Genomic DNA, 55974 nt, shown 5'->3' on the forward strand with positions numbered 1-55974 from the left:
GCCGCAGGTGGACGCAGTCTGACGGGAACGTCGCGCGTACCGGGCGACAAGTCGATATCGCACCGGGCTTTCCTGTTCGGTGGACTTGCCAGTGGCACGACGCGCGTGACCGGCCTTCTGGAAGGCGAGGACGTGCTTGCGACAGGGCGGGCGATGGTCGCCATGGGCGCGCTGATCCGCAAGGACGGGGATGCATTCGTGGTCGATGGCGTCGGCAACGGATGCCTGCTCGAACCGGCAGAGCCGCTCGATTTCGGAAATGCCGGAACGGGCGCGCGCCTGACCATGGGACTTGTAGGCGCCTATCATTTCGGCTCGACTTTCATCGGCGATGCCTCGCTTTCCAAGCGCCCGATGGGCCGTGTGCTCGATCCGCTGCGTGAGATGGGCGTTCAGGTGGTCGCGCGTTCCAAGGACCGTCTGCCGCTGTCGATCCACGGTCCGAAATCGACCGCGCCTATCGAATACCGCGTGCCGATGGCCTCGGCGCAGGTGAAGAGCGCGGTTCTGTTCGCGGGGCTCAACACGCCGGGTATCACAACCGTGATCGAGCCCGTGATGACCCGCGATCATACCGAGAAAATGCTCGAGGGATTCGGCGCATCGATCGAGGTCGAGACCAAAGCGGACGGTTCGCGGCACATTCGCCTTAAGGGCCAGGGCGACCTGAAGGGACTCCCGGATTTCCAGGTGCCGGGCGACCCTTCCTCCGCCGCTTTTCCTATCGTTGCCGGTCTCATCGTTCCTGGATCTGACCTGACGATCGAGAACATGTTGATGAATCCGACTCGCACCGGACTGATCGAAACGCTGCGCGAAATGGGTGGATCGATCGAAATCCTCAGCTCGCGCACAGAAGGTGGCGAAGAGGTCGCCGATCTGCGCATCCGGCATTCCGAACTCACCGGCGTCGAAGTGCCGCCCGAACGGGCGCCGTCGATGATCGACGAGTATCCAGTTCTCGCCGTCGCCGCCGCCTTCGCGAAAGGCAAGACGGTGATGCGGGGTCTCGACGAGCTCCGTGTGAAGGAGTCCGACCGGTTGTCCGCTGTTGCGGCCGGCCTTGCGGCAAACAATATTGCCCATGAAGAGGGCGGAGACTGGCTTGTCGTCGATGGCGATCCCGATGGCAAAGGCTATGGCGGCGGTACGGTCGTCACCCATCTCGACCACAGGATCGCGATGAGCTTCCTCGTCCTGGGTCTTGCTTCGGAAGAATCGGTGATCGTTGACGACGGACGCATGATCGCGACGAGCTTTCCCGAATTTCCCGATATGATGCGTGGCTTCGGAGGCGACATTTCCGACGTGGCAGTCCCATCGTGAGCGATCAGGCGGGAGGTCGGCGGCTCGATTTTCACTTCGATCTCGTCTCTCCCTACGCCCATCTCGTTCTGGCTCGCTTGGTCGAGCTTCCCGACGATGTGCACATCCGTCCGATTGCGACGCTCCTCGGCGGCCTGCTTGCCCATCACGGACAGGTCGGACCGGCGGAAATTCCGGCGAAACGGCTCCATACCTATCGCCACGCGGTCTTTCTGGGCGATGCGCTAGGACGCCCGGCGAGGTTCCCCCCGCGCCATCCTTTCAAGTCGCTGGCCGCCATGCGGCTCCTCGCCGGGGCAAACGGAGGTGACGGCGTATCGATCGAAATCGTCCGGACCGCTTTCGACTTCGTCTTTTCGGAGGGCAGAGCCATCGATACGAATGAAGGCCTGCTGGAACTGGCAGACAAACTTGGTCTCGATCACGCGCTTGCATTAGCCGATGCCTCGAAGGCAGCGTTGCGGTCGAACACCGACGCGGCGATAACGGCCGGCGTTTTCGGAGTCCCGAGTTTCGTACCGGTGTCGTCCGAAGGTGAGACCGGACCTGTCTTCTTCGGCGTCGACGCCTTCGACATGTTGCTGGGCTATCTGGCCGAGCCAACGCTGTTCGACCGGCAGGAATTTGCCGCGCTCAACTGTGTTTCCGTTGGCATTCGCCGCGAAAAAGCGGAGGCCCGATGATCAACCTCCTCACTATCCTCGTTGTCATCGTCTTCTTTCTCCCGATTTCTTTCATCTACGGGTGCTGGCGCGCGCGAGGGCTGAAAGCCAATCACGGAACGCTCAAGGCATGTCTGACCTCTCTCCTGCCGATGCCGCTTTTGTTCGCCACATGCGGAGCGGTGGCACTCGTCTGGGCAAGTGAGTCCGGCATGCGAGCAACCGCGGAGCTTGTTGGAAGAGAAGCCCCAAGCCAACTCGATACAGGCAACGGCGTCCTCGATGCCGTTCTCGCCATCGCGCTGTGGCTCGGTCAGCTCGAACTTTTCCTCTTCATGATCGCAATTCCCTATCTGATGGGTGCGATCATCGCGGCGATTCTTCTGCTGCTAGACGACAAGGGCCGCATCGAATTGCCGATGCCCGCCGAACCGACAGACCCCAATTCCGACGAAGGATAGACCTTATGGCCAAGTCTCCTGTCATCGCCATCGACGGACCCGCCGCGGCTGGAAAGGGTACGCTCGCCAAGCGCCTCGCGATCCATTATGGCCTGCCCTATCTCGATACCGGCCTCCTCTATCGTGCGGTCGGTCGGAAAGCCCAAGGTCTCGCTCTCGATCTCGACGATCCGGACCAGATGACGCCGCTCGCTCGTGATCTCGATACCAGCGATATCGACGAAGCCTCTCTTCGCGGACGTGAGGCGGGAGAGCTCGCCTCGCGCGTCGCGGCCCATCAGGGGGTCCGGCAGGCACTGAACGCCTTTCAGCGCGAATTCGCCGCCCGACCCGGTGGTGCCCTGCTCGATGGTCGTGATATCGGGACGGTGATCTGTCCAGATGCCGACGTGAAGATCTTCGTTACCGCGAGCGCCGAAGTGCGCGCCCGCCGCCGCACGGACGAGCTCAACGCGAAGGGGAGAACGGTCATCTACGATCGGATCCTGGAAGAGGTGCGCCAGCGCGACGATCGCGACAGCAACCGCGCCATCTCGCCTCTGAAACCGGCCGATGACGCCCACTTGCTGGATACCAGTGAATTGAGTATAGACGGCGTGTTCCGCAAAGCTTGCAGTCTCATCGACGCGCAAATATCTTAAAAAGCGGAATGGAGTTTGTCGGGGCGGCTCTCGTAGAGAGGGCGCGCCCTTTTCGGTCATGTGCGGACAGCTTTTCGCGTTTGCCGACAGCTTCGATCAACCGGTCCGGACCGGCGTTCCCCTGCGCCAGACGGTGGCAATCCGACTTCGTAACTTCGATCGGTCGCCGCCAGGCCCGCTCAGACGCGCTTTGATGCGTCGGATGCGGGCGGAACCCGATTTTGGACCATCGAAACTCGAACAGGGCCGTTTTTATTCGGCCAATGGCGCATAAACCTCTCCAGGGCTCGGCAAAGCGGCCGGAGGGGTTCCTCAAGGAGAACGAATGTCAAATCTCAATCCCTCTCGCGACGATTTCGCCTCGATGCTCGAGGCCTCGTTCCACGAGCAGGACGTTGCCGAAGGAACGGTGGTCAAGGGGACCGTCGTCGCGATCGAGAAGGATATGGCCGTCGTCGACGTCGGCCTGAAAGTCGAGGGCCGAGTCGCCCTCAAGGAATTCGGGGCCAAGGGCCGCGACGGTGATCTGTCGGTCGGCGACGAAGTCGAGGTCTATGTCGAGCGCATCGAGAATGCTCTCGGCGAAGCCGTCCTGTCGCGCGACAAGGCGCGCCGGGAAGAGAGCTGGATCCGGCTCGAAGCCAAGTTCAACGAGAACGAGAAGGTCGAAGGCCAGATCTTCAACCAGGTCAAGGGTGGCTTCACGGTCGACCTCGACGGAGCCGTCGCCTTCCTGCCGCGTTCGCAGGTCGACATCCGTCCGATCCGCGACGTGACGCCGCTGATGAACACGCCGCAGCCGTTCCAGATCCTCAAGATGGACAAGCGCCGCGGCAATATCGTCGTCTCGCGTCGTACCGTTCTCGAGGAAAGCCGCGCCGAACAGCGTTCGGAAATCGTCCAGAACCTCGAAGAGGGTCAGGTCGTCGACGGTATCGTCAAGAACATCACCGACTATGGTGCGTTCGTCGATCTCGGCGGTATCGATGGTCTGCTGCACGTCACCGACATGGCGTGGCGCCGCGTGAACCATCCGACGGAGATCCTGCAGATCGGTCAGACCGTGAAGGTCCAGATCATCCGGATCAACCAAGAAACCCACCGCATCTCGCTCGGCATGAAGCAGCTCGAGGCAGATCCGTGGGACGGCATCGGCGTCAAGTATCCGATGGGCGTCAAGGTCACGGGCCGCGTCACGAACATCACCGACTACGGTGCGTTCGTCGAGCTGGAGCCGGGCATCGAAGGCCTCATCCACGTCTCCGAGATGTCCTGGACGAAGAAGAACGTCCATCCGGGCAAGATCCTCGCCACCTCCCAGGAGGTCGAGGTCGTTGTTCTCGAAGTCGACCCGAACAAGCGCCGCATCTCGCTCGGCCTGAAGCAGACGCTTCAGAACCCGTGGGACGCGTTCGCCGAGAAGTTCCCGGCCGGTTCGGTCGTGGAAGGCGAAGTCAAGAACAAGACCGAGTTCGGTCTCTTCATCGGCCTCGAAGGCGATGTGGATGGCATGGTCCACCTCTCCGACCTCGACTGGAACCGTCCGGGCGAGCAGGTCATCGAAGAGTTCAACAAGGGTGATCTCGTCAAGGCCCAGGTTCTCGACGTCGACGTCGAGAAGGAGCGTATCTCGCTCGGCATGAAGCAGGTCGGCGGCGATCCGTTCGTAGAAGCTGCCGAAGCCGGTGACGTTCGCCGTGGTTCGGTCGTGTCGTGCGAGGTGACGGCTGTCACCGATGGCGGCATCGAGGTGAAGATCGTCGATACCGATCTGACGTCCTTCATCCGCCGTTCCGATCTCGCTCGCGACCGCGACGAGCAGCGCCCAGAGCGTTTCTCGGTCGGCCAGACGACCGATGCCCGCGTCACCCAGTTCGACAAGAAGGCCCGCAAGGTCGGCCTGTCGATCAAGGCGCTGCAGATCGCAGAAGAGAAGGAAGCCGTCGCGCAGTTCGGTTCGACCGACTCGGGTGCTTCGCTCGGCGACATTCTCGGCGCGGCCCTCAAGGGCAACAAAGGCGACGAGGAATAAGCTTCGGAATTCTGTCGGGACCGATCAGGTCCCGGCATTCCAAAACAAAAGACCCCCGTCGAGCGATCGTCGGGGGTCTTTTGTTTTATCCGAATGAACTGGCACTCAGATATGGAGTGGCACCGATCCGGTTCGCCTAAAACGACGGATAGGCACCGCGCTTCAGCTGCCGCCGAGGCTGAACGATTTCTGGAATACCGCGCCTTCGGTATCGGCCATTCGGATGCGCAGTTCGGAGACGTCTTTTTCCGGAATGCTGAACTTGATCTGGGGATTTTCGCTGAGCGAGATGCTGCCCGTCATCGTAAACATCTTCTCGTTGTCCGCCCAGCTTTCGATGGTCTGGACGTAGCGGGCTAGGATGTAGTGCAGCGTCACCTGATCCATCTGCATCCCGGAATGCTGAGGATGGCTGATGTCGAGGGCGACTTCGTCGTGATCGCTCGCGGCACGCTGAAGCGTGTTGGGTGTGGTCAGATCCATTTCGCCCAAGGTCGCGAGCGCCTCTTCGACGCCGGTCGTCGGCGGGGCGGCGCAGGCGCCCGTGCCAGAGGTCTTCACCATCGCCTCGTGCATGAGAAGTTCGCCAGCTTTCGTCTCGACGATGGCGCGCACCTTGGTCGGACCGTTGAAGCGCATGGCCACTTCCACCGAAAAATCGTCCGTATCCGTCGCCATCTCGAAATCGGCCGAGACCGGCATGGGGTTCTCGTCGATGATCAGCGTGAGGCTCTTGATCTCCTCACCCTTGGGGAGGTCAACATTGGCCCGGATAGGCACACGCAGATCGTTCTCGGCGCGATAGGGCGTGACGAGTTCGACGAGCGGGCTTTGCTCCATGATCGAGCGATCGCCGTAGATGTCGGCGCGGATGTCGGACCAGGCATCAGGTGCTCCGGCACCGCCTGCTGCAAGCGCAGGCGCCGCTGCGGAAAGCGCAATTGCGGCAACGGCAATCTTCAACGAAGTCCGGATCATCAAGTCCTCCCAACCTGCTAAACCTCTGCGCGCCCGGTTCGGCGACGGGTTGAGCGCGCGTGACATATATCGAGAATCGGTTTCGATAGCCAGCAGTCCTTCCGTACGAAGAGCTTGCCTAAAGCATTGCACAACTGCCTGTGTTGCAGATGGTCGCGTGACAGAGACTTGACGTTGACGCCCCCTCGCCTGCCGACTACGCGCAACCTCATGGTTGACTTCCCCTCGCCTCTTCTGCCGGCACGTCTCATCAGACGCTACAAACGGTTTCTCGCCGACGTCGTCATCGACGAGACCGGCGAAGAAACGACGGTCCATTGTCCGAACCCGGGCGCGATGATGGGGCTGAAGGAGTCAAACTCGCGGGTCTGGCTTTCGCGCTCGGCAAACAAGGCGCGAAAGCTGCCGCTTACGCTCGAAATCGTCGAGGCGGACGGAACGCTGGTCGGGATCAATACCGGTCTTCCCAATCGGCTTGCCGAGCAAGCGATCGGCAATGGTCTCATTCCCGCCCTTTCAGATCTCGGAACTTTGCGCCGCGAGGTGAAATACGGAATCAATTCGCGCATCGACCTTCTCGGCGAGCAACTGGACGGTCGAACGGTCTATATCGAAGTGAAGAACGTCCATCTGATGCGCGAGGCCGGGCTTGCGGAGTTTCCCGACTGCGTGACGACGCGCGGGGCGAAACATCTGCGCGAACTCGGCGATCAGGTCGAAGCAGGACACCGGTCGGTCATGCTATACGTCGTCCAGCGGGCCGACTGCGACAGGATCGCCCTCGCCGCCGATCTCGATCCGGGATATACGACTGCATTCGCCGCAGCGCGTGAAAGAGGGGTTGAAGCATATGGCGTTCGGTGCGACATCACTCTGAATGGCATAATCCCGAGTGTCGAGATTCCGGTTCTCGATCCGCCGCTGTCCCGTTAGTCTTTCATAGAACCCGTTCGACGCGCCATGACAACCTATCTCGAAGCCGAAGCAAATCCCCAGCGCAACACTGGCGTCATCAGGCTCTACGGGCCTGAGGGATTTGAGGGGATGCGCCGGGCTTCCCGCGTCACGGCCGAATGCCTCGATGCGCTCGCCGACATCGTGAAACCGGGCGTGACGACCCAGGCCATCGACGATTTCGTCTGGGATTTCGGGATCGAGCGTAACGCATCTCCGGCAACGCTCAATTATCGGGGATACACCAAAAGTGTCTGCACCTCGATCAATCATGTCGTCTGCCACGGCATTCCGAACAACAAGCCGCTCAAAGAGGGCGACATCGTCAACATCGACGTGACCTATGTCGTCGACGGCTGGCATGGCGACTCTTCGCGCATGTATCCGGTTGGACAGGTGAAGCGGGCGAGCGAGCGTCTTTGCGAAGTCACCTACCGCGCACTCCTCAAAGGCATCGAGGCGGTGAAGCCCGGCGGCCATATCGGCGATATCGGCGCGGCGATTCAGGAATATGCGCAAGCAGAGCGGTGCTCGGTCGTGCGCGATTTCTGCGGTCACGGTGTCGGGCGACTGTTCCATGATGCGCCGAACATCCTGCACTACGGCTCACGTGGCGAAGGCCCGGAGATGAAACCCGGCATGATCTTCACCATCGAGCCAATGATCAATATCGGCCGCCCTCACGTGAAGATCCTCGCCGATGGCTGGACGGCCGTCACCCGCGACCGGACCCTCTCGGCGCAGTACGAGCATTCCCTGGGCGTCACCGAGGACGGATGCGAGGTCTTCACCTATTCGCTGAAGGGCCTCGACACGCCGGGAATCACGGTCCCACCCCTCGTCGAAGCGGCCTGAGGCACATCCGCGATGGCGGGCAAGAACGAGCGCGCCGAATTCCGGGAAGATGCATCGGCTTCCAACGGCTTCGGCGAGCGCAATTCCGGCTCGTCGACATCCCCTGCGAAGCATCACGACGGTCACCGGGAACGGCTGAAGGGCCGATTCGCCGAACAGGGCCCGGATTCCCTCGCAGACTACGAGCTTCTGGAGCTCATTCTTTTCCGGTCCATCCCGCGCAAGGACGTAAAGCCGATCGCCAAGGCGCTTATCGCGCGCTTTGGCTCACTCGGTGAGGTCTTGAATGCGCCGCGACGGCTGCTTGCGGAGGTCGAGGGTGTGAAGGAAGCCGTCGCTCTCGATCTGTCGATCGTTTCCGCGATCAATCAGCGCGCAATGCGCTCCGCCGTGAGGAAACGCGAGGTGCTCTCATCATGGTCGGCGGTTCTTGACTACTGTACGGCGGTGATGGCGCACGAACCTCGCGAACAGTTCCGCATTCTGTTTCTCGACAAGAAGAACGCCCTTATCGCGGACGAGGTGCAGGGGCATGGAACCGTCGACCACACGCCGGTTTACCCGCGTGAGGTTGTGCGCCGTGCACTCGAGCTGAATTCGACGGCGCTGATCCTGGTTCACAATCACCCGTCTGGCGACCCGACACCTTCGCGCGCCGATATCGAGATGACCCGCACGATCGAGACGACAGCGAAACCCTTGGGAATTTCGCTGCACGATCATGTCATCATCGGGAAGAATGGCCACGCCAGTCTGCGTGGCCTCAAGCTGATTTAAGGCGATCGAACTCGGCAGACGCAAAAGAAAACGCGCCTCGACCTGATCGAAGCGCGCACTTTTCGTTCCAGTCGATCGAGGATCAGGTGCGGGCGATGATCTCTTCGCCGTCGACCACCATGCGCATGCCGAGACCACCCGGCTTGCGACGGGCAAGGAAACGCGGACGGCGCGCGCGGTTCGCCGAGCGGCGGCGCGGTGCTGGTTCACCCGATTTGACGGTGCCCACCGTGTCTTCAAGCGCGACGACCGAACCATCGGCCTCGACCATCAGCATCGGCAGACCGAAGAAGTCCGACCAGGACCGCCAGTCGGCAGCGACATCGTAAAGGTCGGAGGCGACGAGCAGCGGCACACAGAGCGCCGGATCGGTATGATGGTGCAGTTCGAGAGTAACGGTGACCGAACCGTCTTCGTGCTCCATCGCACGGGCTGCGATGCCCCTGAAAGCGCGAGCGGAGAGAGCGATCGATACGGGGAGGCCGGCGCGCTCCAGTTTGCGATGGATCACGGCTCCACGCGGGCTTACTTGATAGCGAACCAGTTCGCCATCGGCAGCCGGAACTTCGATCGACTGCGATGTGACGGGAAGGGTCGGGTCTATGCGGACGGGCCGATCGGCCCATTCTGGTTTAAGAGCATCGAAGGAATGTGCAACACTGGTGGTCATGACGCCTCTGCCTCTCCTGAGAGCCGTTTTCGGCTTCTCGTTCGGCCGGTTTGCTCCGGCCTTTTGATGAGACCAACCTAGACGCCGCCTCTTGCGCTCCTGCTAAGAAATGGGGTTAAGCAAATTTGACGTACCAAAGGGTTAGCAAGAAGAAAACTTGAATCAAATCTGAATCACCTTACCCGGATTCATGATGTTCTTAGGGTCCAGCGCCCGCTTGATCGCCACCATGGCCTCGTACTCGGCCCTGGCCTTGGTCGAAGCGAGCTCTTCTGCCTTCATGGCTCCGATACCATGTTCGGCGGAAAAGCTTCCGTCGAGCCCGCGTACGATCTCGTGGACGAGATGGCTGATCTCGTCCCAGCGCGCGAGAAATGCCTGCTTGTCTGCGCCGATCGGTTGCGAGATGTTGTAGTGGACATTGCCGTCGCCGAGATGTCCGAAGGCGACGATGCGCGCGTCCGGTATTGCCGAAAGAACGGCCTCATCGGCTTTATTCAGAAATTCGGGGATCGTAGCGACCGGCACAGAGACGTCGTGCTTGATTGAGCCGCCCTCCGGCTTCTGCGCCCAGCTCATCTCTTCCCGCAGCGTCCAGAACGCGTCTGCCTGAGCCTGCGACTGCGCAATCACGGCATCCTCGACAAGACCGGCCTCGAAACCTTCGCTCAAGAGCGCCTCCAGCGTTCCGGAGGCTTCTTCCTCGGATCGTTGGGACGTGACTTCGACGAGCACATACCATTCGTGCGCTTCGGAAAGCGGATCCCGCGCCCCTTCGGTGTGCTTGACCGACATCTCGATGCCGATGCGGGGCAAAAATTCGAACGCGGTGAGATTTGCCCCGGCACGGCGTTCGGCGATGCCGAGCAGCTTCAGCATATCCTCAGGAGTCTTCAGACCGGCATAGGCAACCTCACGCCCTTTCGGTTTTGGGAAAAGCTTGAGGACCGCGCCGGTGATGATTCCGAGAGTGCCTTCGGCACCGATCAGGAGATGTCGCAGATCGTAGCCGCGATTATCCTTTTTCAGCCGGCGCAGGCCGTGGATGATCTCGCCGTTCGGCAGCACGGCTTCGATGCCAAGGCAGAGATCGCGCGCGACACCATAGGCCAGCGCGCCCGTGCCGCCTGCATTGGAGGAGAGATTTCCACCGATCTGGCACGAGCCCTTGGCTCCGAGCGAAAGCGGAAAGAACAGATCCGCCCCGTCCGCCTTCTCATGGACTGTCTGGAGAACGACGCCTGCCCCGACCGTCATCGTTCGACCGACAGTATCGAGCTCTCGGATGTCGTCGAGGCGCGCGAGATTGATGAGAATTTCTCGTTTCGAGCGCGGCTGCTGACCGCCGACGAGGCCGGTATTGCCGCCCTGGGGCACGATCGGCGTCGCCGTCTCGTTTGCGAGCTTGACGATTTCGGCCACCTCTTCGACCGAGCCCGGTCTCAGGACGAGGCCTGCCTGCCCATGAAAGAGATCGCGCGGCTCGGAAAAATACGCGGGGCCAGCTTCGTCTGGACTGAGAGCGTTGGCGGGGCCCACGATCGCCGCGAAACGGTCCAGCACGTCTCGTTCGATTTCATTCAGTGCGTCATCCATCCAGAGGTTTTATCGCGGATGCGCACCCCGTCGAGCGATCGGGTGCAAGATCAATCACCACCCGGCCCTTTCCGCAATGCGCTCAGCGGGGCGCGGCAGCGCGTGTTAACCGGTCGTTGATCGCTTCGCCGAGCCCTTCGCTCGGGATCGGCGCGACCGCAATGGTTTGAACGTCCGGCCGATCGAGAAGCGCCAAAAGGCTGAAGAGGTTCGAGGCAGCTTCTTCCAGACTGCCGGATGGACTGAGATTGACGACACCAGCCGCATGCTCCTCGCCGCGTAACCGCTCGGGGCCGAATGCGATCAGCCATTCGTGTGGCTCGACGCTTGCCGCATTGAGGCGAACCGTCCCGAACGGGGCGTAGTGCGATGTCATCTGGCCCGGCGCGCTGATTGAAGCAGTTTCGGCTTTGGTTTCGACCGGAAGGCCGGATACACCCGCGATCGCCTCGCGCGAAATTCCGCCGGGTCGAAGAAGGACGATCCGATCGGGTTCGACAGTAACGATCGTCGATTCGACGCCGATGCTGGTCGAGCCGCCATCGAGAATGAGCGAAACACGATCACCGAGGCTCGCCGCCACGTGACCGGCCGAAGTCGGGCTGACCTTTCCTGAGAGGTTGGCACTTGGCGCTGCAAGAGGCCTGTCCAGTCTGGCCGAGAGCTCGGCCATGACACCAACGGGCTGACGTAGGCCGATGGTTTCCAGACCAGCCATAGCGAGTGCATGAACCGGGCTATCAGGATGCATCGGGGCGACGATCGTCAGGGGGCCAGGCCAGAAGGCGGCCGCAAGCTTGCGTTCGACATCGCCGAACCGCGCCAACTGTTCGGCCAGTTCGAGGCCATGGACGTGGCAGATCAGCGGATTGAAGGCGGGGCGCCCCTTGATGGCGAAAATCTTCGCCACCGCTTCGCCGTTGGTTGCATCTGCGGTCAGACCATAGACGGTCTCCGTCGGCGCCACGACGCACTCGCCTTTATCGAGAAGGTATGCCGCACGCTCCATGGCTTCGGGGTCATCGGCCACTCTGATCAGATCGTCGCTGAAAGGGTCAGAAGACATCGAGAATTCCCCTTGGGACCGAGCATAAAAAAAGAGGGCGCCCCATGATGAGGCACCCTCGATGCTTGGCTGACTTATGTCGGCAAGAATGTGGCGTCAGTTATTGGTCGCCGGTTCCTGCTCTTCGGTAGCGGCATCAGCGGCTGGTTCGTCAGCGCCGTCCTCTGGAGCCGGCTCGACATCGACGGTCGGCACGTCCACCGTGACCTCTTCGGAGCCAACATCGACATCGCCGGTCTCTACATCCGCCTCAGGCATCTGACCGCCTTCGACCGATACCTCCGGAAGCTCGCCTTCCTGCGTCTGATCGACGTTCACGAAGAAGAACAGAAAATACGCGGCGACAACAACGACAATGACCGCGACGATCGCACCAATTGCCCTACCCATTCATCATACTCCAACACTTGTTATACCTTGTCGGAGGCCAATGCCGCAGTGCAAAGGATGTTCCGTAAAGAGCCGGATTAATCCGGCTCTAAAACGATCCGAACTCAGTGAGTGAGGCTGAAAGCGGAGGAAACACGGGCATCCGCATGGGTGAGAACGGTATAGGGCATGTCGTGCTCTGTTCCTTCGCTACCTGTCGCTTCCGCGATCGAAGCAGGCGAAGCCCCAGGAGAGGCTTCGGCCAGGCGTGCCAGAGCCATTGCCGACTTGGAACCCTTCGCTGTCCCCGTAAGGGCCAGAGCAGCATTTGAAACCTTCGCAACGCCTGTCTTTTCGCTACCGAGAGAAGCTTGCTCGTCGGCTATGGCGTCTTCAGCCTCGTTTTCAGAGACGGCCTCGGTTTCGGTCGCTTCAGTGTCAGAACCCTTCGAAACTTCGGCACGCAGCGGGTTCGGCCTCGGAACAGGCATGCCCGGAGCAGGATCGCCTTGGATGACCGCAGCTTCCTCTAGTTTGGCCTTTGCAGCTTCCTCAGCTTCTTCCAAAGTAGCCTGCACGCGGCTTTCCACATGTTCAGGGCCCTTGGCGGCGGCCTGGTTCAGAAGCTTCAGCGGATCGATGCGCTTCGGACGATCGGCCATCGGGCCATAGGCGGCCAACATGCCATCAGCGGTTTCGGCACCGTCATTGGCTGGGTCCAGCACGCCAGCGACTTCAGCCTCGGCCTCTTCATCGACCGACGCAACCAGCATGCCCGGATCGGTCTCAGGCTTTGGCTCTGGAAGAAGTTCGTCAAAGGGCCATGCTGCCTTCAGACCTTTGACATCGAGATGCGAAACGTTGACGTCGATATCGTCCTTCGTTCCGTCGACCCGGTAGGGGCACGACCGGCTATTGCAGTTGTGCATCGAGGAAAACTGCCACAACGCGTAGCGCGGCCAGGTCTCTTCCGGGAACTTGCCGGTGATGTCGCCGGTGTAGCGTGCGTACCAGAGCGGCAGGCGCGAGAGCAGCGGATAGTCCTCGCGGTTGGTCGAGATGTGCTTGGCGGTGTTCCCATTGGTATAGAGAACCGGATAGCGCCCCGTGCGGACCTTCACCTGCTCGGCAAAGATTTCCGCGTCCTCGAGGCTCATGAATTCATCGCTCAGATCCTCGATATCGAGGGCGATGAGATCGCCTTCGCGTGGTTCGGCAAAATCGATGAAATGATCGGCCTGGGCGCGTGGGTTACCCGGGCGCGCCAAATGATATGCGCCCCAGAGCAGGCCGAGGGAGTCAGCAATCTGGCGGCGGGTCATATAGAGCTCTTTGGTGACGGAATATTTCCACCACCGGTTCTTGCAGAGCTTCCAGGCGTCGTCGCGCTTCGAGCCGCAACGATATTTCGGCGGCATCCCGTCCGAAGCCTTGTTGATGAAACCGGCGATCCGTTCGTCCGCCGTCATCTTTTCCCAGTCGATCGGATTGAACTCATATGCATCGATGACAAGGGCGCGGTCAGTGTCCTTCCAGGGCGCCTTCCAGTCGGCAGCGGCTGGTTGAGCCGACAGACCAATGAAGCAAAGCGAAAGAACCAATCCTCGCTTCAGGCTCGTCGCGAAAGCGGCGTGCATGTTCGTCATATTGTCTGGTTCCCCTCGATGAGGTCGAATGACCTTCGATGTGTCCGCCATTCGAGAAAACTAGGCCAGTGTGCCTGCCCAACGCTTAAACTTCCCCAAGCGAGCGTTTGGTCAGGACCTGTCTTCTGTGGCTTGCGAACCTCTCTGCACTCAAAATCTGTCGGGTTCCGGGCAGCGCCGATCACGAAATGTTAAAATCGGGTTTACCGTCTCACCGACCGCTTAGAACGGCTGTGCCGAAACGAGACATACTGTGCCGGGAATTGAGCGAAATCCAAGAGCACATATTAATACCTGGTTAACGCTGTTCGGCTCGGCATGCTGTGGTGACAATTCAAGAAAGTCGGGGCGCTGCCTGGATTGCGGCCTCACGCTCAAAGCTATTGTTGGAGGCTCTTAAGAGTTTCCGGCTGCGACGGGCCCGTCGCCAGCTTGTCGTCGCGTTGTCCTTTGACTGACATCCGATGCGCAATGAGCCGTCTCCAGCTTGGGTCAGGGCAATGATGCAACTCTCCATTCGGAGCGTTCGAGATCGACAGCTCGAATCGCGAAGCATCTCTTATGCCAGTCAAGCAGGGAGCTGCCGCGAAAGCGTTGGATCATAAAGGCGGCAGGCTGCCCGAGCTGTCATCGATTCGTTATGCGGAACTGCATGTATTTGATGCAAATCCGATCGAGCTCGGAGACTTTTCAAAATATCCTTTGAAATCATAGGTTTACAAAAGGTCACTGAGCAAATCAGATTTCGTGAAAAAGCGCATTTCGTGCATCCCTTGAGTCAAGCGGACCCTGTGCGAGGGATGAAAAAAAATATTCAGAACGTCGGCTATCAACAGAACTTTTCTGTGGAAGCCCTGACTCTAAGGGATTCTTGCGAGGGGTTCAGCGACCGGTTTCGCCAAGTGCGCCACACTGGATATGGCTGGATTCGGAATCTTCCGAGACTCGCCTTGCCACGCTTCGAAGGGGGCCGTAACGTTTCTCCGACGACGAAAAGTTGGAGCGAAACGACGTGGTGGATACCCCGACTGAACCAAGATTGAACGCGAGGAAACCTTCGCATTTCAAGATTGGATCGAGTCCAGGTGATCGCTAGAGCGTAAACAGGCTCCCTTAGTCTTTAATTTGAAATACAGCGCCCGTCTCTAGGACGTGTGCAACTTCCGAAATCCAGTTTCGGGGGAACGGGGAAAGTTCGACATGCAGGGTGAATACAAAGCCGACGTTACACCGTCGGAATGCTGGGCTCGTCTCAAGGAGAACCAGAACGCTTTTCTAGTCGATGTCAGAACGCGCCCGGAATGGACATTTGTCGGAATTCCGCGGCTCGACGATTCCGGCAAGAAACCGCTTCTGGCTGAATGGCAGACCTATCCGAGCATGTCGATCGATCCGAACTTTGTGTCGCTCGTGTCCGAGGCTATCGAAAATGCAGGCGGTGACCGGGAGGCAGAGGTCTATTTTCTCTGCCGGTCCGGCCAACGCTCGGCTTCTGCCGCCGCGACGATGACGGCTCACGGCTTCTCCAACTGCTTCAATATATCCGGCGGCTTCGAAGGCCCGCCGGACGAGAACGGCCACCGCGGCAAGCGAGGCGGATGGAAGGCTGAATCCCTGCCTTGGCAGCAGGGCTGACGAAGCAGCTTGAACTTAAATGCGCATGAAAATTGGGAAGCCGGCGAGAAGCGGGCCGGTTCTTCCTTTGACTGAACGAAGGGCGGTACAATGATGGCGGTAACCACGGACGATCAGGCCGGAGCAGGTCAGCCTCGTGGGAATGACGAGATCATGACCCGGGTGAATACGCGGCTGAAAGCCCAGCTTGGCCCGGAAATCTTCGCCAGCTGGTTCCAGCGGATGCATCTTGATCATGCCGGCAAGGGCGTCTGTCAGGTATCGGTGCCGACGGCCTTTTTGCGTTCGTGGATTCGCGGGCACTATCAGGACATGCTGACCGAAGCTTTCAAGGCGGAAGTACCCGGCACGCTTCGCGTCGATATCGTGGTCAGAAGCGCCGTTCGCGGCGGCGGCGTCAATATCCGTAAGAACGGACGGGACGCGGAGGGAGTAAGGCCCGCGACGATCGCCAAAACCGGTCAGGCAGCTAACGTCGTTGAATTCGCCGGCCGCGAAGTGTCTTCGGCTGAGCCCCGCCCTACACAGATCAAGCCTACCGGCATCGCCAATGGCTGTGAGATCGGCTCGCCGCTCGATCCACGCTATGTCTTCGAGACATTCGTCGAGGGCACGGCCAACCGTGTGGCCCTCGCCGCCGGCCGGGCTATCGCGGAGAACGGCCCGCAGTCCTTCCGCTTCAATCCGCTTTTCGTCCATGCTGGCGTCGGACTTGGAAAAACGCATCTTCTCCAGGCGATCGCCAATTCGGCGGCCGCGCGCGAGGATGCGCCGCGCGTCGTCTATCTGACAGCGGAATATTTTATGTGGCGCTTCGCCTCCGCGATCCGCGACAACAAGGCGCTCGATCTCAAGGAAACACTGCGCGGCATCGATGTCCTTATCATCGACGACGTGCAGTTTCTTCAGGGCAAATCGATCCAGCAGGAATTCTGCCACCTGCTCAATGCCCTGATCGACTCGGCCAAGCACGTGATCTGCGCGGCGGACCGGCCGGCCAAGGATCTCGAAAGCCTCGATCCGCGCGTTCGCTCGCGCCTTTCAAACGGCATCACGCTTGAGCTTGCGACGCCTGACTATGCGATGCGCCGCGAGATCGTCGAAATGCGCATCCGCGCCCTCGCCGTAGAAGACCCGACCTTTGTCCTGCCCGAGGAGACGATCGATGCGATCGCCCGGCGAGTCGACGGCACCGGCCGCGATCTCGAAGGCGCCTTCAACCAGATCGCCTTCCGCCATTCGCTGGGTCAGCCGCTGACACCGGACGCGATCGGCGATCTTCTCTCGCAGTTCTCGCGGACGAGCGCAGAGCGCCGTGTGCGGATCGAGGACATCCTCAAATTTGTCTCGCGCCACTACAACATCTCGCGGACGGACATCCTGTCCGCGCGTCGAACGCGTACCATCGTCCGGCCGCGACAGATCGCGATGTATCTTGCCAAGACCATGACGCCGCGCTCGCTCCCCGAGATCGGCCGGCGTTTCGGTGGACGCGACCATACGACGGTGCTTCATGCGGTCCGCAAGATCGAGGCGGAGCGCGGCAAGGACGAGGCGTTTTCCGAGGAACTCGACGTCATTCGCAGGATGATCGAGGAGTAAGCGGTTCTATCGGACGGCTGGAGCCAATAGGTTGTAGTCGTCCACATCCTTCGCGCGCTCGAACGCTTCCAAACCTGTCTTTCTTTCTTTAAGACCGGCATTCCGACGGTTGGGTGGCTTCTCGAGCCGCCCTCGCCCGCTTTTTTCGCGAATGGTCCAGTCTTATGCGTATCATCATCGAGAGATCGAACCTTCTGAAGTCGCTGGCCCACGTTCACCGCGTGGTGGAACGACGGAACACGATCCCGATCCTGTCGAACGTTCTCCTGCGTGCAGGTTCGAAGACACTTGGCCTGAAGGCGACCGATCTCGACATCGAGATCACCGAAGAAGTGACGGCGCAGGGCGATCAGGAAGGTGCGACCACCGTACCGGCCCATCTGCTCTACGACATCGTGCGGAAACTGCCTGACGGCGCCGAGGTCAAGCTCGATCTCAATGGCGAAGGCACCCAGATGACGGTGTCGGCCGGTCGGTCGAATTTCCGCCTGCAATGCCTGCCAGAGACGGATTTTCCGGACATCACGGCTGGTGAACTCAGCCACGGCTTCACCATGGAGGCTGGCGCCCTCGCCCGGTTGATCGAACGCACCCAGTTTGCGATCTCGACCGAGGAAACGCGCTATTATCTGAACGGCATCTATCTCCACACGATCGAAGCCGAAGGCGATCTCATGCTGCGGGCCGTTGCAACCGACGGCCATCGTCTCGCGCGTGCCGAAATGGCGGCGCCGAGCGGTTCTGAGGGTATGCCGGGCATCATCGTGCCGCGAAAGACCGTCGGCGAAATCCAGAAGCTGCTCGGCGATTGCGACGACGACGAAGAGATCCGCGTCGATCTTTCCGACTCCAAGATCCGCTTCACGATCGGCCCGGTCGTCATGACCTCCAAGCTCATCGACGGAACTTTCCCCGACTACCAGCGCGTGATCCCGCAGAATAATGACAAGGAACTGACGCTCGACCGCGCGTCGTTCTCGTCTGCGGTCGATCGCGTGTCGACGATCTCGTCGGAACGTGGCCGCGCGGTGAAGCTGACCCTCGCAGACTCCCAGCTGACGCTGACCGTGAATTCGCCTGATGCGGGCACTGCGACCGAGGAACTGCCCGTCGGCTACGATTCGGACGATCTGGAGATCGGCTTCAACGCCCGCTACCTGCTCGACGTCACGAGCCAGCTCTCCGGCGAGGAAGCGGTTTTCGTGCTGGCCGATCCGGGCTCCCCGACATTGATCAGAGACGGCGGCGATACGTCGACGCTTTACGTCCTGATGCCGATGCGGGTGTGAGGCCACACCGGTTCTTCACGAGCGCGTTTCGATGAGCCAAGCCACGCCCGGCACGCCGAGCGAGGTGACCTCGCTCAAGCTGTTCGACTTCCGCAACTATGCTTCGCTGCACCTGAGCTTCGACAAGCGCTTCGTGGTGTTTGCCGGCGCGAACGGCGCGGGCAAGACAAACCTTCTCGAAGCGCTGTCTCTTCTGTCGCCTGGACGCGGCCTGCGCCGGTCAGCTTATGGCGAGATGGCTCGGCAAGGCGGGGCCTCCGGCTTTTCCGTTCGTGCGCAGATCAGCGCTGACGGCGACGAGACGGCAGTCATCACCAGCGTACGCCTCGACGGCGAAGGGCCAGCATCCCGGCAGGTTCGGATCGGCGAGACCCAGGTGAAATCTGCCGAGGAGCTTCTGGATATCGCACGCATTGTCTGGCTGACGCCGGCGATGGACGGGCTCTTTACCGGGCCCGCCGGTGACCGCCGACGCTTTCTCGATCGGATGGTGCTTTCGATCGATCCCGCCCATGGTCGCCGTGCATCCGATTTCGAACGCGCCATGCGATCGCGCAATCGGCTTCTGTCGGACAACCGGGTGGACGATCGGTGGCTGGCGGGCATCGAGACACAGATGGCCGAGCTCTGTGTGGCAATGGCCTTCGCGCGAAGCGAACTGGTGACCAACCTGACAAATGCCGTCGCACTGACAGATCCGTCCCTGCCCTTTCCGAAAGCCGGGCTTGAGCTTTCATCAGGATTGGAAGACGGCGGTTTCGATGGACCGGCGGTTCTGGTCGAGGATCGATATCGCGAACGCCTCGCCCGCGACAGGCATCGCGATGCGGCCGCGGGGCGAACGCTCGAAGGCCCGCACCGGGCTGACCTTCAGGTCACGCATCTTGCCAAGCAGATGCCAGCCGGGCTTTCGTCGACGGGCGAACAGAAGGCGCTTCTCGTCGGGCTGGTCATCGCCCATGCACGGCTGACATCGGCGCTGTCCGGCATGGCACCGATCCTTCTCCTCGATGAGATCGCGGCCCATCTCGATGCCGGACGACGCGCGAGCCTGTTCGATCTCGTCGGAGAGCTGGGGGGGCAGACTTTCATGACCGGAACGGACGAAAGCCTGTTTGTAGCGCTGGGTGATCGCGCCCAGATCATCACCATCGCCGACGGCGCCGCCATACCGGCGAAGGAGGAATGACATCATGACCGATCCGGCGCTGAACAGAGACGAATTAGAACGCTATGCGCGCCACATCGTGTTGCCGGAAATTGGCGGTGCCGGACAGCAGAAGCTGAAGGCTGCGCGGGTTCTCGTCATTGGCGCGGGCGGTATCGGTTCTCCGGTGGCACTTTATCTTGCGGCTGCCGGTGTCGGCACGATCGTCTGCGCGGACGACGATACGGTGTCACTATCCAACCTTCAGCGCCAGGTGCTCCATGGTACGGAGGATGTCGGCCGATCGAAGCTCGACAGCGCGTCGGACGCGCTGAAACGCGTCAATCCTTACTGTCAGTTCGAATCCCACCCCATCCGACTCACGCAAGAGAACGGCACTGACCTAGTCGCATCCTGCGATCTCGCCATCGACGGATCGGACAATTTCGCGACCCGCTATGCGATGGCCGACCTCTGCGAAGCCGCGAAAGTCCCGCTGGTGACGGCCGCCGTCCAGCGTTTCTCCGGCTCGCTCACCGTGCTCACACCATACCGGGAAGGTGCAGACGGCGTACTCCTGCCGCGCTATCGCGACCTCTTTCCCGAAGCACCGGAGGCCGGGACCGTGCCGAGCTGCGCGGAGGCCGGGATTCTAGGTACGACGACCGGTGTTCTCGGCACACTCGCGGCATCCGAAGCGATCAAGGTCATTTGCCAAACCGGCGAACCGCTGATCGGCAGGTTCCTGATGGTCGACCTTCTTGCCATGCGCTTCGAGACCATCCGCTACAAGCGCATGAAGCCGAAAGCCGGCGCGGCAGGGCTTGCACCCGCCGACCGCACCGCCTAACCCGGCAGTCGACCAACAAGACCTCTTCGAAGGAGCTTTCATGGCACCGAACATCGCCGTCATCGGCTGTGGCCAGTGGGGCCAGAACCATGTCCGTACGCTTGCCGAACTGCGCTGCCTCGGAGGGGTTGCTGATCAGGATGCTGCGCGCGCCAAGGGGTTTGCGGAAAAGCACAATGTGCCGGTTTTCACGGTCGACGAGGCGATTGAAAGCGAAGACATCGACGCGCTGGTGCTGGCGCTTCCAGCCAAACTCCACGGGCCGACTGCCCGCCGCGCCTTCGCTGCCGGCAAGGACGTTCTCATCGAAAAGCCGATCGCACTCGATCACGAGGAGGCCAAGCTCACCGCCAACGCTGCCGAGGAGCATGGCCGGTTGCTGATGGTCGGGCATGTGCTGCGCTTCCATCCTGTCTTTCGGCGGCTCAGCGAGCTCGTTTCCTCCGGCAAGATCGGCACGGTGAAGCATCTCATCGCCAACCGGCTGGGGCTCGGCCGCTTTCTCGGAATGGACGCGATCTGGGATCTTGCGCCGCACGACCTCTCGCTGATCCTGCATCTCGCCGGTGACCACCCCGATACCATCCGCTGCAAGCGCAGGACCGTTCTCAGCGACGAGGCCGATATCGGAGACATGTCCTTCACCTTCGCCAATGGGGTGACGGCCGATGTCCACGTGTCACGCGTCTCGCCCTATCGCGATCGCCGTTTCGTGGCGATTGGCACCGAAGGCATGCTGGTCTTCGACGATCTTGCACCCGAGAACGAGAAACTTGCATTCTACGGCCACAAGGTCTGGCCGAACGTAAAGGGCTTCGACTTCGTCAATGCGCCGGTCGAGCACATCAACTATGAGGCCGGTCTACCGCTGACCAATGAACTGTTGCACTTCATCGATTGCGTGAAGAGCCGCACGGCGCCCGAGACCGGTGCCGATGAAGCAGTGGAAACGGTTCGGATCTTGGCGGAGGCCTCACCACTGAAAACGGAGTGAGTTCAGCCGCCGACAGCCCCTTATGCCGGCGAGATGAATTCCTGGCGGATTGCGTGGAATGCCGAGAGCGCTTCGCATCGGGCGGTGTGCGCTATTAACGCCTCATAGTGCTTCGCAGAGCGCAGCGTTGGATGAGCGTCGGAGAGAAAGCGGAATGCCGCTGCGATCGCGATGTCCGCATGGCCGGGCTTTGCGGCGAAAACAAAGTCTTCAGTCAGGCCGGCGACCTCAGCATCCAACACGTCGAGGACTTCGCCGATCTGCGTCGTGCAACGCTCTACCCAGACATCCGACAATGTCTCGTGCAGAACCCGTTCGTAAATCAACGCGACCATCTTCTCACAGAGGCCGTGAGCCAGCGCACAGATCCTGAGCTGGTCTCGCCGCTCGGTGCCGAGAGGCGGCAGAAGCGCTCGCTCCAATCCAGCCTCTTCGTCGAGGTAAAGCAGGATGGTCGTCGAATCGAGCAGCGCCGTGCCGTCATCCAGAACCAGGGTCGGCACGCGGCGAAGCGGATTATATTCGGCGATCTTTTCGCCGTCGCCGAAGACCGACCATGGCCGATGCTCGAACTCCATTCCGTAGAGCGTCAGGGCAATACCGACGCGGCGCACGAAAGGCGAATCATATTGTCCGATCAGGATCATGTGAGACAAATCTCATCCAAAATATCAAAAGATTCAGATGAGCGTCAGCGGGTCGGAACCGGCTCATCACCACGATAATCGTAGAAGCCGCGCCCAACCTTGCGTCCGAGCCACCCGGCTTCGACATATTTCACGAGAAGCGGGCATGGCCGATATTTCGAGTCCGACAATCCATCGTGCAGAACCTGCATGATGGAAAGACATGTATCGAGGCCGATGAAGTCGGCGAGCTGCAGCGGCCCCATCGGATGGTTCGCGCCGAGCTTCATCGCCGTGTCGATCGAGGTGACCGATCCGACGCCCTCATAGAGCGTGTAGATCGCCTCGTTGATCATCGGCAGCAGGATGCGGTTGACGATGAATGCCGGGAAGTCCTCCGAGACAGTCACCGTCTTTCCGAGCTTATCGACGAAGCCCCTGGAAGCCTCGAAGGTCGCCTCTGCTGTGGCAATGCCGCGAACCAGCTCGACCAACTTCATGACCGGGACCGGGTTCATGAAGTGAATGCCCATGAACTGTTCCGGCCGATCGGACGCCGCAGCGAGGCGCGTGATGGAGATCGAGGAAGTGTTGGAGGCGAGGATCGCGTCTTTGGAGAGGTTTGGGCAGATCTCGCGGAAGATTTTCCGCTTAACGTCCTCGTTCTCGGTCGCCGCCTCGATGACGAGGTCGAGATCGCCAAGGGTCGAGAGGTCGGTGGAGGTCTCGATCAGCGACAGCGCGCTCGTGCGGGCATCGTCCGTGATCTTTTCGGACGAAACCTGGCGGTCGAGCCCCTTTTGGATGACCGACAGGCCCTTATTGGTCTGGTCTTCGCCGACATCGTAGAGCCGGGCCTTCATGCCCGCGAGCGCGACGACATGCGCGATCCCCGAGCCCATCTGTCCGGCTCCGATGATACCAACGCTTTTGATTTCGGCCATGACTGCCTCCCGATCCGTTTCTTGGGTCTCGGCTTCGAACCAGAAGTGAGACCGGAGTTATATGCAGTGCAGCATAAACCGGGAGGCATTGCGTTCCAAGGGGCCAAGAAGCCCCTTCAGAACCGTTACAGCTTCTCGGTCAGTTCCGGTACCAGTTCGAAGAGATCGCCCACGAGGCCGTAATCGGCAACCTGGAAGATCGGCGCTTCCTCGTCCTTGTTGATCGCGACGATCACCTTGGAATCCTTCATGCCGGCGAGATGCTGGATCGCGCCGGAAATACCGCATGCAATGTAGAGCTCCGGCGCGACGACCTTGCCAGTCTGTCCCACCTGCCAGTCGTTCGGGGCGTAGCCGGCATCGACCGCCGCGCGCGATGCACCGACTGCCGCGCCGAGCTTGTCGGCAAGTGGCATCATGATTTCACGGAACTTCTCGTCCGAGCCGAGCGCCCGACCGCCAGAAACGACCACCTTGGCGCTGCCAAGATCCGGACGTTCCGATTGCGCCAGCTCTTCCGAAACGAAGCTCGACAGGCCGGGATCAATCACCGAAACCGACACGGCTTCGATCGGGGCCGAGCCGCCCTCGCCCGTTGCATCGAAGCTCGACGTGCGAATGGTCATCACCTTCTTGGTATCGGAGGATTTGACCGTCTGGACAGCGTTGCCGGCATAGGTCGGCCGCTTGAAGGTATCCGGGCCTTCGACGCTCATTACGTCGGAAATCTGCATGACGTCGAGAAGCGCTGCCGCTCGCGGCAAGACATTCTTGCCCATCGTGGTGGCGGGCGCGACGATCGCGTCGTAACCGCCAGCCATCTCGACCAACAACGCGGCGACAGGCTCGGCGAGGCGGTTGGCGAGGATCGGAGCTTCCGCTGTCAGGACCTTCGCGACGCCGTCGAGTTTGGCGGCGGCCTCTGCGACGGCTCCCACGCCCTCGCCCGCAATGAGGAGATGGACGTCAGAGCCGAGCGCCTTCGCAGCGGTCAAGGCTTTCGCGGTCTCCGAAGAGAGCGCTGTATTATCGTGTTCGGCCAGAAGAAGAGTGGTCATGTCGATTATCCTTCCCGCGCCTTAAAGGACGCCGGCTTCGTTCTTGAGCTTGTCGACCAGTTCGTCGACCGAGGCGACCTTCACGCCGGCCTGACGGCTCTCGGGCTCTTCGGTCTTCAGGACTTCAAGCCGACGCGCGATGTCGACGCCGAAATCGTCGGGCGTCTTGGCGTCGATCGGCTTCTTCTTCGCCTTCATGATATTGGGAAGAGAGGCGTAGCGCGGCTCGTTGAGGCGCAGATCGACCGAGACGACGGCGGGCAGGTTCAGATCGACAGTCTGGAGGCCGCCATCGACCTCGCGCGTCACCTTCACGCTGCCGTCCGACGGCTCGACCTTATAGGCGAACGTGCCCTGCCCCCAGTTCGTCAGAGCGGCCAGCATCTGACCAGTCTGGTTGCAGTCATCGTCGATCGCCTGCTTGCCGAGGAAGACCAGGTCTGGCGTTTCGGTTTCACAGATTCCCTTGAGGATCTTGGCGACGGCAAGCGGCTCGACGATTTCGTCGGTCGCAACGTGAATGCCGCGATCGGCGCCCATGGCGAGCGCGGTGCGAATGGTGTCGGCAGACTGTTTCGGCCCGATCGAAACCGCGATGACCTCCTCGGCCGTACCGGCTTCCTTGAGCCGTACGGCCTCCTCGACGGCAATCTCGTCGAAGGGGTTCATGCTCATCTTGACGTTGGCGAGTTCCACGCCCGAGCCATCCGGCTTCACCCGGATCTTCACGTTGTAGTCGACCACGCGCTTGACGGCGACGAGGATTTTCATGGGGCTTTGCTCCCGAAACGTTTTGTCGGCTGCCGAGTCATTTAGGGGCCGCCTGTCATGTCAGCAGAGGTTTTGGCCTCGGAGTGAACGCATTTCAAGAAGGCGCTGTAGGCCAGATCGCGCCGGGCCGAACGATTCTTCCAATCATTCGGTCTTTGCTAGCGGCTTTTTCCGGGGACCCAGAGAACGTCGCCTTTGCCATCGTCATTGGCGATCCGCCCACAGACGAAGAGGTGGTCGGAGAGGCGGTTGATATAGCGCAGAGCCGTATCGGCAACCGGCTCCTTTCTTGCCAAAGCGACCATCAGCCGTTCGACGCGCCGTGAAACGGTGCGGGCGTGATGGAGATTTGCGGCGACGGGCGCTCCGGCGGGCAGCACGAAGCTCTTTAACGGTTCGAGCTTTTCGTTCATCCGGTCGATCTCAGCTTCCAACCGGTCGACCTGGCTATCAACGACCTTCAACGGCTCGAAACCGAGGTCTTCTCCCGTGTCGGGCGTCGCAAGTTCGGCGCCGAGATCAAAAAGCTCGTTCTGAATGCGGGCGAGCATGTCGTCGAGATCGCCCGCCGCGTGGAGCCGCGCGAGACCGATGACCGCGTTGAGTTCGTCCACCGTGCCATAGGTTTCGACGCGCAGGTCGTCCTTCGGGCGCCGCTCGCCATTCCCGAGCATCGTGGTGCCCTTGTCGCCCGTGCGGGTGTAGATCTTGTTCAGCTTGACCATGCGCGCTCCTTACCTTTGGCCGGAAGGTTGGACGCAATCACAAAGGGTCAACGGCCGAAGAGAAGAAACGCCACGATCAGGACGACCGCGATCGCCTGAAACATGATTCGATAGCGCATGAATTTCTGCGATTTGTTGCTCGGGCCGCCCTTCATCAGGTTCATGAGACCCATAATAAGGACGATCGCCGTTGCGATCATCGCAGCAAGCGCCAGAAATGTCAGGAAGCCAGACATGGAGACCTTCTGCCAGAAATCACGGCCTGAGATGCCGGATCGGAAGTGACATCCAATCTAGGGTCCACGCCGATGCGTCAACAGACGCAGCGATGTCGCAGACGAAAGCCGGACGCCTGAGGGCATCCGGCTTCGATCTGGCAGGAGCGAGATAAGGTGACCTCTCAGTGGAGAATCGGCGTTTCGCCTTCCGAGACGAGGTGGAGGACATCGTAAGTGGCGCTGGCGTTGAGCACCTGCGCGAGATTGTCCACGTCCTCTGTCTTGCTTTCACTTGCGGCGATGATGATAGCCGTTTCGCCATCGATTAATCCGCCAATCAGGTCCAGGCATTCGAGCGGTGCGTGGACCACCGTCATTGCATAGCTCTGGTGAAAAGCCTCGATATAGACCGCGAGGTCTTCGAGCTGATCCTCCTCCAGGGCGGCAAGATCCACATCTCCGGATGGCGCGACGTGAAGGCGCGACTGGGGATCGCGATGGATGATCTCATCGACCGGCCGGCCGCCCCCCAGAAGATCGATCCATCCCGCGGGAACATCCTCATCGGAAACGATCGGTGAATTGGCCGATCCTTCGAGTTGAATGAGCGCGACGGGATGGTTCTCTTCGGTCAGGAGCCGCGAAAGCGTCAGCACCGTTTCAAGCGAAGAGTTGTCCGCAAAGGGGGTGACGACCACCAGCCGCTTGATCTTCATTTCCTTTGCCGCGAAAGCCAGGTCGTCGACGCCGACCCGCTCGATCACCTGTTTATTGCCGCCTAGGTCACCGGTCTCGATCGTCTCGTTTTCCACGCCGTCCACGCTCGCATTCGCCATATCAATGATCGCTTTTTGAAATCCGTGTCCGGGACCAGCCTCGATCGCAAGCCTTGCGGTCTTGTCGAGAGGCCTATCCTGTCTGGTCGCCGCTTCATCAGCTGCGCCGTCCGAATGCAGGGTGCCTGTGTTTCTCATATCGCCACCGTCCGATCCTCGGGCCCGGCCGCGATGGCAGAATGGCGGCCACTTGCCCGGATTTGGTAAGTGAACGGTCGCTCTTTTTGGTAACCAGCCCGTTAAGCGTCTGTTTTTGGTTGCCGTTCGACGAAGATTTTAACCTTCGAAGGCCTTCGGCTACTGGTCTAAACCCTTCCACATCAAGGGTTTCACGAATGATTAACCCTAATTGCGGTATCACTTTGCCAAGCGGTACGGCGATGCCTTGGGGCTTCTTCATGCGCGTTTCGGCGCGACCGGCTGGACGGACGGAGTTGGGGAATGAGAACGATTGCAAAGTTCGTACTGGGCCTGGCGATGGTGTCGACCGCGGCCTGTTCGTCTTACAAGCCCGCCCCGCCGGCCTTTCACGCAGTCCTCAATCAGCCATATCGCTTCGATAGCGGCGACGTTGCTCGTATCACGGTGTTCGAGCAGCAAGAGCTGACGAAGGCCTATCCGATCGACAAGGCCGGCTATCTATCGATGCCCCTCATTGGCGACGTACCAGCACGGGGCCGCACCTCGGTCCAGCTTCAGCAGGAAATCGCATCGAAGCTGCGCGACGGCTATCTGCAGGATCCCGACGTAACGGTGTCGGTCGATCGCTATCGTCCGTTCTTTATCATGGGCGAGGTCAACCAGGGCGGCCAATACACCTATGTTCCCGGCATGACTGTTCAGAAGGCGATCGCGGTTTCGGGCGGGTTCACGCCACGCGCAGAGCAAGGCACGGTCGATATCACCCGGCAGATCGGCAAGCAGGTGATAACCGGCCGCGTCGTTACATCCGACCCGCTCCTGCCGGGCGACACAATTTATGTACGCGAGCGCTGGTTCTAGCCGCAATCGATAGGCCCAGCTGATCGCACCTGTGGCGGCAGACGCCTCGCCTGCCCTTCCAGAAAGACCTATCCGCTTTCACCGTGCAGCCGCGCCGCGACTTCCGCGATCTCCTTGCATAAGGCATCGGCCGCCTCGTCCCGCCGACTGTTGCGGCGGCGCGAAAGACCAACGGGCCCACCGAGAAGTTCGTCGCGGACCGGCAAAACCGCCAGTTCGCCGCGATCGAGCTCGGTTCTGACGACTCCTTCGGAGATGAACCAGATGGTGTCTGAAATCTGAACCGTCCGGATGCCAAATGCCTGCGAGACGTTATCGTAGGAGGCGATCGCCTCTCCTATCCCGAGCGACTGAAGATAGGAACGCACCGCCGGCGCGATCACTGCGCCGCCGGGCGGCAGCATCAGCGGGAAACGCTGCAAGTCGGATGGCGCCCATTCGGTCCCAGCAAGCGGGTGGCCGGGCCGGACGATGGGCACCACGCGCTCCCAATAGAGACGGTGGAAATCTAGACCCTGCGCCAGACCCTGCGGCGGCATGCGGCCAACAACCAAATCGAGTTCACCCTCGCGCAGCTGGGACAGAAGCAGCCAGTTCGGGCCCGTCGATATACGCAAGGTACAATCGGGAAAGCGCGCTCGAAACGCTTCAGCGGCGGCGGGAAAGAGCTGGGTAGAGGCGGTGGGTAGAACGCCAACGGAAAGCTTCCTGCGTTTTGCCGTGTTCTCCCGGACAAGAGTCTGTGCTCGTTCGAGATCGGCAAGGGCCGTGCCGGCATGCCGCTGAAAGACGAGCCCGGCTTCGGTGAGGACGAGCCGGCGCCCGCTTCGGTCGAAGAGATGGACGCCGAGAATATCCTCCAGCTCGCGGATTGTCTTCGATGCCGCCGGCTGGCTGACGTTCAGGGCTTCCGCTGCGGCGTTCAGGCTGCCGCGCCGCGCCGTTTCGACGAAACAGCGCAGATGCCGCAGTCGCAGGAGCGGATCGAGCAATAGATAACTCCGGGGTTATATCATCTCTCGACAAATATATTTTCCGAGACAAGTCCGCCATGACAAAATCCTCTTATGTCGATGAAGCCAGACAGGAACTGGACCCCGGGGGAGCTGAATGACCGATCGCTATGAAGAAGGCATGCGCGTGCGCCGTTCCGTTCTCGGCAACGAACACGTGGATCGAGCCGAGGCAGCAAAGACCGAATTCGACGTTCCCTTCCAGGACCTCATCACCCGATCGGCCTGGGGCACGGTCTGGGCGTCGGACGGTATCTCACAGCGCGATAGGTCCATGCTCACCCTTGCCCTGCTCGCGGCGTGCGGAAACTTCGAGGAAATCCCCATGCACATCCGTGCAACGGCGCGGACGGGCGCTTCAAAGCAGGACGTACTCGAGACCTTTCAGCATGTGGCGATCTACGCCGGTGTTCCCCGTGCAAATCACGCCCTCAAACTCGCCAAGGCGACCTATGCCGAAATGGAAGAGGAAGTCCGCAATGGCTGATCTGGGCCCCTTGTTTCCGCGCGATCGGGGCATTCATCCCGTTGCCTACGATCCCGGCTACAAGACGAGTGTAGCGCGCTCGCCGTCGCTTCCGCTCGTGTCGATGGAAAGCACGCCGAGCGAGGAAACGGGACCGCGTTTCGGCCATTCTTCGCTCGGGCCACTCGACAACAATCTGATCCTCAATTTTTCCAAGGGTGAAGCGCCGGCAATCGGCGAGCGCATCCTGATGCATGGCCGAGTCCTGGACGAAAACGGCAAGGGCGTGCCGCAGACGCTGGTCGAAATCTGGCAGGCCAATGCCGGCGGTCGCTACCGCCACAAGAAGGACGGCTACCTCGCGCCGCTGGACCCGAATTTCGGCGGCTGCGGACGGACCCTCACGGACGACGAGGGGGGCTACCAGTTCCTGACCATCCGGCCCGGCGCCTATCCCTGGCCCAATCGCGGAAACGACTGGCGGCCGATGCACATCCATGTCTCGGTCTTTGGTCACTCCTTCGGCCAGCGCCTGATCACGCAGATGTATTTCGAAGGCGATCCGCTGATTTCCCGCTGTCCGATCGCCGCGACGATCAAGTCCCGCGCCCACCTCGACCGGCTGGTTGCTCCCCTCGACATGGGCCGATCGCGCCCGCTCGACTTTCTCGCCTACAAGTTCGACATCGTGCTGCGCGGACGCCGCCAGACCATGTTCGAGAACCAGCTGGAAGGCTTCTGACATGGTCCAGACACTCGACACGCTTCAGGAAACGCCGTCGCAGACAGCCGGGCCATACGTTCATATCGGTCTGATGCCGACCTATGCCGGAAATCCCGGAACCTATGAGCACGAAATCGGCCACTCTCCGATCGAGGAAGGGGCGAAGGGCGAAATCATTGAGATCGTCGGATCGGTTTATGACGGCACCGGCTGGGCAATGCGCGACGCTCTGATTGAGAGCTGGCAGGCGGATGCCTCGGGCCTATTCCCCGGTCAGGTAGGCGCCGATCCGAAGGTCTCCGGCTTCTGCCGCTTCGCCGCGGACGGCGAGAACGGCGAATTCACGCTGCGCACGGTAAAACCCGGCCGGGTCGCCAGCCGGTCCGGGCAGTCCCAGGCGCCGCATATCTCGATCTGGATCGTCGCACGGGGCATCAATATCGGCCTTCAGACCCGCATCTATTTCGAGGACGAGGATAATGCTGCCGATCCGCTGCTGAACCGGATCGAGCAGCGTCACCGTGTCGACACGTTGCTTGCCAGGAAGGGTGACGACGGGCGCTACCGCTTCAATATCCGCCTTCAGGGCGAAGGTGAGACGGTCTTCCTCGATCTCTGAACAAGCGGACAACTACGAACGTCGTGGAAAGACAGGACATGAGCATCAACGTCTTCGATCACCCCTGGCTCAATGGCCTGTTCGCGGACGAAGAGACGGCCGAGATCTGGTCGTCGGAGGCTCAGCTAGAGCACATGCTCGCCTTCGAGGCCGCGTGGAGCCGCGCTCTCAGCGCAACGGGCCTTGCCGATTCGGCCGCATCCGAGACCGCCGCCAAGTTCATTGAAACTGCGGAAATCGACATTGCGGCACTTCGCGCCGGCACCGGCCAAGACGGCATTCCGGTCCCGAACCTCGTCAAGCAGTTGAAGGCGATAGCTGGAGACGGCATCCATTCCGGCTCGACATCCCAGGACGTGATCGATACCGCCCTCGCCCTCACCCTGAAGGCGACGTCGGCGCTTCTCGATAACCGCCTCGGTGCACTCGCCTCTGGCCTTTCTGCCCTTGAAGACCGCTTCGGCGATCGCCCGCTGATGGGCCGCACGCGGATGCAAGCGGCGACCGAGATAACCGTTCGCGACCGCGTCATGGCATGGCGCCTGCCGATCGAGGGCTATCGAAGCCGTCTCCCGGCGCTTCGGCAATGCGTCGAGCGCGTGCAGGTCGGTGGCGCATCCGGCAACCGTGCGGCGGTCGGCGACAAGGGGCAGGCGATGGCCGACCATGTCGCGGCATCCCTCGGCCTCTCCAGCACCGGCAAAGCCTGGCACGCCATGCGCGAAAATCTCGCTGCCTATGCGGGCTTTCTTTCGGAGGTCAGCGGCACGCTAGGCAAGATGGGAACCGATATCTGCCTGATGGCCCAACAGGGCATCGATGAGATCGCGTTGAAAGGCGGCGGTGGCTCGTCGGCGATGCCGCACAAGCAGAACCCGGTGGTTGCTGAACTGCTGGTCACCCTCGGCCGATTCAACGCGGTGCAGCTGTCCGGAATGCACCAGGCCCTCCTCCACGAACAGGAACGCTCGGGCGCCGCCTGGGCGCTCGAATGGATGATCCTGCCGCAAATGGCGATGGCGACCGGCCGCGCCACCAGCGCCGCACTGACGCTGATCGGGGATATCGAGAGAATCGGCAATTCAGAGTAAACGACGATGAAAGAGGTTTGGGCCGCTTATCCGACCCTATCGTAAAGGAAAGACGATCTCAAAAGCAACGACGAGATAAGGCTTCGCCGATTGGGAAAGCATTATCTCCATGGGCGTCTTCAGCGGAAGAGATTGTCGTGTGTCGAGGGTCACTGAATCGAATAGGGACACGAGCACCGCTGAGTCTCCTGATATTCTGATCGATCCCGCACCACTGCTCAGGTCCGATCGTCCCTACCCACCGTCTATGAGTAGTGGAACTGGTTTGCCGATGTTCATACGGTTGCAAACGCTGATCAGACTGAAGACATTGGCAACGAGACCGTCCTCGACTCGTTTGCCCCCAAAACGGGTTTGACGCCAGAATTGCTCGACACTCTTTGGACTTTCATGGGAACCTGTTGATTGTAGCTTGGAGTATCAGCCGGCGTTCACACGTAAGTACATGCGGCGGCGTTGCCATTTCTGATCTATCAGCGTTCGTTCGAAGAGGCTTTCGATGACGCCGTGCGTCCTGTCGAGCATCTCGTCTCCGCTGCCTTCGCCAGACGCATCGAGTGCGAGGATAATGAGGTCGAAACCACGAATAGGGGTAACGGCCATCGCTCCAGTCGAAATGCTTCCGCTCCGCTCTTTGCTCCGATTAGCGCGATAGACCGCATGCTCATCTCGCGTCGGACTGGTCTCTCCGAACCGATCACCTTTCAGGTCTTGCGCGGGAATGGCATCCGGATTGGGGTCAACGTCGAAAATCGCGTCCAGAAAATGCTCGCGCGTTTCGAAGTTTTGCGCATACGCCCGGCATCATCGGTTCTGGCATGAACGATTATGAATCTTTTTGGCTTGATCGCTGCGCCGGTCAGGGCCGCTTTGAGCGAAGTGCAATCGGCTTCCAAAGCAGAGAGCGTGGCGCTTGCTCTTGCCGCAGGCTCGAACGAATCGAGAAGCACTCGATCATACTTGCCGGTCGCCGCATCGACTGGGCAGAAAGCTGGCGGAATTCTCAGACGCACGGTCACATCGCCAACTGCCGACGAACCTGGAGTTGCGTCTCAACAGGCGGACTCCCGAGGCCGCTCGCAGTCCAACACCGGCATTGCCGGAGCAGTCGAGGAGGACACGGAACGAGCGGATGCCTATCGGCGCCGGATCGAGATCACCGCATGCACACTCTGTTCGCGACAATTCCCCTGCGCCCCGCGGGCAGAATTTTATCGCCGTATGTCCGCTAAACGGTGCCACAGCATCTTGGCGCGACCTGAAACCCTGCCGCGAAGCGCTAGCCTCTGAGTGAATGTCGAGGCTTCGTTATCGCACCCGATGCATCAGCTTTGCGGGATATGTCAGGCGGCGATGGCGATCTGGTTGCGTCCTGCCGCCTTCGCCCGATAAAGCGCTGCGTCGGCAGCGCGCATCAGAGCTGCGACATCGCGGCCGCTCTCTGGAAAGACCGCCAGCCCCACGCTGACCGTGACTGCCAGCTCTCGTGACTCCGAGATGACGAACGGTGTCGCGTCGATCGATGCTCGCAGGCGCTCGGCGGTGATTGTGGCGGTGCGCTCGTCGGCATTCGGCAAGAGAACGGCAAATTCCTCTCCGCCGACCCGGCACGGCAGATCGCTGGCCCGGACGCTGGCCTCGAGACGGCGGGCGAACTCCTGCAGCACTATGTCTCCATCCTCGTGCCCATAGGTATCGTTGATCCGCTTGAAGTGGTCGAGATCGGCCATGATCAGAGAGAACGTGCCCTGCCGCGCTTCCGCCGCCGCGACGGCGCGCGCCATATGGGCATTCAGGAACCGGCGATTGTGGAGCCCTGTCAGGCCATCGATTACCGCCAGTTCCAAGGTGCGCTCAAGCGTCATCCGCAGGGTCTCGCCATAGCGATAACGCGCAAGCTGGGTGCGCGCGCGCGCGATCAGTTCATTGCCATCGATTGGCCGCTGGACGTAGTCATAGGCTCCGATTTCGAGTGCTTTGGCGGCTGTCCGATCATCCTCCGACGCCGTTACCGCGATAATCGGCAGACCGCGCGTTTTTTCGCTGGCGCGACACCGGGCGAGAAAGCGCATCGGATCGGTTCCGTTTCCGCCAACGAGATCCACGACGGACAGCATCACCCTGTCCTCCTGGATCGCCTTATAGGCCTCGTTGGATTCGGCAAATTCGCGAACGGTACCGATCGTCCGCAAACTGCGGGCAATCCGCGCGGACTGGCGCGGGTCTTCACCGACGACCACGATTTCCGGCAAATCCGCCACCGCCTGTGAAGCGAATTCGTTGTCCGTCAGGATGTCGCTCGCCGTCTCGGCGCGCCTGCGAAGCTCGTCGGTCATCTGCTTCAGGCGTGTCAGGCTGCGAACGCGCGAGAAAAGCGGCAGGTCGCGCACCGGCTTGGTCAGGAAATCGTCCGCGCCGGCTTCAAGCCCTCGAACCCGGTCCGAAGGTTGATCGAGTGCCGTGATCAGCACCAGCGGTAGATGGGTGGTGCGCGGATCGGCCTTCAGAATTCGGCAAAGCTCGAAGCCGTCCATCTCCGGCATCATGACGTCGCTGAGCACGAGATCGAGCGATTCCGAGCGGCAGATGGCCAGCGCCTCCTCGCCGCTCGTCGCTTGGACAACGTCGAAATACTCTGCTGCAAGGCGCGCTTCGAGCAGCTTGAGATTGATCTCGTTGTCGTCGACGATCAGGATGCGTCCGCTCATCGTGGTGCTTTCTATCCCTCGCCAAGAAAGGAGCGTATCGTCTCGATGAATTTGGGCACGGAGATCGGCTTGGAAATATAGGCCTCGCAACCGCCCTCGCGAATACGCTCTTCGTCGCCCTTCATGGCGAAGGCCGTGACAGCAATGACCGGGATTCGCTGTAGTTCCGGATCGGCCTTCAGCTGTTGAGTGACGTCGAGGCCAGAAATTTCGGGCAGTTGGATATCCATCAGGATCAGATCCGGTCGGTGCTCACGAGCGAGATCGACCGCATTCAGACCGCTCCTGGTCTGGATCGTCTCATATCCATAAGCTTCGATGAGATCGCGAAAAAGCTTCATGTTGAGCTCGTTGTCTTCAACGATCATCACGGTTTTCGCCATCGGGGTATCTCCTGCCTCGACCTTTGGCCGAATGTTCGCTATCGCGTTAAACCATTACGCGCATTTCGTTGAAGAATTGGGAATCTAAACCTCTCCTTCCATTAACGATAACAGGAGGTTAATATTGGCAGGCCTCGATCCGACCGATATCGCCACGCCCGAGACGATCGCCATCGACGGCCTGTCCTTTATCGCCTCCGACGACAAGCTGTTCACGCGGTTTTGCGGGATAACCGGTCTTTCCGCAGGCGAGATGCGCGCGGCCGCATCTGAGCCGGGCTTTCTGGCCGGCGTTCTCGATTTTATCCTCGCGCACGAGCCAACCCTGATGGCGTTTTCAGATCATAGCGGACATGCGCCGCAAACGATCGACGCGGCAGCCCGAAAGCTGCCTGGCGCAACGCCGCATGGTTGGGATCACCCATGAAACCGCAGACGCGCGGCATTCCGATATCCGACATTCCGCAGACGAGTGATGCTTTGCTCGTGCTCGATATCGACGAGGTGGTCCTCGAATTCATCGGCCCCTTTGAAACTCTCCTCGCAGAGCACGGCGCCCGCCTGCACTTCGACAGCTACAAACTCACAGGCAATGCCCGCTCTCTCTCGACCGGAGCGGCCTTGAGTGGGGGTGATCTCGATGGGATCATGCAAATTCTCTATGCCGAGCAGGAGACCAGGCAGGCGCCGGTCGCCGGAAGCCGCGAAGCGTTGGCCCGCCTCGATCCCCATGCCGACGTGGTTTTTCTGACGGCCATGGAACCGCGCTTCTACGACGAGAGACGGCGCACGCTCGACGAAGCAGGGCTTGTTCATCCGATGATCGCGACGGAGCGCTCCAAGGGAGGTGTCGTAACAGAACTCGCCGAGCGCTGGGCGGGCCCGATCGTCTTTGTCGATGATCTCGCGCCCAATCTCCAGGCGGTCCAGCGCAGCGTTCCGCGCGCCCACCTCGTGCAGATCATGGCGCATCATGGTTTTCGCCCCCATCTACCGCCGCTTCCGAAAGGGGTCTATTCCGCATCCGACTGGTTCGATGCCGCCGATCACATCGAGACCATCCTCCAAACCGCGAACGGGCTCCGGTCAGACGACCTGAATTCGATGGATAGCCGGGGATGACGTCTGAGGCCGCCGAGTTCAGTATCTGCCGCGATTGCCATGCGATCAGCGATGGCGGACGGAAACGGTGTGCGACGTGTGGCAGTCCCCGCGTCGTCGCCCATTCGGAACTTGGCCAGCTGAGCCTCGCCCATCTCGATTGCGACGCGTTTTACGCAAGCATCGAAAAACGGGACGATCCAAGCTTGGCAAGCAAGCCGGTCATCGTCGGCGGAGGCACGCGGGGCGTCGTGACCACCGCCTGCTATATTGCACGCATTCGCGGCGTACGTTCGGCGATGCCGATGTTCAAGGCTCTGAAACTCTGTCCAGAAGCGGTGGTCATCCGGCCAAACATGGAGAAATATGCCGGTGTCGGCCGCGAGGTTCGGCAGATGATGCGTGATCTGACACCGCTTGTGCAGCCGGTCTCGATCGACGAAGCCTTCATGGACCTTTCCGGAACCGAGCGGCTGCATGGCGAGCCATCGGCAGTCACGTTGGCGCGGCTAGCGAGCCGGATCGAAACCGAGATTGGCGTCAGCGTCTCGATCGGCTTGTCGCACAACAAGTTTCTGGCGAAGATGGCGTCCGATCTTGAAAAGCCGCGTGGGTTTTCCGTGATCGGACGGGCGGAGACCCGCGATTTTCTGCGCGCACGGCCTATCAGCGCAATCTGGGGCGTTGGCGATGCCATGGCCGCCAAGCTGAAGGCTGACGGCCTGACGATGATTTCGCAGCTGCAGGACATGGACGACACCGACTTCATCAGGCGCTACGGCGCAATGGGCCTGCGGCTGTCCAAGCTCGCCCGTGGCATCGACGACCGCCCGGTGGAGCCGGATGGTGAAGCGAAAAGCATCTCCGCCGAAACGACATTCAACACCGATCTCCATCGCGCCGACGAACTGGTTCCTGTGCTGCGACGGCTAAGCGAGAAGGTATCAACCCGGCTGAAAGCGACTGAGCTTGCGGCGACTGGCGTAACCCTCAAACTCAAGACGAGTGATTTCAAGCTGCGCACGCGGCAACGGAAGCTGCAGGACCCCACCCGGCTTGCCGATCGCATCTTCGCGGCGGGTCGATCGCTTCTCGAACATGAGCTCGACGGCACCCGGTTCCGACTGATCGGCATCGGCTGTTCCGGCTTCGCTCCAGCCGCGTCTGCCGACCCGGACGACCTCGTCGATCCGAGCTTTGCAAAACGAGCGAAGGCCGAAGCCGCTTTGGATAGTCTACGCAATCGCTTTGGCCAGAAAGCAATAGAGACCGGTTACACCTACGGAGTGGCCTCCCCGAAATCCGGCTCAAACCGCAGCTGAGACCTAAATCAGAGCTCAAACCAGTTCGACGTCGACAACGCCTTGCGCCGCCTTGATGGCGCTCGCGATCTGCGGCGAGACCCGGTACTTATCCGCCAGCATGATCTCGACCTCGCGGCCGCCGTCGTCACGCAGAAGTACGATGGAGACTTCACTATCGCCGTTCGGTTGCAAATGGCTCTGGAAGGCATCGATCGGGTTTTCGTCGCGCAGGAAGATGCGAAGCGCCTTCTGCATGCGAACCGCTTCGTCCTCCAATGACTGCACGTTGTTCGCACGGAAGGAGACACCCTCGGGCCGCTCCTCGGCCTGGGCCGTCACAATGACCGAGGCGCCCGGCTCCATAATGTCGCGGAAAGCGTAAAGCGACTCGGAAAAGAGCACCACCTCATATTGCGCGCTCGCATCCGACATCTGGATGATACCGATCTTGCCGCCCGAGCGCGTCTTGCGTTCCTGCCGGCTCGTGACGGTGCCGGCAAGCCTCACTGCACTCGCCCCTCGCTTCACTGCGGCAACCGCGTCGGCATGGGACTGGACACGAAGCCGCTTGAGCGTGGCACGGTATTCGTCGAGCGGATGGGCCGACAGGTGGAAACCAATCGCCTGAAACTCGCGAAGGAGTTTTTCCGATGCAGTCCAGAGTGGCGCCGGTCCGAGGCGCAGAGGTTCGGGTTCGGATGACAAAGCGCCGAAAATATCGGCCTGCCCCGAGGTACGGCTCTCGGCAATCCGTGCCGCATAGCCCATCATCCGCTCGACATTGCTCATGAGCACCGCGCGTTCGTGGCCGAAGCAGTCGAGGGCACCCGCGGCGATCAGGAATTCGAAGGTCCGCTTGTTGATGATCTTCGGATCGACGCGGCCGCAGAAGTCTTCCAGAGACTTGAATGGCTTGTCGCCTCGCTTCTCCACGATGTGGTCAACGGCATGCTCGCCAACGCCTTTGATCGCCGCAAGCGCATAGAAAATCTTGTTCCCAGAGACTTCGAACTTGCGGAACGACGTCTGGACCGAAGGCGACACGACCTCGATGCCGAGCCGCCGTGCGTCGAGACGGAATTCGTTCAGCTTTTCTGTGTTGCCCGCATCGAGGGTCATCGAGGCGGCCAGGAACTCGGCCGGATAGTTCGCCTTGAGATAGGCCGTTTGATAGGCAACCAGCGCATAGGCCGCCGCGTGGCTCTTGTTGAAGCCGTAATTGGCGAATTTGGCGAGCAGATCGAAGATCATATCCGCCTGCTTCTTGGTGATACCGCGCTCCACCGCACCGTCGACGAAGCGTACCCGCTGCTTGTCCATCTCCGCGCGGATCTTCTTGCCCATCGCGCGGCGGAGCATATCGGCCTCGCCAAGCGAATAGCCTGACAAAACCTGGGCGATCTGCATCACCTGTTCCTGATAGATGATGACGCCTTGGGTCTCCTTCAGGATTGGCGCGATCTTCTCGTGGATGAAGTCCGGCTCTTCCTCACCATGCTTTCTGGCGTTGTAGGTCGGAATGTTCTCCATCGGACCCGGACGATAGAGCGCGACCAGCGCGATAATATCCTCGAAGACGTCCGGCCGCATGCCGATCAGCGCCTTGCGCATGCCGACCGATTCCAGCTGGAAGACGCCGACCGTCTCACCCCGCGTCAGCATGTCGTAGGTCGGCTTGTCGTCGAGCGGGATCGCCGAAAGATCGATCACCGTCTGTTTGTTGCGCTCGACGAAGGACACGGCCGTCTGAAGCGTCGTCAGGGTTTTGAGGCCGAGAAAGTCGAATTTCACGAGCCCGGCTGGCTCGACCCATTTCATGTTGAACTGGGTCACCGGCATATCGGAGCGCGGGTCTCGATACATCGGGACCAGCTTCTGAAGCGGGCGATCGCCGATGACGATACCCGCCGCATGCGTCGAGGCGTGCCGATAGAGACCTTCGAGCTTGAGCGCGATCGAGATCAGCCGATCGACGATCTCTTCCTTCTCGCGCGCTTCCTTCAGGCGCGGTTCTTCCTCCAGCGCCTGGGCGAGCGTCACCGGGTTCGCGGGGTTGGCCGGCACAAGCTTGCAGAGCTTGTCGACGTGGCCGTAGGACATTTCCAGCACGCGGCCGACATCGCGCAGCACCGCCCTCGCCTGAAGCGTACCGAAGGTGATGATCTGTCCGACCTGCTCGCGACCGTATTTTTCCTGGACGTAGCGAATCACCTCTTCGCGCCGGTCCTGACAGAAGTCGATGTCGAAGTCCGGCATCGAGACGCGCTCGGGATTGAGGAAGCGCTCGAAGAGAAGCGAGAAACGAAGCGGATCGAGATCGGTGATCGTGAGGGCATAGGCGACCAGCGAACCGGCACCCGAGCCACGCCCCGGCCCGACCGGGATGCCCTGATCCTTGGCCCATTTGATAAAGTCGGCGACGATCAGGAAGTAGCCCGGAAACTGCATCCGCTCGATGATCGTCAGCTCGAAATCGAGGCGCTCCTTATATTCCTCAACTGTATGACCGTCGGCGATGCCAAGCTTTTCGATCCGCCGGTCGAGGCCTTCAAATGCCTGACGGCGCAGCTCGGCGGCCTCCGCTTTCTCCGCCTCGGCCGGATCGGCATCGGCGCCTGCAAAGCGCGGCAGGATGGGTCCCCTCACCTTCGGGCGGAAGCTGCAGCGCTTCGCAATCTCGATCGTATTTTCGAGAGCTTCAGGCAGATCGGCGAACAGCTCCGCCATCTCGTTCTGGTTCTTCAGGCAGTGATCGCGCGACAGGCGGCGGCGATCCTCGTGGCTAACCAGTCGGTTCGACGCGACGGCGAGTAGTGCGTCGTGGGCGTCATAATCCTCGGCGCAATAAAAGTAAGGCTCGTTTGTCGCGACAATCGGCACGTCGTGCGCATAGGCCAGCTCGAGCGTGCCCGCCTCAACGCGTCGGCTGTACCCAACCTGGCGCTGAAGCTCGACATAGAGCCGATCGCAATAGACCTGTTTGAGTTTTTGAAGTCGTGCCTCTGCGATCTGTTGGCGCTCGGCACCGATCGCGAGGCCGATAGGCCCTGACGGGCCGCCGGTCAAAGCAATCACGCCTTCGGCGAGGTCGTCCAGCCAGGATGATTTCACATGCGGGCGAGCGTTTGTCTCGTGGCCGAGATAAGCTTTCGATACGATCTCGACGAGATTGGCGTATCCGGTGTCAGATCCGGCGATCAGAACGATCGGTGCCGGCGACAGAGCAGCCCGTTCTCGGTCGTTCTCGCCATCCTCGAAATCGACATCGAGCTGACAGCCAATAATCGGCTGCAATCCGCTCTTGGCCGCCTTCTCGGAAAATTCGAGCGCTCCGAAGAGATTGTTGGTGTCGGCAATCCCAACGGCAGGGGCCCCGTCCGCAACCGCGAACTTGATGATCTGATCGAGTTTGAGAGCGCCTTCGAGCAGCGAAAACGCACTGTGGCTGCGAAGATGGATGAATTTCAGGCGATCCAAAGTCTCGGTCATCACTCACCTTCGGTTCTTCATCGCATCAAGGCAACCGGCATCTCCAAGAGATGCATCGCCTCTCTTCAGATACGTGCGACGGGCGACTGGATAAACCGCCAATACCTGCCGCTTCCACAGATTTCCGGATTTCCGGTGTATCGTCTCGAGAAGGCTGAACAGAACAAAGACCGGTTAATCCCTCGAACGGCTCAAACGCCGGAGGCGATCATCATCAGGGAAAGGACGAACCCAGCGACGGCCACCAACGAAGCCAGATCTTTCGTCAATCCGATCATGTCTGTTCTCCTGATTTTCCAAATGACACAGCCAAAATGTTCTTGTTTTGTTCCTTTTGTCAAGTGCGTTGGGCGAGTGCGGACTACGGCACAAGAAGCACCGCGCCAACTGTTTGAAAATAAAAGGAGAGATCGATCTACGCAGCAGCAGGCGAGAGTTTTCTCAATCGGTCTTTGCGACGACCTTCCCGCTGTCGAGTGTCACGATGCGGTCCATTCGCGACGCCAGTTCGTGGTTATGAGTGGCAATCAATGCCGCCAAACCCGACTCGCGAACGATCTCCGTCAGAGACTGGAACACGTGATCCGACGTTGACGGATCAAGATTGCCCGTGGGTTCGTCGGCGAGCAGAACCTGCGGTTCGTTCGCGACGGCCCTTGCAATGGCGACACGCTGCTGCTCGCCGCCGGAAAGCTCCGCTGGGCGATGATCGGCCCGCGCCGAAATCCTCATATGGTCGAGCAGCGTTGCCGCCCTTGCTGAAGCATCGCCGCGAGAGCGCCCGAGGATGAGCTGCGGAATCATCACGTTCTCAAGCGCCGAGAGTTCGGGCAGAAGATGGTGGAACTGGTAGACGAAGCCGATCGAACGTCGGCGCATCGCCGTGCGCGCCTTGTCGTCCAGTTTCGAGCATTCACGCGAATTGACGATCACCTCGCCGTCGTTCGGCTTTTCCAGAAGGCCGGCGATCTGGAGAAGAGTCGATTTGCCGGAGCCAGACGGAGCGACCAGCGCCACCATCTCGCCGGACGAAATCTTCAGATCGGCGTCCTTGAGGACAACGAGTTCGTTCTCGCCCTGGACGAAGCTTCGCCCGACAGTCTTCAGTTCGAGAGCAGAGGTCATTCGTATCTCAGTGCCTCGACCGGATCGAGCCGCGAGGCCTGCCAGGAGGGCAGGATCGTCGCGAGGAGAGAGAGCCCGATTGCCATCAGAACGACGAGGGTGACTTCGGACGCCTGCACCTCGGCGGGCAGTTCGCTCAGGAAGTAGATTTCCGAATTGAAGAGGTCGACGCCGGAAAGCCACGAGAAGAACGCGCGGATGCTTTCGATATTGAGGCAGAACAGCAGGCCGAGAACGAAGCCGGCGATGGTGCCCGAAACACCGATCGAGGCGCCGGTAATGAAGAAGATACGCATGATCGAGCCGCGCGTCGCCCCCATGGTGCGCAGGATCGCGATATCGCGCCCCTTGCCCTTCACCAGCATGAAGAGACCCGAAATGATGTTGAGCGCCGCGACCAGTACGATGAGCGTGAGGATGATGAACATCACGTTTCGCTCGACCTGGAGCGCGGAAAAGAATGACTGGTTCTGGCTCTGCCAGGTCACCGAGTAGACTGGCCTCTGGGCTGCCGCCTCGATGGCAGGCTGAAGATCGGCGACATTGTCGGGATCATCGACAAAGACTTCGACGGACTGGGTCTCGCCTTCAGAATTGAAGAAAAGCTGGGCCTCGGACAGTGGCATATAGACGTAGGCCGCGTCATATTCCGAAAGGCCGATCTCGAAGATCGCATCCACCGGGTAGGATTTGACGCGGGGGGTCGTGCCGAGCGGCGTCACGTCGCCTTCGGGCGAAATCAGCGTGATCCGATCTTCAATGCGCAGGCCTAAACGCTCGGCGAGACGGGCGCCGATCGCGACGCTGTCACCCTCGTCGAAATTCTCGATAGAACCTTGCGAGATGTTGTCGGAGACCGGTGTCAGGTTCTTTAGCGAAGCACCTGAAACGCCCTTCACGAGCGCGCCGGAGGATGACGTGCCCATCCCCTGGGAGAGAATCTGCCCCTGAACCAGCGGCATCGAATAGGCGACGCCCGGCACCTGATCGATGCGCTGGGCAACCTCGTCGTAATCGCTCAGTGGCTGATCGATCGGCATGACGATGACATGGCCGTTGACACCGAGGATACGGCTCAGAAGTTCGGTGCGAAAGCCGTTCATCACCGACATGACGATGATGAGTGCCGCAACGCCCAGCATGATGCCGACGAAGGAAAACCCGGCGATCACCGAAACGCCGGCCTCGCGCTTGCGCGAACGCAGATAGCGGCCGGCGAGCAGCCACTCGAACCGCGAAAACGGCGAGGCGCCTTGGCGATCCTTCTTTTCTGCTCTCGGCGTATCGGCGGTCGTCGTGCTCAAGCCTTCACCCTGGCGATAACCTGTTCCATCGGAATGCTTTCGCGCGCGCCGCTTGCGCGGTCCTTGACTTCGGCTTCGCCGCTCTTGGCGCCGCGAGGGCCGATGATGACCTGAGTCGGCAGCCCGATGAGGTCCATCGTCGCGAACTTGCCGCCAGCACGGCCTTCCTGATCGTCGTAGAGTACGTCGATGCCGGCCTGTTTCATCTCCGCATAAAGCTTCTCGCAGGCCGCGTCACATTCGGCATCGCCCGGCTTCATGTTGATCAGTCCGACATCGAAGGGCGAGATTGCGCGCGGCCATATGATGCCGGCATCGTCATGAAAAGCCTCGATCGCCGCGGCGACAAGACGGCTCGGACCAATGCCGTATGAGCCCATATGGACAGGCACGTCCTTGCCATCGGGGCCGGTCACGACCGCGTTCATCGCCTCGGAATACTTCGTTCCGAAATAGAAGATGTGGCCGACCTCGATACCGCGTGCGTTGAGCTGGTTGTCAGCTGAAACAGCGTTCCATGCAGCCTCGTCGTGCATTTCGTCGGTCGCGGCATAGGGTGTGGTCCATTTCTGGACGATCGAGGCCAGCTGGCCGGCATCGTCGAAATCGATCGCCTCCGACGGGATCTCCATGTCGAGATAGTCGCGATGGCAGAACACCTCGCTCTCGCCGGTCGAGGCCAGAATGATGAATTCGTGGCTCAGATTGCCGCCGATCGGCCCGGTATCAGCGCGCATGGGAATCGCCTGGAGCCCGCAGCGGTTGAAGGTACGCAGATAGGAGACGAACATACGGTGATAAGCGGTCTGCGCACTCTCGAAGTCGAGATCGAAGGAGTAGGCGTCCTTCATCAGGAATTCGCGACCTCGCATCACGCCGAAGCGCGGGCGCACCTCATCCCGGAACTTCCACTGGATGTGGTAGAGGTTGAGCGGCAGACTCTTGTAGGATCGGACATAGGAGCGGAAGATATCCGTCACCATCTCCTCGTTGGTCGGCCCATAGAGGAGATCGCGCTTGTGCCGGTCGGTGATGCGGAGCATCTCCTCGCCATAGGCGTCGTAACGGCCCGACTCGCGCCAGAGATCGGCCGACTGGATCGTCGGCATCAGGAGCTCGTTGGCACCTGCCCGATTCTGCTCCTCACGGATGATATTGCAGACCTTGTTCAACACCTTCAGCCCGAGCGGCAGGAACGTGTAGAGACCGGCCGCCTGCTGGCGGATCATGCCGGCGCGCAGCATGAGCTGATGCGAGATGATCTCTGCCTCTCGCGGCGTTTCCTTGAGGATAGGCAGAAAATAGCGCGACAATCGCATGTGATGTTACCGTCAGTTCGGCGGGGTTAAGCCGGATCCCGTATCCAGGCAGGTCCGGCGTTTACCGGTTCGCAACCCATATGGGAAGCGGCATTTCCAAGGCAGATGTCGTGGATGCACAAGCCGAGCAATAACGAAATATCTGTGATTTAAACACTTTCGCCCGCGAATCTTTTGCCTCTCAGATGTAGTGCAAAACAGCACTTTGTTTGAAAGACCGATCCCGTTGAAATTTTACGTGACAAGCCGTGAGGAGTTGCCTATCGTCACCCTCGTTGTCACGGTTTCGCCAGAAAACCGGACTGAGCGGTCTAGTCTTGGGAGGACGAGATCTCCGGCGCGGGTCAGCCGCAGCCCCGATCCTTAGGGATCGGAGTGAGATCCAGACACGCAATTCTTCGAGTGCAGGGCTTCGGCCCTGCATTTTTTTTGGCCTGCAAAAGCTACCGAAACAGTTCTGCTTTCCGGCGAGCGAAACGTCTCGCTCAGCTGGACGGATCGGGAATGATCTGCGGGAAGTCGGCGAAGCTGAAGCCGATGATTTCCGTTACAAGGTAGAACAGCGCGAAAACAATCACGGCGACGACCGTGGTGATTCCCGCCTTCTTCAGCATGTGCGGATTTGAGGGTGTCTCTTCCTGCGTTCCGAGGAGCTGGTCCTCTCCGTCGGGGATCCGATTTCCGAAGGGGAGGACGGCGAACAGGGCCGTCCACCAGATGATGAAGAATATTGCAAGTCCCGAGACCCAGCCCATAGTCATCGTCCCGTTTTAGAGTTTTCAGACTTCTTCCAGTTCGGTCAGCGTGCCGAACAGATCGGAGGGGTGGAGAAAGATCACCGGCTTACCGTGCGCCCCGATCTTAGGCTCGCCGTCGCCAAGCACACGGGCTCCGGCTGCGACCAGCCGGTCCCGCGCCGCACGCACATCTTTCGTTTCGTAGCAGACATGGTGCATGCCGCCTTTCGGGTTCTTGGCGAGAAAGGCGGCAATGGGCGAGTCCTCGCCCAGAGGCTCGAGAAGCTCGATCTTGGCGTTGTCCAGTTCGACGAAGACGACCGTCACGCCGTGTTCCGGCAGGCCCTGCGGCTGCGAGACCTTGGCCCCCAGAGCGTCGCGGTAGAGCGCGCTTGCGGCGGCGAGATCTGGCACCGCAAGAGCGACATGGTTGAGACGTCCGAGCATCGGCTTTTCTTCACTCCATCGAAATGAAGACGGTGGTCAGCGGCTTCTTGCCCCAGATTTCCTGCGCCGCATTTCTCACGGCACGCCGGACCGCTTCGCGCACTGTGTTGGGGTCCTTGCGGCGTGCATTCGGAATGCTCTCAACGGCCCCGGCCGCGGCATCGACCAGCAGGTCTTCCAAATCCTCGCCCTCTTCGTCCTCGATCGGCAGGCCGATGGAGACGAGATCAGGATCATCCTTGAGATTGCGCTTGCCGTCGAGCTCGATCAGTACGGAGACCTGCCCGACGAAGGAAAGCCGCCGCCGCTCGATGATGCCCATATCGTCCGCGGTACCAAGCAGATGCCCGTCCTTGTAGAGGCGGCCGAAGGGGACCTCGTCTATGACCGCGCCCTTGCCCGGCGAAAGCTGCACGAGATGGCCGTTACGCGCTTCGACGACATGCTCAACCCCCATCTCCCGCGCGAGCTCTGCATGAGCCGCAAGATGGGCCGGCTCGCCATGGGCGGGGATCGCCGTCTGCGGGCGAACCCATTCGTACATCTTCTTCAGTTCATTCCGCCGCGGATGGCCGGAGACGTGGACCAGACCGTCACCGTCCTCCATGATCTTCACGCCGCGCTCGAGAAACGCATTCTTGATCTCGATGATCGGCTTCTCGTTGCCCGGAATCGCACGGGACGAGAAGATGACCAGGTCGTCCTTCGAGAGTGCGACGCTCGGATGTTCGTCGCGGGAAAGCCGCGCCAGCGCCGCGCGCGCCTCGCCCTGACTGCCGGTGAGGATGATCACGACCTTGTCGCGCGGGATATGGCCGAAGTCCTGTTCCGACAGGAATTCGGGCACATCGTCCATGTAGCCCGCCTCACGGGCGACATCGATCGTACGCCGCATGGACCGGCCCATGAGCAGAACCTGACGGCCGGCATCGGTTGCAGCCCGCGCGACCGAGCGGATGCGCCCGACATTCGACGAGAAGGTGGTCACGGCCACCCGCGCCTTCGCGCTCATGATGATCTTCGTCAGCGAAGCCGCGACTTCCGATTCGCTGGGACTCTCACCCTCGCGCATGGCATTGGTTGAATCGCAGACGAGGGTCATCACGCCCTCGTCGCCGATCTCACGCAGACGCTTCTCGTCCGTCGGCTCGCCGAGCACAGGCGTCGCGTCGATCTTCCAGTCACCGGTGTGAATGACCGTTCCCGCCCCGGTGCGAATGGCGAGCGCAACCGGATCGGGAATCGAGTGCGTCACATTGATCGCCTCGATCTCGAACGGACCGATCTTGAAACGATCTCCCGCCTTGAAGACGTCGACGGGAATCTTCGGCGCACCTGGTTCGCCCTCCCGCTTTGCGGCGAGCAATCCAGCGGTGAATTCCGTGGCATAGACCGGAGCCTTCAAGCGAGGCCACAGGTCGAGAAGCGCACCGTAGTGATCCTCATGAGCATGGGTGATGACGATGCCCTTCAGAGACTTCACATGTTCTTCGATGAAACGGATGTCCGGAAAGACAAGGTCGACGCCGGGCATATCCGGGCCAGCAAAGGAAATTCCGCAGTCCACCATGATCCATTCGCGATCATGCTCCGGCCCATAGCCATAAAGGGCGAGGTTCATTCCGATCTCGCCGATGCCGCCGAGCGGCACGAATACCAATTGTGTCAAGCTTTCATACTTTCATGCGTTCGGCACGGCGCCGTATGGGCGCCGGTCTCGTTTCTCTCTTCATTTTCGTTCGTTCGCCGCGCCACGTTGATTCCGCGTCGCGAAAGTGTTCGTCGAGAACGGGCGCCATCCTGTATCGCGCCGCTACTCGTCTGTTCGTCATGTGAGCGCTTCAATCCGAAAAGAGCGCTCAGGCAAAGAAAACGTCTCCCGCCGATATAGACTGTTTCGTGCCATCCGCGAGACCCAGTATCAACCGCCCGTCTGCGTCGAGGGTCTCGAAGGTACCAGTCAACGTTCTGTCGTGAAGCCGCACCGTGCAGGGCTTGCCGAGGCCAACTGCATGATCCAGCCATTCGTTGCGAATTTGGGGAAAGTTCACGCCTGCGTCAAATCGCGTAACCTGGCGATGCCACTCATCCGCCAGCGCTTCGAAGACTGGCTCCGTGCCGGATCTATAACCTTCGTCCCGCAGCGACGTAACTCCATAGGGCGCGTCGCTCGGCTTATGCTCGATATTGATGCCGCAGCCGAGAATAATAATCTGCCGACCGTCCGGTAACCGGCAGGACTCCAGCAAAATGCCCACGAGCTTCTTGCCGTCGATCAGAATATCGTTCGGCCACTTCGTCTGAGCGTGCGCCGACGGTTCGATGAAGCGCTCGACGGCATTACGGACCGCGAGCGATGCGACGAAAGGCAGCTTGGCGAGTTCGGCAGGCGGCGCAATATCGATTCCGAGCCAGCTCGCATAGAGATTGCCGGACTCCGACACCCACTTCCGGCCCATGCGGCCGCGACCCTCAAGCTGACGCTCGCCGGTAATCCAAAGATCGCCGGGATCACCAGACCGCGCGGCCTCAAGCGCTAGAGTGTTCGTCGAGGAAACGTCCGCGAACGAAAGCCGGCGGTATCGCGTGGAGCCCGCCTGCATCGCAGATCAGAAGAAGGACTGCGCGGCTTCTCCGGCCGCCGCGAAGACGGGGCCGCCGACGAAGAGATAGATCGGGAAGACGAACAGCCCCGCCACCCAGAGGACGAGCTTGAGCTCGATCGGGGCCGGCAGGAAGGGCTTGGCTTCGTCGTCGAACCACATCAGCTTCACGATGCGCAGATAGTAATAGAGCCCGACGACACTCGCCAGAACACCGATTACCGCTAGCGCATAGAGCCCCGCCTCGACCGCCGCCATGAAGACGAAGTATTTGGCGAAAAAGCCCGCGAGCGGCGGCAACCCGGCCAGCGACAGCATCATGATCGTCAGGAAGGTTGCCATGACGGGGTTCGTCTTGGAGAGGCCGGAGAGGTCTTCGATCTGATCGGCCGGTCCATCGTCGCGGCGCATGGAGAGAATCACGGCGAAGGTCCCGAGGGTTGTCGCCAGATAGATCGCCATGTAAAGGGCAACGCCGCGGACGCCTTCCATGTTGGCGGCCGCCAAGCCGACGAGCGCGTAACCCATATGGCCGATCGAGGAATAGGCCATCAGCCGCTTGATGTTCTTCTGGCCGATCGCTGCGAAGGCGCCGAAGCCCATAGAGGCGATCGAGATGAAGATGATGACCTGCTGCCAGTCGACAGCGACGGGGAGAAACCCTTCCATCGCAAAACGCACGAGCAGCGCCATGGCGGCAATCTTCGGGGCGCCGGCCAAAAGCGCTGTAATCGGCGTCGGCGCACCCTCGTAGACGTCCGGCGTCCACATATGGAACGGCACCGCGGAAATCTTGAAGGCGAGACCGGCAAGCAGGAAGACGAGGCCGACCAGAAGACCGAGCGAGCGCTCGCCGCCGGTCAGCGTCTCGGCGATCGCCGTCAGTTCGATCTGTCCCGTGAAGCCGTAAATCATCGATGCGCCGTAGAGCAGCATGCCGGAGGACAGAGCGCCTAGGACGAAATATTTGAGGCCGGCCTCGGTCGAACGCACGCTATCGCGATTGATCGCGGCGAGCACGTAGATTGCCAGCGATTGCAGTTCTAGGCCCATATAAAGCGAGATCAGATCACCCGCCGAAACCATGACCAGCATGCCGAGAGTCGACAGCACGATCAGCACCGGGAATTCGAAACGGTTGAAGCGCTCGCTCTCGGCGTAGCCCGCGGACATGACAATCGCCGCCGCCGAGCCGATGAGAACGAGTATCTTCATGAACGACGCGAAACTGTCGGCGACGATCGAACCGCCAAAGGCGACGCCTTCCGGGGCCACGAAAACCAACCAAAGCGCAGCGATGATCAGCAGTGCCACGGAGAGAGCCGTGACGAGCTGCACGCTCTTGCCGCCCATAAAGACGCCGACCATCAGGAGTATCATCGCCCCGATGGTCAGGATGAATTCGGGCCCGACGATCGACAGGCTGCTCGTGAGCATGTCCGAAACCATGTTCTAGCGGTCCCCGCTTCAGTTGGCCTGTGCGACGGACTGGGCAGCTTCCAGTCCGGCACTGTAGGTATTGATAAGTTGCTCGACCGATGCCGCGGTCACATCGAAGACCGGCATCGGATAGACGCCGAAGAAGATGACGAGAACGATCAGCGGATAGAGCAGCGCCTTTTCGCGCCGCGAGAGATCGAGGATCTGCCTGAGGCTTTCCTTCTCAAGCGCACCGAAGACGACCCGGCGATAAAGCCACAGCGCGTAGGCCGCAGACAAGATCACACCGGTTGCCGCGAAGATCGCCACCCAGCTGTTCACCTGGAAGACACCCATCAGCGTCAGGAACTCGCCGACGAAACCGCTCGTGCCGGGCAGGCCGACATTCGCCATGGTGAAGATCAGCATGGCGACGGCATATTTCGGCATGCGGTTCACAAGACCGCCATAGGCCGTGATCTCGCGAGTGTGCATCCGGTCGTAGACGACACCGACGCACAGGAAGAGCGCGCCGGAAATGAGGCCGTGGGAGAGCATCTGGAAGATCGCGCCCTGCACACCCTGTGCGTTCGCCGCGAAGATACCCATTGTCACGAAGCCCATATGGGCGACCGACGAATAGGCGATCAGCTTCTTGATGTCCTCCTGCATCAGCGCGACCAGGGACGTGTAGATGATCGCGATGACCGACAGCGTATAGACGAACGGCGCGAAATCGGCCGAGGCAAGCGGGAACATCGGCAACGAGAAGCGCAGGAAACCGTAGCCGCCGAGCTTCAGGAGGATGCCCGCCAGGATCACCGACCCAGCCGTCGGTGCCTCCACGTGGGCATCGGGAAGCCAGGTATGCACCGGCCACATCGGCATCTTCACTGCAAAGCTCGCGAAGAAGGCGAACCAGAGCCAGGCCTGCATCGAGGCCGGGAAGTCGTGCGCCAGAAGCTCGGGGATCGAGGTCGTACCAGCATCCCAGTACATCGCCATCATAGCGACCAGCATCAGCACGGAGCCGAGGAAGGTGTAGAGGAAGAACTTGTAGCTCGCATAGATGCGGCGTTTACCGCCCCAGACCCCGATGATCAGGAACATCGGGATGAGACCACCCTCGAAGAAGATGTAGAACAATATCAGGTCGAGCGCACAGAAGACGCCGATGACCAGCGTTTCCAAGACGAGAAACGCGATCATGTACTCCTTCACCCGCGACTGAACACTCTCGTAACTCGCGAGGATGCAGAGTGGCATCAGGAAGGTCGTCAAGATGACGAACAGCATCGAGATGCCGTCGACCCCCATGTGGTAGGTGATGCCCGTCCCGAGCCACTCGGCCTGCTCGACGAACTGGAAGCCTGTCGTCTGGTAGTCGAACTCGCCCCAGATCCAGAGAGAGACGATGAAGGTAAACACCGTCGTCAGCAGCGCGACATTGCGGATGTTCCGACGCGCGAGTTCGTTGTCGTCCTGAATAAGCAGGATCAGGAACGCACCGACGAGCGGCAGGAAGGTGACGGTCGAAAGAATCGGCCACTCGGTCATCAGGAGATACCCCCGATCATCATCCAGGTGACGAGCGCCGCGACGCCGATGAGCATCGCGAAGGCGTAGTGGTAGAGATAACCGGTCTGAAGCTTCACGACGCGGTTGGTGACATCGAGAACACGCGCCGAAACGCCGTCAGGACCCAACCCGTCGATGATGCGTCCGTCCCCGGTCTTCCAGAGCGTACGGCCGACCCATTTCGCGCTACGCACGAAGAGAAAGTCGTAGAGCTCGTCGAAGTACCACTTGTTGAGGAAGAACTTGTAGAGCCCTCGATGGGTCTGGCTGAGCTGCTTCGGCATCGCCGGATTGGCGATGTAGAAGTAATAGGCCAGCCCGAAGCCGATCGCCATCATGACCGTTGGAATGATCGCCACACCGAACGCGACCTCATGAAGATCGTGCAGCACGTGGTTCTCTGCGCCCGTGAAGAGAGCCGCACCCCAGAAGTGCTCATAGGCTTCGCCGACAAATTCATGCTCGAACAGCATACCGGCGAAGATCGCCCCGGCCGCGAGAATGAAGAGAGGAATCGTCATGACCGACGGCGACTCGTGGACGTGATGCATCACGTCCGCGGAAGCACGGGGCTTGCCGTGAAAGGTGAGGAAGATCAGGCGCCACGAATAGAAGCTCGTGAGCAGCGCCGCGATTACCGTCAGACCCCAGCCGTAGAGCGCAAAAGCGTTGTGGCCGACGAAGGCCGCCTCGATCACGGCGTCCTTTGAGAAGTAGCCGGCGGTCAGCGGAAAGCCCGTCAGCGCAAGCGTACCGATGATCATCGTCCAGTAGGTGATCGGGATGTGCTTCCGCAGCCCACCCATGCGGCGCATGTCCTGCTCGTCGGAAACGGCGTGAATGACCGAACCCGCCCCAAGGAAAAGAAGCGCCTTGAAGAAGGCGTGGGTGAAGAGGTGGAAGATCGCCACCGAATACGCTCCGACGCCCAGAGCCACAAACATGTAGCCAAGCTGCGAACAGGTCGAATAGGCGATCACGCGCTTGATGTCGTTCTGAACGAGGCCGACCGTCGCGGCGAAGAACGCCGTCGTCGCGCCTACGAAGGTCACCACTGTCAAAGCGGTATGGCTGAGCTCGAAGAGCGGTGACATGCGCGCCAACATGAAGACGCCGGCGGTCACCATGGTCGCCGCGTGGATCAGCGCGGAGACCGGTGTCGGACCTTCCATCGCGTCCGGTAGCCAGGTGTGCAGCCCGAGCTGGGCCGATTTGCCCATGGCGCCCAGGAAGAGAAGCAGGCAGACGCAGGTGATCGCGCTGCCCATGGTCAGTGAGTAACCGGCGAAGCTGAGAACGACATCACCCATATTCGCAGCGCCTTCGGCAGCTGCCTCCGCGCCCTCACCGCCCGCTTCGCCCATGCGCGAGGCGACATCGGCGGCGCCGGCGAAGATCGTGTCGAGATTGACCGACTGGAAGATCGCGAACACGCCGAAGATGCCAAGGAGAAAGCCGAAGTCGCCGACACGGTTGACGATGAAGGCCTTCATCGCGGCCGCGTTCGCGGACGGCTTCTTGTACCAGAAACCGATCAGCAGATAAGAGGCGAGACCGACACCTTCCCAGCCGAAGAACATCTGAACGAGGTTGTCGGCCGTCACCAGCATCAGCATGGCGAAGGTGAAGAGAGAGAGATAGGCGAAGAAGCGCGGCCGATGCGGATCGTGATGCATGTAGCCGATCGAATAGATGTGGACGAGCGCCGACACCGTATTCACGACCACAAGCATCACGAGCGTGAGCCGGTCGATCTTGAGAGCCCAGGAAACGTCGAGACCGCCCGACTGCATCCAGTGCAGCATGGTGATCGGAGCCATCGGCTCCTCGGCGCTGAACGTCAGGAAGCCGATCCAGGAGAGAACCGCTGCGACGATGAGGAAGCCCGACGTAATGTATTCCGACGCCTTGGCGCCAATCGTATTGCCGCCGAGGCCGGCGATAAGGAAGCCGGCGAGCGGGAGAAGGACGATGATCTGATACACGTCTCGATCAGCCTTTCATCGTGTTGACGTCGTCGACGGCGATCGAGCCGCGATTACGGAAGAAGACCACCAGGATAGCGAGGCCGATAGCTGCCTCGGCCGCGGCGACCGTCAAAACGAAAAGCGCGAAGACCTGCCCCGCGAGATCGTTCAGGAAGGCCGAGAAGGCCACGAAGTTGATGTTGACCGCGAGCAGGATGAGCTCAACCGACATCAGGATCGTGATGATGTTCTTCCGGTTCATGAAGATGCCGAACACGCCGATCACGAAAAGGATCGCCGCGACGGTCAGGTACTGGCCGAGACCAACTTCCATGTTCTCAAGCCCCTCGTTCGTTCTTCGTCATATTCCGCGTCCGCTTTCGACTTGCTTGATCTCGATCGACGTCGACGGGTTGCGTGCGACCTGATCTGGAATCGACTGGCGGCGCACCTTCTCCTTGTGGCGGAGCGTCAGCACGATGGCGCCTACCATTGCGACGAAGAGGATCAGGCCGGCCAGCTGAAAGAACAGGATGTAACGGGTGTAGAGCACGTTGCCGAGCGCCTCGATATTCGAGGCGCCGCCCACTTCGTCCATCGGCAGCGCGGTCTGGCTGGCGAGCACCGGATCGGCGATCGAGCCCGACCCAGCGATGATGAGTTCGGCGAGAAGCAGGACGGCGATAATCGCGCCGAACGGCGCATACTGGATCACGCGACTCTTCAACTGGCCGACGTCAAGATCGAGCATCATGACGACGAAGAGGAAGAGAATCGCCACCGCACCCACATAGACGACGATGAGAATCAGCGCGAGGAACTCGGCGCCCGCGAGCAGGAACAGGCCCGCCGCTGCTACGAAGGTGAGAATCAGGAATAGCACCGAATGGACCGGGTTCTTCGAGAACACGACCATCAGGGCGCTGCCGACCGCGATGAAGGCAAAGATATAGAAGAAGAATGCCTGGAGACCGAGCATCGAAGCTCCCTGTAGTCGTTCGCGCGGGGCCCATTCGGACCTCGACAACCCGTGCCGAACCGCCGAGTCTTACACCGTTCGCCGGTTCTGGCCCGGCTTACCTGTATGGCGCGTCGAGCGCAATGTTGCGCGCAATTTCCCGCTCCCAGCGATCGCCGTTCGCGAGAAGTTTCTGCTTGTCGTAATAGAGTTCCTCACGGGTCTCCGTGGCGAACTCGAAATTCGGTCCCTCGACGATGGCATCCACCGGGCAGGCTTCCTGGCAGAAGCCGCAATAGATACACTTCACCATGTCGATGTCGTAGCGAACCGTGCGGCGGGTACCATCGTTCTGGCGCGGTCCGGCCTCGATAGTGATCGCCTGAGCAGGACAGATCGCTTCGCAAAGCTTGCAGGCGATGCAGCGTTCCTGGCCGTTCGGATAGCGACGCAGAGCATGTTCGCCGCGGAAACGCGGAGAGACAGGCCCCTTCTCGAAGGGATAATTGATCGTCGCCTTGGGGGCGAAGAAATACCGGAGCGCAAGGCCGAAGGCCTGCACGAACTCGACGAGAAAGAGCGATCGAACCGTTTGTGCGATAGCGGACATGATAGGGTCCCAGATGCTTCCTTCTGCTCCCCGGCGCATCGGCGATCCTCATGACCACCAGCGCTCCTCGGCGGGAGCTTGACAATTCCTGGTCTGGCCGACGTCGGAGGTCGTCCGACAATACAGGCCTTCAGTGTGTTTTCGTGTCGAGCCTAGACCAGATAGGCTCCGACATACCAGCCGGCGATCGGGAAGAACATCAGCTGAGAGATCCTGACGATCTCGATGATCAGCCCACCTCCAACGCGCTCCGTCGGCCGCTGCTCCTTGAACCGGTTCCTGACGAAACCGAGGACGAAATAATCGGCGATGCCAATAACGAGGCCAACCAGCGCGCCGATCAGCCCCATCGACATCAGGCGGCCGCTCCCCAGCCGAAGATCTGGACCACGAAAGCCGTGATGACCACCATCCCCAGCGAAATCGGCAGGAAAACCTTCCAGCCGAGACGCATCAGCTGGTCATAGCGGTATCGTGGTACGAAGGCCTTCACCATGGCGAACATGAAGAACACCAGTCCGGCTTTCAACGTGAACCACATGAAGCCCGGGATCCAGTTGAGGAGGAAGATGTCGAACGGCGGGAGCCAGCCCCCCAGGAACAGGATCGTCGTCAGGCAGCACATCAGGGTGATCGCTGCGTACTCGCCGAGCATGAACATCATGTACGGCGCCGCCGAATATTCAACCATGTAACCCGCGACGAGCTCCGATTCGGCCTCAGGAAGGTCGAAGGGCGGGCGGTTCGTCTCCGCGAGCGCCGAGATGAAGAACACGATGAACATCGGGAAGAGGCCGAGCCAGTGCCAGTCGAGGAAACTCGCCGGCAAGCCGAGCATCGTGCCGAGCCCGGTCGTTTGCGCCATCACGATCTCGGAAAGGTTCAGCGAGCCGACACAGAGAAGAACGGTGACGATCACGAAACCGATCGAGACCTCGTAGGACACCATCTGCGCGGCCGAACGCAGCGCGCCGAGGAAGGCGTATTTCGAGTTCGACGCCCAGCCACCCATGATCACGCCGTAGACTTCCAGCGATGAGATCGCGAAGACGAAGAGAATGCCGACATTGATGTCCGCAATCACCCAGCCTTGCGCCACGGGAATCACCGCAAACGTCGCTAGCGCCAGGGTAACGGCGACGAGCGGCGCCAAGAGGAAGACCGGCTTGTCCGACGATGCCGGGACGATCGGCTCTTTCAGCGCGAATTTCAAAAGATCGGCAAAGGACTGGAATAGCCCCCAAGGCCCGACGACGTTCGGGCCGCGACGCAACTGCAC

56 protein-coding genes (2 of these 56 running past the window's edge) are annotated in these 55974 nt (G+C 60.6%); 22 read left to right on the top strand and 34 right to left on the bottom strand.

Features of this window, described 5'->3' with window-relative positions:
* The 5 genes from aroA to rpsA all read left to right on the top strand — a co-directional run.
* On the top strand, window positions 1-1326 hold the 3' portion of the coding sequence (gene aroA / locus ABRA89_RS13520; protein ID WP_349942025.1) for a 3-phosphoshikimate 1-carboxyvinyltransferase. Its footprint begins 36 nt before the window's first position; 1326 of the gene's 1362 nt are visible here — the last part of the coding sequence; the start codon falls outside the window, past its left edge; its stop codon occupies window positions 1324-1326.
* Window positions 1323-2009 carry a 2-hydroxychromene-2-carboxylate isomerase gene (locus ABRA89_RS13525; protein WP_349942026.1) on the top strand — a complete coding sequence of 229 codons (687 nt, stop codon included), beginning with the start codon at window positions 1323-1325 and terminating at the stop codon, window positions 2007-2009. The genes aroA and ABRA89_RS13525 overlap by 4 nt, the downstream gene beginning before the upstream one ends.
* Window positions 2006-2449, top strand: coding sequence for a hypothetical protein (locus tag ABRA89_RS13530; RefSeq protein ID WP_349942027.1), 444 nt, complete (start codon window positions 2006-2008; stop codon window positions 2447-2449). The genes ABRA89_RS13525 and ABRA89_RS13530 overlap by 4 nt, the downstream gene beginning before the upstream one ends.
* Before the next feature lie 5 nt (window positions 2450-2454).
* Entirely contained in the window at window positions 2455-3090 is a 636-nt protein-coding gene (gene cmk / locus ABRA89_RS13535; protein ID WP_349942028.1) for a (d)CMP kinase, read from the top strand.
* A gap of 325 nt (window positions 3091-3415) precedes the next feature.
* Window positions 3416-5122, top strand: a complete 1707-nt coding sequence (gene rpsA, locus ABRA89_RS13540) for a 30S ribosomal protein S1 (protein WP_349942029.1) — start codon at window positions 3416-3418, stop codon at window positions 5120-5122.
* A 162-nt stretch (window positions 5123-5284) separates the two neighbouring features.
* On the opposite strand, the gene ABRA89_RS13545 is transcribed toward rpsA, so the two are convergent.
* The gene (locus ABRA89_RS13545; protein WP_349942030.1) at window positions 5285-6100 is read right to left on the bottom strand and encodes a quinoprotein dehydrogenase-associated SoxYZ-like carrier; all 816 of its coding nucleotides are present in this window, start codon (window positions 6098-6100) and stop codon (window positions 5285-5287) included.
* Window positions 6101-6310: 210 nt separating this feature from the next.
* Here ABRA89_RS13545 and sfsA point away from each other — a divergent pair, with 210 nt between their 5' ends.
* The 3 genes from sfsA to radC are packed head-to-tail and all read left to right on the top strand — an operon-like array spanning window position 6311 to window position 8686.
* The gene (gene sfsA / locus ABRA89_RS13550) at window positions 6311-7033 is read left to right on the top strand and encodes a DNA/RNA nuclease SfsA (RefSeq protein WP_349942031.1); all 723 of its coding nucleotides are present in this window, start codon (window positions 6311-6313) and stop codon (window positions 7031-7033) included.
* 27 nt (window positions 7034-7060) lie between these two features.
* Window positions 7061-7909 (top strand): type I methionyl aminopeptidase, encoded by an 849-nt coding sequence (gene map, locus ABRA89_RS13555; protein ID WP_349942032.1) that lies wholly within the window; start codon window positions 7061-7063, stop codon window positions 7907-7909.
* A 12-nt stretch (window positions 7910-7921) separates the two neighbouring features.
* On the top strand, window positions 7922-8686 hold the full coding sequence (gene radC / locus ABRA89_RS13560; protein WP_349942033.1) for a RadC family protein: 765 nt from the start codon (window positions 7922-7924) through the stop codon (window positions 8684-8686).
* An 82-nt stretch (window positions 8687-8768) separates the two neighbouring features.
* On the opposite strand, the gene ABRA89_RS13565 is transcribed toward radC, so the two are convergent.
* The 5 genes from ABRA89_RS13565 to ABRA89_RS20435 all read right to left on the bottom strand — a co-directional run bounded on the left by ABRA89_RS13565 (window position 8769) and on the right by ABRA89_RS20435 (window position 14033).
* The gene (locus tag ABRA89_RS13565; RefSeq protein WP_349942034.1) at window positions 8769-9356 is read right to left on the bottom strand and encodes a DUF6101 family protein; all 588 of its coding nucleotides are present in this window, start codon (window positions 9354-9356) and stop codon (window positions 8769-8771) included.
* Window positions 9357-9518: 162 nt separating this feature from the next.
* The gene (locus ABRA89_RS13570; protein WP_349942035.1) at window positions 9519-10952 is read right to left on the bottom strand and encodes an FAD-binding oxidoreductase; all 1434 of its coding nucleotides are present in this window, start codon (window positions 10950-10952) and stop codon (window positions 9519-9521) included.
* Window positions 10953-11034: 82 nt separating this feature from the next.
* Window positions 11035-12018, bottom strand: a complete 984-nt coding sequence (locus tag ABRA89_RS13575; RefSeq protein WP_349942036.1) for an L-threonylcarbamoyladenylate synthase — start codon at window positions 12016-12018, stop codon at window positions 11035-11037.
* Window positions 12019-12114: 96 nt separating this feature from the next.
* The gene (locus ABRA89_RS13580; RefSeq protein ID WP_349942037.1) at window positions 12115-12408 is read right to left on the bottom strand and encodes a hypothetical protein; all 294 of its coding nucleotides are present in this window, start codon (window positions 12406-12408) and stop codon (window positions 12115-12117) included.
* A 104-nt stretch (window positions 12409-12512) separates the two neighbouring features.
* A complete protein-coding gene (locus tag ABRA89_RS20435; RefSeq protein ID WP_463671298.1) occupies window positions 12513-14033 on the bottom strand; it encodes a glycoside hydrolase family 25 protein in 1521 nt (506 codons plus the stop codon).
* A gap of 1200 nt (window positions 14034-15233) precedes the next feature.
* Here ABRA89_RS20435 and ABRA89_RS13590 point away from each other — a divergent pair.
* The 6 genes from ABRA89_RS13590 to ABRA89_RS13615 all read left to right on the top strand — a co-directional run bounded on the left by ABRA89_RS13590 (window position 15234) and on the right by ABRA89_RS13615 (window position 21550).
* Window positions 15234-15668, top strand: a complete 435-nt coding sequence (locus ABRA89_RS13590) for a rhodanese-like domain-containing protein (protein ID WP_349942038.1) — start codon at window positions 15234-15236, stop codon at window positions 15666-15668.
* A gap of 93 nt (window positions 15669-15761) precedes the next feature.
* On the top strand, window positions 15762-17270 hold the full coding sequence (dnaA, locus tag ABRA89_RS13595) for a chromosomal replication initiator protein DnaA (protein WP_463671299.1): 1509 nt from the start codon (window positions 15762-15764) through the stop codon (window positions 17268-17270).
* A gap of 164 nt (window positions 17271-17434) precedes the next feature.
* Window positions 17435-18559 carry a DNA polymerase III subunit beta gene (gene dnaN, locus ABRA89_RS13600; RefSeq protein WP_349942040.1) on the top strand — a complete coding sequence of 375 codons (1125 nt, stop codon included), beginning with the start codon at window positions 17435-17437 and terminating at the stop codon, window positions 18557-18559.
* Window positions 18560-18590: 31 nt separating this feature from the next.
* Entirely contained in the window at window positions 18591-19748 is a 1158-nt protein-coding gene (gene recF, locus ABRA89_RS13605; protein WP_349942041.1) for a DNA replication/repair protein RecF, read from the top strand.
* Between the two features lie 4 nt (window positions 19749-19752).
* Window positions 19753-20556, top strand: coding sequence for a molybdopterin-synthase adenylyltransferase MoeB (gene moeB, locus ABRA89_RS13610; RefSeq protein ID WP_349942042.1), 804 nt, complete (start codon window positions 19753-19755; stop codon window positions 20554-20556).
* Window positions 20557-20596: 40 nt separating this feature from the next.
* Entirely contained in the window at window positions 20597-21550 is a 954-nt protein-coding gene (locus ABRA89_RS13615) for a Gfo/Idh/MocA family protein (RefSeq protein WP_349942043.1), read from the top strand.
* Window positions 21551-21570: 20 nt separating this feature from the next.
* Here the strand turns inward: ABRA89_RS13615 and ABRA89_RS13620 are convergent, their stop codons facing one another.
* From ABRA89_RS13620 to ABRA89_RS13650, 7 genes are all read right to left on the bottom strand, one after another.
* Complete coding sequence (locus tag ABRA89_RS13620) at window positions 21571-22197, bottom strand: glutathione S-transferase family protein (RefSeq protein ID WP_349942044.1); 627 nt, start codon at window positions 22195-22197, stop codon at window positions 21571-21573.
* Window positions 22198-22241: 44 nt separating this feature from the next.
* A complete protein-coding gene (locus ABRA89_RS13625; RefSeq protein ID WP_349942045.1) occupies window positions 22242-23120 on the bottom strand; it encodes a 3-hydroxybutyryl-CoA dehydrogenase in 879 nt (292 codons plus the stop codon).
* 125 nt (window positions 23121-23245) lie between these two features.
* Window positions 23246-24178: an electron transfer flavoprotein subunit alpha/FixB family protein gene (locus ABRA89_RS13630; protein ID WP_349942046.1), complete on the bottom strand. Its 933-nt coding sequence runs from the start codon at window positions 24176-24178 to the stop codon at window positions 23246-23248.
* A gap of 21 nt (window positions 24179-24199) precedes the next feature.
* Window positions 24200-24949: an electron transfer flavoprotein subunit beta/FixA family protein gene (locus tag ABRA89_RS13635; protein WP_349942047.1), complete on the bottom strand. Its 750-nt coding sequence runs from the start codon at window positions 24947-24949 to the stop codon at window positions 24200-24202.
* A gap of 158 nt (window positions 24950-25107) precedes the next feature.
* Window positions 25108-25674 carry a cob(I)yrinic acid a,c-diamide adenosyltransferase gene (locus tag ABRA89_RS13640; protein WP_349942048.1) on the bottom strand — a complete coding sequence of 189 codons (567 nt, stop codon included), beginning with the start codon at window positions 25672-25674 and terminating at the stop codon, window positions 25108-25110.
* Between the two features lie 47 nt (window positions 25675-25721).
* Window positions 25722-25910 (bottom strand): twin transmembrane helix small protein, encoded by a 189-nt coding sequence (locus tag ABRA89_RS13645; RefSeq protein ID WP_349942049.1) that lies wholly within the window; start codon window positions 25908-25910, stop codon window positions 25722-25724.
* Window positions 25911-26074: 164 nt separating this feature from the next.
* On the bottom strand, window positions 26075-26866 hold the full coding sequence (locus ABRA89_RS13650) for a hypothetical protein (protein WP_349942050.1): 792 nt from the start codon (window positions 26864-26866) through the stop codon (window positions 26075-26077).
* A gap of 303 nt (window positions 26867-27169) precedes the next feature.
* Here ABRA89_RS13650 and ABRA89_RS13655 point away from each other — a divergent pair, with 303 nt between their 5' ends.
* The gene (locus ABRA89_RS13655) at window positions 27170-27730 is read left to right on the top strand and encodes a polysaccharide biosynthesis/export family protein (protein WP_349942051.1); all 561 of its coding nucleotides are present in this window, start codon (window positions 27170-27172) and stop codon (window positions 27728-27730) included.
* A 68-nt stretch (window positions 27731-27798) separates the two neighbouring features.
* On the opposite strand, the gene ABRA89_RS13660 is transcribed toward ABRA89_RS13655, so the two are convergent.
* Window positions 27799-28722 carry a LysR substrate-binding domain-containing protein gene (locus ABRA89_RS13660; protein WP_349942052.1) on the bottom strand — a complete coding sequence of 308 codons (924 nt, stop codon included), beginning with the start codon at window positions 28720-28722 and terminating at the stop codon, window positions 27799-27801.
* A 118-nt stretch (window positions 28723-28840) separates the two neighbouring features.
* Between ABRA89_RS13660 and pcaC the strand changes: the two genes are divergently transcribed.
* From pcaC to ABRA89_RS13680, 4 genes are read left to right on the top strand one after another with little or no spacing between them, the layout of a single operon-like run.
* Window positions 28841-29230: a 4-carboxymuconolactone decarboxylase gene (gene pcaC / locus ABRA89_RS13665; protein WP_349942053.1), complete on the top strand. Its 390-nt coding sequence runs from the start codon at window positions 28841-28843 to the stop codon at window positions 29228-29230.
* Window positions 29223-29951 (top strand): protocatechuate 3,4-dioxygenase subunit beta, encoded by a 729-nt coding sequence (pcaH, locus tag ABRA89_RS13670; protein WP_349942054.1) that lies wholly within the window; start codon window positions 29223-29225, stop codon window positions 29949-29951. The genes pcaC and pcaH overlap by 8 nt, the downstream gene beginning before the upstream one ends.
* A 1-nt stretch (window position 29952) precedes the next feature.
* Window positions 29953-30552 carry a protocatechuate 3,4-dioxygenase subunit alpha gene (gene pcaG, locus ABRA89_RS13675; RefSeq protein ID WP_349942055.1) on the top strand — a complete coding sequence of 200 codons (600 nt, stop codon included), beginning with the start codon at window positions 29953-29955 and terminating at the stop codon, window positions 30550-30552.
* A gap of 38 nt (window positions 30553-30590) precedes the next feature.
* A complete protein-coding gene (locus tag ABRA89_RS13680) occupies window positions 30591-31643 on the top strand; it encodes a 3-carboxy-cis,cis-muconate cycloisomerase (RefSeq protein ID WP_349942056.1) in 1053 nt (350 codons plus the stop codon).
* 420 nt (window positions 31644-32063) lie between these two features.
* Here the strand turns inward: ABRA89_RS13680 and ABRA89_RS13685 are convergent, their stop codons facing one another.
* The 4 genes from ABRA89_RS13685 to ABRA89_RS13700 all read right to left on the bottom strand — a co-directional run bounded on the left by ABRA89_RS13685 (window position 32064) and on the right by ABRA89_RS13700 (window position 34734).
* A complete protein-coding gene (locus ABRA89_RS13685) occupies window positions 32064-32246 on the bottom strand; it encodes a hypothetical protein (protein ID WP_349942057.1) in 183 nt (60 codons plus the stop codon).
* A 101-nt stretch (window positions 32247-32347) separates the two neighbouring features.
* Window positions 32348-32662, bottom strand: a complete 315-nt coding sequence (locus ABRA89_RS13690; protein ID WP_349942058.1) for a hypothetical protein — start codon at window positions 32660-32662, stop codon at window positions 32348-32350.
* Between the two features lie 324 nt (window positions 32663-32986).
* Complete coding sequence (locus tag ABRA89_RS13695; RefSeq protein WP_349942059.1) at window positions 32987-34351, bottom strand: PleD family two-component system response regulator; 1365 nt, start codon at window positions 34349-34351, stop codon at window positions 32987-32989.
* 11 nt (window positions 34352-34362) lie between these two features.
* A complete protein-coding gene (locus tag ABRA89_RS13700) occupies window positions 34363-34734 on the bottom strand; it encodes a response regulator (protein WP_349942060.1) in 372 nt (123 codons plus the stop codon).
* A gap of 124 nt (window positions 34735-34858) precedes the next feature.
* On the opposite strand from ABRA89_RS13700, the gene ABRA89_RS13705 reads away from it, so the two are divergent.
* From ABRA89_RS13705 to ABRA89_RS13715, 3 genes are read left to right on the top strand one after another with little or no spacing between them, the layout of a single operon-like run.
* Window positions 34859-35161 carry a DUF3572 domain-containing protein gene (locus ABRA89_RS13705; protein ID WP_349942061.1) on the top strand — a complete coding sequence of 101 codons (303 nt, stop codon included), beginning with the start codon at window positions 34859-34861 and terminating at the stop codon, window positions 35159-35161.
* Complete coding sequence (locus ABRA89_RS13710; RefSeq protein ID WP_349942062.1) at window positions 35158-35856, top strand: hypothetical protein; 699 nt, start codon at window positions 35158-35160, stop codon at window positions 35854-35856. The genes ABRA89_RS13705 and ABRA89_RS13710 overlap by 4 nt, the downstream gene beginning before the upstream one ends.
* A complete protein-coding gene (locus tag ABRA89_RS13715; RefSeq protein WP_349942063.1) occupies window positions 35853-37157 on the top strand; it encodes a DNA polymerase IV in 1305 nt (434 codons plus the stop codon). Before ABRA89_RS13710 ends, ABRA89_RS13715 begins: the two co-directional genes overlap by 4 nt.
* Before the next feature lie 15 nt (window positions 37158-37172).
* On the opposite strand, the gene dnaE is transcribed toward ABRA89_RS13715, so the two are convergent.
* From dnaE to nuoH, 16 genes are all read right to left on the bottom strand, one after another.
* Window positions 37173-40628, bottom strand: a complete 3456-nt coding sequence (gene dnaE, locus ABRA89_RS13720) for a DNA polymerase III subunit alpha (RefSeq protein ID WP_349942064.1) — start codon at window positions 40626-40628, stop codon at window positions 37173-37175.
* 441 nt (window positions 40629-41069) lie between these two features.
* Entirely contained in the window at window positions 41070-41753 is a 684-nt protein-coding gene (locus ABRA89_RS13725) for an ABC transporter ATP-binding protein (RefSeq protein WP_349942065.1), read from the bottom strand.
* Complete coding sequence (locus tag ABRA89_RS13730) at window positions 41750-43057, bottom strand: lipoprotein-releasing ABC transporter permease subunit (protein WP_349942066.1); 1308 nt, start codon at window positions 43055-43057, stop codon at window positions 41750-41752. Before ABRA89_RS13730 ends, ABRA89_RS13725 begins: the two co-directional genes overlap by 4 nt.
* Complete coding sequence (gene proS, locus ABRA89_RS13735) at window positions 43054-44376, bottom strand: proline--tRNA ligase (protein ID WP_349942067.1); 1323 nt, start codon at window positions 44374-44376, stop codon at window positions 43054-43056. The genes ABRA89_RS13730 and proS overlap by 4 nt, the downstream gene beginning before the upstream one ends.
* A gap of 485 nt (window positions 44377-44861) precedes the next feature.
* Window positions 44862-45131, bottom strand: a complete 270-nt coding sequence (locus ABRA89_RS13740) for a DUF1467 family protein (protein ID WP_349942068.1) — start codon at window positions 45129-45131, stop codon at window positions 44862-44864.
* A gap of 24 nt (window positions 45132-45155) precedes the next feature.
* Entirely contained in the window at window positions 45156-45560 is a 405-nt protein-coding gene (gene mce, locus ABRA89_RS13745; RefSeq protein WP_349942069.1) for a methylmalonyl-CoA epimerase, read from the bottom strand.
* 10 nt (window positions 45561-45570) lie between these two features.
* Complete coding sequence (locus ABRA89_RS13750; RefSeq protein ID WP_349942110.1) at window positions 45571-47181, bottom strand: ribonuclease J; 1611 nt, start codon at window positions 47179-47181, stop codon at window positions 45571-45573.
* 238 nt (window positions 47182-47419) lie between these two features.
* Entirely contained in the window at window positions 47420-48163 is a 744-nt protein-coding gene (locus tag ABRA89_RS13755; RefSeq protein WP_349942070.1) for a biotin--[acetyl-CoA-carboxylase] ligase, read from the bottom strand.
* Between the two features lie 6 nt (window positions 48164-48169).
* Entirely contained in the window at window positions 48170-49612 is a 1443-nt protein-coding gene (nuoN, locus tag ABRA89_RS13760) for an NADH-quinone oxidoreductase subunit NuoN (protein WP_349942071.1), read from the bottom strand.
* A gap of 18 nt (window positions 49613-49630) precedes the next feature.
* Window positions 49631-51139 (bottom strand): NADH-quinone oxidoreductase subunit M, encoded by a 1509-nt coding sequence (locus ABRA89_RS13765; protein WP_349942072.1) that lies wholly within the window; start codon window positions 51137-51139, stop codon window positions 49631-49633.
* A complete protein-coding gene (gene nuoL / locus ABRA89_RS13770; protein WP_349942073.1) occupies window positions 51139-53145 on the bottom strand; it encodes an NADH-quinone oxidoreductase subunit L in 2007 nt (668 codons plus the stop codon). The genes ABRA89_RS13765 and nuoL overlap by 1 nt, the downstream gene beginning before the upstream one ends.
* A 7-nt stretch (window positions 53146-53152) precedes the next feature.
* Window positions 53153-53461, bottom strand: coding sequence for an NADH-quinone oxidoreductase subunit NuoK (gene nuoK, locus ABRA89_RS13775; protein ID WP_322187415.1), 309 nt, complete (start codon window positions 53459-53461; stop codon window positions 53153-53155).
* A 27-nt stretch (window positions 53462-53488) separates the two neighbouring features.
* On the bottom strand, window positions 53489-54106 hold the full coding sequence (locus ABRA89_RS13780; protein WP_349942074.1) for an NADH-quinone oxidoreductase subunit J: 618 nt from the start codon (window positions 54104-54106) through the stop codon (window positions 53489-53491).
* A 97-nt stretch (window positions 54107-54203) separates the two neighbouring features.
* Window positions 54204-54695, bottom strand: coding sequence for an NADH-quinone oxidoreductase subunit NuoI (nuoI, locus tag ABRA89_RS13785; protein WP_349942075.1), 492 nt, complete (start codon window positions 54693-54695; stop codon window positions 54204-54206).
* A 152-nt stretch (window positions 54696-54847) separates the two neighbouring features.
* Window positions 54848-55051, bottom strand: coding sequence for a hypothetical protein (locus ABRA89_RS13790; protein ID WP_349942076.1), 204 nt, complete (start codon window positions 55049-55051; stop codon window positions 54848-54850).
* Window positions 55051-55974: the 3' portion of an NADH-quinone oxidoreductase subunit NuoH gene (gene nuoH / locus ABRA89_RS13795; protein ID WP_349942077.1), read on the bottom strand. It continues 129 nt past the right edge of the window; the window shows 924 of its 1053 coding nt (coding positions 130-1053); the start codon falls outside the window, past its right edge; its stop codon occupies window positions 55051-55053. The genes ABRA89_RS13790 and nuoH overlap by 1 nt, the downstream gene beginning before the upstream one ends.

This window comes from Fulvimarina thalattae, from assembly GCF_040239565.1.
Classification (GTDB): Bacteria; Pseudomonadota; Alphaproteobacteria; order Rhizobiales; family Rhizobiaceae; genus Fulvimarina.

What these genes read in the sequence shown, in the direction of transcription:
- ABRA89_RS13530 (WP_349942027.1), top strand. Translation starts at nt 2,006, where the DNA reads ATGATCAACCTCCTCACTATCCTCGTTGTCATCGTCTTCTTTCTCCCG.
- cmk (WP_349942028.1), top strand. Translation starts at nt 2,455, where the DNA reads ATGGCCAAGTCTCCTGTCATCGCCATCGACGGACCCGCCGCGGCTGGA.
- rpsA (WP_349942029.1), top strand. Translation starts at nt 3,416, where the DNA reads ATGTCAAATCTCAATCCCTCTCGCGACGATTTCGCCTCGATGCTCGAG.
- ABRA89_RS13545 (WP_349942030.1), bottom strand. Translation starts at nt 6,100, where the DNA reads ATGATCCGGACTTCGTTGAAGATTGCCGTTGCCGCAATTGCGCTTTCC.
- sfsA (WP_349942031.1), top strand. Translation starts at nt 6,311, where the DNA reads ATGGTTGACTTCCCCTCGCCTCTTCTGCCGGCACGTCTCATCAGACGC.
- map (WP_349942032.1), top strand. Translation starts at nt 7,061, where the DNA reads ATGACAACCTATCTCGAAGCCGAAGCAAATCCCCAGCGCAACACTGGC.
- radC (WP_349942033.1), top strand. Translation starts at nt 7,922, where the DNA reads ATGGCGGGCAAGAACGAGCGCGCCGAATTCCGGGAAGATGCATCGGCT.
- ABRA89_RS13565 (WP_349942034.1), bottom strand. Translation starts at nt 9,356, where the DNA reads ATGACCACCAGTGTTGCACATTCCTTCGATGCTCTTAAACCAGAATGG.
- ABRA89_RS13570 (WP_349942035.1), bottom strand. Translation starts at nt 10,952, where the DNA reads ATGGATGACGCACTGAATGAAATCGAACGAGACGTGCTGGACCGTTTC.
- ABRA89_RS13575 (WP_349942036.1), bottom strand. Translation starts at nt 12,018, where the DNA reads ATGTCTTCTGACCCTTTCAGCGACGATCTGATCAGAGTGGCCGATGAC.
- ABRA89_RS13580 (WP_349942037.1), bottom strand. Translation starts at nt 12,408, where the DNA reads ATGGGTAGGGCAATTGGTGCGATCGTCGCGGTCATTGTCGTTGTTGTC.
- ABRA89_RS20435 (WP_463671298.1), bottom strand. Translation starts at nt 14,033, where the DNA reads ATGACGAACATGCACGCCGCTTTCGCGACGAGCCTGAAGCGAGGATTG.
- ABRA89_RS13590 (WP_349942038.1), top strand. Translation starts at nt 15,234, where the DNA reads ATGCAGGGTGAATACAAAGCCGACGTTACACCGTCGGAATGCTGGGCT.
- dnaA (WP_463671299.1), top strand. Translation starts at nt 15,762, where the DNA reads ATGGCGGTAACCACGGACGATCAGGCCGGAGCAGGTCAGCCTCGTGGG.
- dnaN (WP_349942040.1), top strand. Translation starts at nt 17,435, where the DNA reads ATGCGTATCATCATCGAGAGATCGAACCTTCTGAAGTCGCTGGCCCAC.
- recF (WP_349942041.1), top strand. Translation starts at nt 18,591, where the DNA reads ATGAGCCAAGCCACGCCCGGCACGCCGAGCGAGGTGACCTCGCTCAAG.
- moeB (WP_349942042.1), top strand. Translation starts at nt 19,753, where the DNA reads ATGACCGATCCGGCGCTGAACAGAGACGAATTAGAACGCTATGCGCGC.
- ABRA89_RS13615 (WP_349942043.1), top strand. Translation starts at nt 20,597, where the DNA reads ATGGCACCGAACATCGCCGTCATCGGCTGTGGCCAGTGGGGCCAGAAC.
- ABRA89_RS13620 (WP_349942044.1), bottom strand. Translation starts at nt 22,197, where the DNA reads ATGATCCTGATCGGACAATATGATTCGCCTTTCGTGCGCCGCGTCGGT.
- ABRA89_RS13625 (WP_349942045.1), bottom strand. Translation starts at nt 23,120, where the DNA reads ATGGCCGAAATCAAAAGCGTTGGTATCATCGGAGCCGGACAGATGGGC.
- ABRA89_RS13630 (WP_349942046.1), bottom strand. Translation starts at nt 24,178, where the DNA reads ATGACCACTCTTCTTCTGGCCGAACACGATAATACAGCGCTCTCTTCG.
- ABRA89_RS13635 (WP_349942047.1), bottom strand. Translation starts at nt 24,949, where the DNA reads ATGAAAATCCTCGTCGCCGTCAAGCGCGTGGTCGACTACAACGTGAAG.
- ABRA89_RS13640 (WP_349942048.1), bottom strand. Translation starts at nt 25,674, where the DNA reads ATGGTCAAGCTGAACAAGATCTACACCCGCACGGGCGACAAGGGCACC.
- ABRA89_RS13645 (WP_349942049.1), bottom strand. Translation starts at nt 25,910, where the DNA reads ATGTCTGGCTTCCTGACATTTCTGGCGCTTGCTGCGATGATCGCAACG.
- ABRA89_RS13650 (WP_349942050.1), bottom strand. Translation starts at nt 26,866, where the DNA reads ATGAGAAACACAGGCACCCTGCATTCGGACGGCGCAGCTGATGAAGCG.
- ABRA89_RS13655 (WP_349942051.1), top strand. Translation starts at nt 27,170, where the DNA reads ATGAGAACGATTGCAAAGTTCGTACTGGGCCTGGCGATGGTGTCGACC.
- pcaC (WP_349942053.1), top strand. Translation starts at nt 28,841, where the DNA reads ATGACCGATCGCTATGAAGAAGGCATGCGCGTGCGCCGTTCCGTTCTC.
- pcaH (WP_349942054.1), top strand. Translation starts at nt 29,223, where the DNA reads ATGGCTGATCTGGGCCCCTTGTTTCCGCGCGATCGGGGCATTCATCCC.
- pcaG (WP_349942055.1), top strand. Translation starts at nt 29,953, where the DNA reads ATGGTCCAGACACTCGACACGCTTCAGGAAACGCCGTCGCAGACAGCC.
- ABRA89_RS13680 (WP_349942056.1), top strand. Translation starts at nt 30,591, where the DNA reads ATGAGCATCAACGTCTTCGATCACCCCTGGCTCAATGGCCTGTTCGCG.
- ABRA89_RS13685 (WP_349942057.1), bottom strand. Translation starts at nt 32,246, where the DNA reads ATGGCCGTTACCCCTATTCGTGGTTTCGACCTCATTATCCTCGCACTC.
- ABRA89_RS13695 (WP_349942059.1), bottom strand. Translation starts at nt 34,351, where the DNA reads ATGAGCGGACGCATCCTGATCGTCGACGACAACGAGATCAATCTCAAG.
- ABRA89_RS13700 (WP_349942060.1), bottom strand. Translation starts at nt 34,734, where the DNA reads ATGGCGAAAACCGTGATGATCGTTGAAGACAACGAGCTCAACATGAAG.
- ABRA89_RS13710 (WP_349942062.1), top strand. Translation starts at nt 35,158, where the DNA reads ATGAAACCGCAGACGCGCGGCATTCCGATATCCGACATTCCGCAGACG.
- ABRA89_RS13715 (WP_349942063.1), top strand. Translation starts at nt 35,853, where the DNA reads ATGACGTCTGAGGCCGCCGAGTTCAGTATCTGCCGCGATTGCCATGCG.
- dnaE (WP_349942064.1), bottom strand. Translation starts at nt 40,628, where the DNA reads ATGACCGAGACTTTGGATCGCCTGAAATTCATCCATCTTCGCAGCCAC.
- ABRA89_RS13725 (WP_349942065.1), bottom strand. Translation starts at nt 41,753, where the DNA reads ATGACCTCTGCTCTCGAACTGAAGACTGTCGGGCGAAGCTTCGTCCAG.
- proS (WP_349942067.1), bottom strand. Translation starts at nt 44,376, where the DNA reads ATGCGATTGTCGCGCTATTTTCTGCCTATCCTCAAGGAAACGCCGCGA.
- ABRA89_RS13740 (WP_349942068.1), bottom strand. Translation starts at nt 45,131, where the DNA reads ATGGGCTGGGTCTCGGGACTTGCAATATTCTTCATCATCTGGTGGACG.
- mce (WP_349942069.1), bottom strand. Translation starts at nt 45,560, where the DNA reads ATGCTCGGACGTCTCAACCATGTCGCTCTTGCGGTGCCAGATCTCGCC.
- ABRA89_RS13750 (WP_349942110.1), bottom strand. Translation starts at nt 47,181, where the DNA reads ATGAACCTCGCCCTTTATGGCTATGGGCCGGAGCATGATCGCGAATGG.
- ABRA89_RS13755 (WP_349942070.1), bottom strand. Translation starts at nt 48,163, where the DNA reads ATGCAGGCGGGCTCCACGCGATACCGCCGGCTTTCGTTCGCGGACGTT.
- nuoN (WP_349942071.1), bottom strand. Translation starts at nt 49,612, where the DNA reads ATGGTTTCGGACATGCTCACGAGCAGCCTGTCGATCGTCGGGCCCGAA.
- ABRA89_RS13765 (WP_349942072.1), bottom strand. Translation starts at nt 51,139, where the DNA reads ATGACCGAGTGGCCGATTCTTTCGACCGTCACCTTCCTGCCGCTCGTC.
- nuoK (WP_322187415.1), bottom strand. Translation starts at nt 53,461, where the DNA reads ATGGAAGTTGGTCTCGGCCAGTACCTGACCGTCGCGGCGATCCTTTTC.
- ABRA89_RS13780 (WP_349942074.1), bottom strand. Translation starts at nt 54,106, where the DNA reads ATGCTCGGTCTCCAGGCATTCTTCTTCTATATCTTTGCCTTCATCGCG.
- nuoI (WP_349942075.1), bottom strand. Translation starts at nt 54,695, where the DNA reads ATGTCCGCTATCGCACAAACGGTTCGATCGCTCTTTCTCGTCGAGTTC.
- ABRA89_RS13790 (WP_349942076.1), bottom strand. Translation starts at nt 55,051, where the DNA reads ATGTCGATGGGGCTGATCGGCGCGCTGGTTGGCCTCGTTATTGGCATC.